Origin of the sequence: Streptococcus handemini, assembly GCF_040984445.1 — a bacterium.
In the GTDB taxonomy this organism is placed as follows: Bacteria; Bacillota; Bacilli; order Lactobacillales; family Streptococcaceae; genus Streptococcus; species Streptococcus handemini.
This window is the reverse complement of the sequence record NZ_JBFRYH010000008.1, coordinates 1-44617: the sequence shown is the minus strand read 5'-3', so window position 1 is coordinate 44617 and position 44617 is coordinate 1. Positions and strand designations below refer to the sequence as shown.

The following is a 44617-nucleotide window of genomic DNA, read 5'->3' as shown; positions in this document are numbered from 1 at the left end:
TTGCGTCAAAATATGACAGGGGCTAAACAACATAATCATTGGAAATTGTTGGCTATGAGACGAACTATTGAAACTCGATTTTCAGAACTTTGTGCTCTTTTTGATGTCGAACAGACATTAACTAGAAACTTAACAGGATTGCAGTTGAGAATTGAACAAATTATACTTGCTTATAATTTGAGATACTTTGAGATTAACTAGCACCACGAGTTAAGATTAGTAGTGAGGAAATCTCCGACGGGAGAGAGTAGTCACTACTTTTTCGTTGTGTTAAAGTAGAGGTGTCTTGTGAAGTCGTGGGGCTTTTTGACGCTGGACGTCGTACTCAAAACTGGCAAGACACCTGTTTTAGGGAGAATGTTATCAAAGTATGTGGGACGCTAGACGTCGAGTATTGAAAATGACATCACTAAAACAAGGAATCAAACAAGATAAAGAGGTAATATCATGCGTACAGTATTTGGGATTGATGTGAGTAAAACAAGTTCAGAAGTGGCAATTCTAGTCAACGGTGAGAAGGTTCATGGCTATACCATGCCGAGTGATGCCATCGGCTTCACTCGGTTGTTGGACGATTTGAAAACTGTCCACACCCCTGAGATTGTCTTTGAAGCGACAGGCGTCTATTCTCGTTGTCTTCAGGCTTTTCTTGAGGAAAATGGCTACGCCTATACTCGACTTAATCCGCTGGAAGCTAAGAAAACTGGACAGCCTACGTGTCCGTAAAACCGACAAAATTGACGCTGAAAAGTTGGCGCAATCTCAGTTTGTACTGAATCGAAAACCAACTTATGTACAAAAGGAAAGCTATCAACATCTACGTGATTTAAGTCGCTTTTTTCAGAATCTGACAGAAGATATTGTCCGTACCAAGAACCGTCTACACAAGATATTGCAGGTTACTTTTCCAGAGTTAGAAAACCTCTTATCAACACCAACCGGTGAACAGTACTGGAACTTGGTCATGGCTTTTCCATGCAAGGAATTTGTCTTAGATCGAACGAACAGTGAGTTAAGGCATCGTATCTGTCAGTCGACTTCAAAACGGATCTCTGACAAGCGTGTCGCTTCCCTGACTAACAAACTTACTGAACTTGCCAATCAATCTTATGGTGCGGTCAAAAAATCCTCTCCAATGATGGAAGAGGTCCGTTACTATGCTCAAGAATTACTCAGATTATCTGAACACCGTTCTATTGTCTTAGACGAAATGGTAACCCTAGCTAAGCCTTTACCAGAATATGATATTCTACTTTCTATTCCTGGAATAGCGGAAACCTCAGCGACAAGTATTATTGGTGAATTGGGCGACATGCGTCGCTTTCAGTCTGCCAATCAAATCAACGCCTTTATTGGGATTGACCTCAGGCACTATGAATCTGGGAACTTCTTAGCCAAAGAACATATCACCAAACGCGGGAACCCTTACGCGAGAAAGATTCTATTCAAGTGCATCCACAACATCGCTGCAGCTAGTCACACTAATCCCTGCCATATCGCAGATTTCTATGAGAAACGAAAAAGACAATCGCAGGTGACTTCAACTAAGCCACATACGATTGCCTCCATACATCGCCTCATCAGGACGATGCATTACCTCATAACGCATAACAAACTCTACGACTACACTTCAGCCAAAAGTCAGTAAAGTCGTCTATGCCCTAGTATTGTAACACCTTATCGAAAAATTTCCAACATAAGGTGTTGTTTTGACATGCCCTTTTTTTACTAAATAAGTGTCAAAAATAAGACAGCACTCTCGAAATAGCTACTGTCTTGAAAATATTTTTTCTTAAATCCTTGATAAACTTGACAAATGGTAGAAAAAAGCCCCCTAACAGGAGCCTATCTTTTAAACGGAAGACATGGGATTCGAACCCACGCACGCTGTTACACGCCTACCGCGTTTCCAACACGGCCTCTTAAGCCTCTTGAGTAATCTTCCATATTCTACATGGAGCCGGTGGGAGTTTCCAAAAACTTATTAAACCAAAATATATCTTATTTTAGGTCTGTTTTAAGTTCTGATAGAAAGATTCAGGACATTATCCCTACCGCTTTTTATATTTTGACATATTCAACACTTAAAGTCAAGGATTTTTTCAAAAAAGACCGACACTCCAGCTGCGATAATTATTCAATAGCTATAAAAAAGCGACCACCTTTTTTATTTTTTTACGCAACAAAAAGCACCGGACTAACCGATGCTAATTGGTACATTAGAATAACTGGTGGGTCGGTGTACCCCACATCTCAGATACCTATTGCTAGGTGCGGCAGGAACCTTTCTGCCCTCAATCATTCTAACTCGTACTTTCATTCTACTACTTCTTTCCCTCGTTGTCAATCTTTTTCAATCGACCGTTCTGGTATCTCGATTGTAATTTATACTCTTGAATCTCATACATCGTTGGAATATAAAAGAAATCTCCATTCTTATGCAGTTTAATCGCAACTAAAACATTTTTATCAAAGACTTTGATAAATTCCGCACTTTTCCCTTTTTCCCTCGGATTAACTCCAATATAATCGGGATGAGACAAAATTTCCTCTAATCGATTGAAATACGGTAAAACACTTTGATGACCTCGTTTAATGATGTGAGCTTTTAGACCATCCTCTTGTATTCTAACATCAGACGGACATTCTTCTAAGCCAAGCATTGACTGGAATTCTTTTGATAAACTAAGTAATTTCTTATGTTTAGCCATTTATACTTCTCTTTTCTAAAATACCAATTTTAATTATACCATACTATACAAAACCCCCGCCCAGATTTCTCTGAGCGGGGGTGTCTATTAGGCCAAGGTACCCCAAAGCGAGATACGCTTACCATGTTCATCTGTTTGACCAATGGCCATATAGTTGCGCTTGCCGGACTGACCGATATAAGAGATCCAACGGTAGCCATTTGCCGAGCCTTTACTATCGTAACGAACAGAATCACCCGGCTGATAGACATGCACAATCTCACCGCTGAGATTTGGCGCACGGCGGACATTGATAGCCGTATCCACAAGCGTGAATGTCCCCTTTTCAGGTATCAACTCGATTTCATCACTAGTTCCGATAGACGTATCGACTGGATTAGGTAGCTCCGTATCTGTGTATGGCGGACGGATCCAGCCAACCACACCGTCAAAGCTCCGCTCATTAAAACGAGCCGGACCCCCAACCGTGAGAGCGTCCCAATTCCCATCAATGTTCTGCTCAATCGTCTTCATCGTCACACCATTACTATCCTCGATGACGATACCTGTATGACCATAAGGATGACCTGAAACAGCCATCACAAACAAATCACCAGCCTTCGGATTGACACCAGGCGCATCATAAATGACCGGCAAGCCATTTTGTCCCGCACTGTCCAAAAGGTCAATCGCATTGCCCCATAAATCAATCCCAAACCAATTCTTCACGATAAAGCACGGCAAATCAGCGCACTGTGTGCCCCACATACCATCCTTATCCACTCCCATACCAGCATTCGCTAGATCAATCGCATACTGTACGACTTCTTGTACTGTTGCCATCTTCTCCCTCTACTTTCTATAAAAACCATTCAAATCCACGATATAGCGCTGTCCCACCTTACAGCGGGTCCTAATCTCCCTACCTACAATCCAGATGGTCGAGCCGTCAAACAACATAGCCTCAATCACAGAAGTTGCAGACCACGTCTCAAGTCGTCCTAGAAGGATCTCGCCTGCATTCGTCCCCTCCGGCTTGCTCTCTGTCGGTTCAATCTTGAAATCTAAATGCAAGAAACCAATTCCCGTCAATTCATTGACCTGTAAAATCTTCCGAGCATTCACAGCGTTTGTTGCCCCTGTCTGCACCCCTCGTGACAAAGACACGTATTCAACTGCTCGTCTCTGAAGTACCTCCCGACTCAAGACATCCTCATCTCGTGTGTTGCGTCCTAGATGCTTCATCCAATCACCACTACTTTCAGTTTCGCACTAGCCAAAATCGGCTTCGCTGTCGTGATTTTGATGGTGTTGGCATCCGTATGCTCAATATCCACCAAGACCTTCTCATTTGGTGCATTGGCTTCATAGACCTCGACAATCACATCTTGCGTATTGAGCGAGTGCGTCACTGTATGTTCCACCGCCACCCCATCGCCAATCTCTGCCACAAACTTATGAGGCGCAGCCGCAAACTGATTCAACTGCTCCGCATGATTCTTGATAAAAGCCTCGATTTCCTTCAAGGTATCATACTCACCATCTGCACCACCGACGACTTTCGCAATCTCCTCATCGACATACTGCTTAGCGTCATTCAGCGCATCCGTCGCCTTATTTCCAGCAATCGTGGTAATCTGCTCCGTATCGGCAACTCCTTCGTTACTATCAAGACCAACCCAACTCTCGCCCGTGTAGATTTTCAACTTCTTATCCGTCGTATCAAAGTACAACTGACCAGCCTTGGGGTCGCTCGGCGCTGTCGCCAAATTCTGGATAATGGCATTCAACAGCTGATTCTTCGTTAAATCTAGATTATATAAAACTTGCATAACATCCTCCTTATACTAAAACCGCAGTACCGCTAAAGGGTACCGCAAACTGAATTTCAAGCTTATTCGTTGAGAGATAGCGCACATCGCCAAAGACCTGAGTCCCAGCACTATCAGACACCACAACCGCCGGATAACGGTTCAAGCTATGCTCAATCGTCCAGATAGCACTCGCCTCCGCCATCTTAAACACCACCTGTTGCGCTAACTCCTTTTGAAGATTGACCTGAATCAATTCCTCAATCTGATCCCGAGTCATGACAGACGGTTTCTCAGTCAACTCATCCGCCGTTTCATACTCCAACAAGTTTTCCACAACCTGAAGCTTGACCGACTCATCAGACGGAAAGACATAGCCATTGACGACGATTTCAACCAGATACGTCTTTTCCGGCAACGGCTTACTGATGGTAAAGGTCACCGTCCCATCCACCACTGGCACATGAGTCTCATAGTAGAGCTTGTGGGACTTCCCAATCCTTACCTGAGCCAGTGAACCTGACAACTCCGTCATCACTCGCTCCTCATCGTCTAACAGCTCAAACTGAAACAAACTCGACGTATCGCCCTGCTTGACCACAGAACCACCATCGACCTGCCTCAGATTGACACTTAAAACAGAGTTCATCTCGACCTCCCTTCAAACACACGAATAAAGGCATCCACCCAAAAGGCGATGCCCACCATCACAAATAGACTAATCTTCTTTAGGGGTCTCATAACTCAATGCCCGCACACTATCAGACAAGGTAGCCGTTGTTGGGTCGTTGACAATCCCAATGATGGCCAAGACCACAAAGACCGCATTGATGACATTTAAAAGACCCTCCACCGTCTGAGTAACCTCGATTTCAAAACCGAATAATTTCCCCACATTTTGCACCACCAGCGCAATGGTAGGGATAAAGGCAAGCCAAAAGGCCTTATTTTTAAACCGTACTTTCCAGTTAATCATGTTCTTCCTCCTCTAAAGGTAAATAGATAAATTTATTATATAGGACTGTAATCGCCCCATTTCCACCCAGTTCGATATAGCTCTCGTACAACTTGGCAATCTCGTCCAGCTCATGTTGCGTCGTCCAACCACGCTTCAAAGCATGGCGCATATTCTCCTGCAAACGATAACGATGAATCCGCATCACACCCTTTGCGGTCTTTTTCAGCTCTGCATTATTCTCATCGCTCGTCTTCTGCACATTCTCGACACTAGTAGATAACTCCCCAAGTTGTCTTTCGACTTGTTCAAACTGTTGCTTACTTAGGTTGCTCGACTTAGCAGTCAAGTACCCAAAATAACCTGATAAGGCCGTAGGAGCTACAAGCGCCAATGCTTCTATGATTTCCATCTTGTACTCCCCTTTCTAAAAAAAGAGCAGTCATGCGACTACTCTTTGTCTAATCCAGTTTCAGCCAATTTCACCAGCTCCGCTACTCGCTTACGAAAACGTTTTGGCACTTGCTCAAGGGTAATCCAACCTTCTAAAATTTCCATTGCATAAAAATTAACCATCATAATCTTTCCTCTTTCTGTTATATTTTTAATTGTTTTCAATAGTTGTTTCATGTTCATCTTCTGAACCCGCCTCTGTTTCTACGGTATCATCAGCTGTTTCCTCTTCTTCTGATCCCTCTTCTTCGTCCTTGTCCTCAAAAAGCATCCCTAGCGCTTCATTGAGGGTCAAGGACACCGTTCTAAGCATTTCCTTAACTTGTTCAGCGACTACTTTCGCCTCATCTGCCGACTCCTGAGAAGCCTTGGCAGCCTTCGTCGCTTCATTGACCTTGTCATTCAAAAGCTGGTCTGAGAAGTTCTTGACATAGCGCACCACAAACCAATCCAGCGCAAGCCTTATCAACTCCGCATCTGAGTCCTTCGTATGGTCACCGTCTACTGTCGCATGAAACAAGACCGTCTCCCGCTCATCGCTCTCCTTGATCCCGACCAAGGTTTTCCCCGTCGCTGGGATATAAGAAGCAGATGAATAAAGTCTTAATGCCATCTTAGCCCTCCTGTGTTTCTAGCTTCTTCGCCTGCTCGTCAAACAGCTCTTTCAAGCCTTCATCCGAGTTTAAAACTCGTTGGACAAAGTCCAAATCTTTCAGGACTTGAGCTTTTTCTTCTGTTGCTTGTACAAACCGAGCACGATATTCCGCAGACTCCAACGTCTTTGCCTTCAACTGCTCGCACACATCCGCAAGCATGTGAGTATATAAATTTTCGTTCATGTGTTTCTCCTATTTTAGTTTAAGCGACCAACAGTATCTCGAACATCCCACCAAGCAGGATGACCTTCTCCTTCTTTTTCGCGATAATCATAAAGTGCTCCAATAGAATTTGCCATTTTTCGGAGTGTTTCATGCAATGAAACCTGTGTTTTTCCTGACTGTTCAAGACACAACCAGACATCTCCCACAACGAGAACAGAATCCCGCCTATCTTGTGCTCGATATGGCCTAAGCATCAGTTTCCCTGTTGTACTCATTGTCCAGCCGTCACGTTCTTTATATGGTGAACTTGCAAAATGAATCGTATCCCCTACCAAATCTAGAATGTCGTCTTTGGGACCATTCCATGCACGAATGCCGACAAAACCGCCATCGTCTGAACTTTCAGTTCCCCCGCGATTTGAACCAATGACTGTCACTCCTACATTACTGTTCGAGTTCTCTGAAAAACCTGTCGCAAATCTTATGAATTGGTTTGGATACCCCTTTTGAATCCGCCTTAAAGCAGGAGAGTCCGTATAGAATTCCAAAGTCCCTGTTTCTAAATCAAACTGCGTCACGCCATTTCTCGCACTCAAAACCCCACTCTTGATTCTAGAGGCTGATAAGTCCACCGCTTGAACCGCTGTGATAAAGGCCTTCTTGGCAATCAAATTGGTAACCAAGGCATCGTTCGTCGCAAGCCGGTCAATCAAAGCCGCATCCACCTTCAGCTTATCCCCTGTGATGGCCCCAGCTTGAATCATATCCGCCGTGATAGACCCCGCCGTCAGAATCCCCGTCCGCACACTGTTGGTATCTAGCTTCCGTGCCGTAATCGCTCCGTCCACAAGCATATCCCCTGTGACCTTCATCTTCTCTGCGATAACCGCCACGTCCCGTTCATTCTGGGCAATCATGGTCGCAAGCGTCCGGCCATTCACCGTCTTCCCGACCTTGGTCACAAAGCCGTTGTTATCCAGTATCAACTCCGCACGCTTGACATTGCCTTTGTCTCTTGCCTCGACTTGCGCAAGGATAGAGCTACTCGTCTGAGCCAAGGCACTCTTGACATCCTTGTCCATATACTCAGAGATGAGCCCTCTATTGTTCACCCTGATTTTCCCCCAGAGCGAGCTATTTGGATCCGTCAGCTCGATATTGATATCCCGCATATCCTTAAAAAGCCCCGTCAACGCACGAGACGTAGTGACAGGCGAGGCAAAACTAGACGGACTAGACCCCTGTTCAATCTGAATGTTGCGGGCAACCGTATCCCCCACACAGCCCATATGATGAAGCTTAACCACCTCATCCGGACTCCGTGGCGTAAAGACCTTGTAATACCGACCGTCCCTTTCCAGCGCCTGAGAACGCCTATTTTGAATCGTTATATCCATCTCTTAGCCTCCGTAAAAATCAACTGCTACATTTTGATAATAGCCACTGTAGCGCTGCCAACCGATAGTATCCAAGCCCTTCCCCATTTCCGTCTGGCTGGGGAATAAAAGCGTGAAGCTACTCGAACCATAGCGACCGGGGTCATAAGTGACCGTGACCTTGCCAATCGACTTCCCATTTATCGTGACACCCGTGATTCTCCGTGTATCAATGACCGCTGGAGTCGTGTTTACGATGATGGCTGGACGATAACTGTCATAGGACACCGAACAACTGACATTCTTCAAGCTCAGTAAGACTGTACCTGCCCCGCCCGCCTTCTCCCAGACCAAGCGAGTCCCGACATAGCGCTTGGTGACTTCTTTTCCACCTACGAATATCCCATGTCTTGCCATAGCGACCTCCTATTCATAGACATCATAGATGGTATTGGCATCCTTATTCCAGATACGGTCATAGTCTGCCTTAGAGCCAAACCAATATTTTAACGGCTGATTGGTTTTTTGGTTGAGGATATGTTGCCCGGGTGCCCCATCTGCCCCTCTAGGACCCGTTTCACCCGTCAAACCACGCTCACCCCTATCGCCCTTGGCGCCATCTGAGCCTTTGGGACCCACCTGACCACGACCAGACACCCCCGTAGAATGACCATTGATTTCCCAGATACCAGAGGAGTTGATGGTGATGGTCGGCATCGGACCCGCTTCCCCGCGTTCCCCCTTATCCCCCTTATCCCCTTTTAGACTCGCTTTCTGGCTTGGAGTCAAAGCGTCAAAACTCACGACACCATCAGCCCCCTTGGGACCTACTAGACCTTGCTCGCCTCTAACTCCCATCCAAGCATAGCTTGAAGAAGCATTGCTTCCGCTTTCCACATAATCCACATAGATACCAAGATGGCTCCTGTTGTTACTATTCGTTGTGGAGAAATCAGAAACAGACTCAACAGCCTTTGTGATTCCATGCGCAGGATCTCCTTGACCAAATAAATCGGTCGTTGCCCTATAGGTTCCTGCGCCCAATTCCTTGTAAACCCAGCTCTCATTCTTCCCATAACGCAACATCGTTGTTCTACTCAAGGTGAATGATTGGTTTTCATTGCAGATAAATGAAATCGTCGCATAGGCCGTATGAACATACGGACTGCGACCATTATCCCCTTTAGGACCTGATAGATACTTCAAGGCTGAGAAACGACTACGACCGTCCCCAATCTTCGCAAAACCAGTGTCACTCTCCACACCGATTTCCCCTTCTAATAAGACCAGGCTACTCGAAGCCCACTGACTCGCCGTCATACGCTTGTGCTGTACCCTGATTGGAATTTTTTCTGTTGTCATCCATTTCCTCCATCTAAAATCATCGCCGGCTTATCTGACCAGCTCCCTTCATATTGGTTAGCAAGATTCCCATCTGCCATCCCCTTGAAACGAAGCGGAAGCACCAGCTTATTCTTATCATCTGCCACGGTAAAGTGAGTTGTCGCCTCCTGATACCAGTCGCTCGCATAGCGCACCGTATAGCCACCATAGTAGACACTAAGGACACTCGACTCTTGTTGGGTCAAGGCCTGCTCAATCACTGGAAAACGGCTATCCGTTGGCCGTAGCTCAAGCTCTCCACTGCCGATGTAGGGAGTTGCCTGAAGCACCACCACAAGTTTGCGATTCCCATATGGCGTACAGACCGCATCCCACGAGATGACATAGGTCTTACCCACCTCAAAGCCATTCCCGTTGTGCCCAACCGTCACATAGTCCGTCCCAAGCGCAATCGTCCGCTCCGTCTCACCAGCCAAGCGATTCTTGTTATAGGACGTTGTCCCGTCCCCACCAATCAAGGACGCATTGACCCGAGCCGTCTCAGACGTCTCCTCAATCTGCTTACGAAGCTTATCCAAGTCAGACGACTGGAAGGACTCGAGGAGCTTCTTTGCCTCTTTGCCTTGTTCAGCCAGCTTCTCCTCAATTTCCTCGGCGATGGTTACCTTAGTTTCTTCGGCTTTCGCTTTGGCTTGTTCGATACCGTCTTCGATTTCGTTTGTCAGCTTTTCAAACTTCGCATCAAAAGCACGATTGGCATTTTCGATTTCCTTCTGCAATCGCACATCAAAGTCAGACAATAAAGCCGATGTAGATTCTGATACCGCATCGCTCACCATACCGCTAAGCGTGCTGCCCATAGATTGAGAAACCTTCCCAAAGCCAATCGATTTCAATTTTTTGGACATGGGAGAGAAATGATACTTAGAAATCTTAATCCGTATATCTGTATCAAATCGCTCATGATAAACACTCACGACATCAAACATTTTCACCGGAACATCCGATTTCCCCTTGACTTCTAATTCCAAGCTCTCTTCTACCAAATCGCATAGACTCGTCGCAAAGTAGCGCTTCCCGTATTCTGTTAGACTAGCTAGGTCTGTCACATCTTGGTCATTGACTTCCATGGTTGCTTCATAGATTTGACTATACTTCTCAATCAAAGGACTATCCACGGTCACGCTAATGACCTGGTCTTCTCCACCCTCTTCTTGCGAAGTTAGCTTTTTCCTGAAGTGAATCCTTGTCCGTAAACTCTTGACCGACTTACTTTCATGATACTTGCTGAGGTTTTTCTTATACATAAAGAGGGACTCGTTTTCAGTCCCTCCGTTTTGTAATAATCTCACATCGTACTTATCACGGACAAGATCACCGCCCCATTGACCAAGGATAGAGTGCTTTTCCTTGGCCAGCACATCCATGACAGACTTATCTGCCACATTTAGCGTGTGACGCCCCATGATGTCAGATGAAAAGGAAAATGGATGCTTGCGAACGACAGCCCCAGCAAGAGCATTCATCACCGTCTGACCAGCCACCCTATCCACATGTACACTCGATATCGTATAGTAATTGAGCAAGGTCGCTACCTGATTCGCATAGACCTGCACATAGCCATTCTCTTTGACCACATCAAAGACAAAAAACTCCTGCTCCCCATGCAAATCATCAGCCAAAAGAAAAGTCTCCGTTGTCAATAAAGACCACTTCTCATCCGTCACTGGAAACTTAAAAGAGAGCTGATAGGTTCCATTTGCCTCTTGGACAATATCATCATCCCAAGCGAGATTTAAAGACATATTCCCCTCTTTTAGATAAATCAAACCTTATACCTCCAATTCCCCTTTATGGTTATTTTCGACACATTGCCACTCGTCGTCACACCAGAGCGACCTGTTGGGATTTCAAAGAACGGCCCACGTTTTCGGATGGTATTTTGGATTTGTCCATCCTTATTTAAAATTTTCTGTTCCCTATGACGGCAATCAATCGTAGCTTTCCCATTCAAGGTCAAGCGCATGGTCTGTTGGCCAATCGTCAAGCTGACATCGCCTTGCCCTTCTAGAATAATGATTGGCTCAGCATATACCGTTCCCTGATTAACCACAGCACCGCTACTAGCAAGCACCACATCCTCCACATTCTTCATATAGCGGAATGGATACATCTCAAGCGTGATGTCCACTGTCCAGTGGTGAAGCCCATAAGGCTTGTACTTACTCGATTTGAAATCACAGTAGAACAAACTGTCCTTCTGATACCAAAATTCTACTTCATTCTTTTCGCTATGAAATGCCTCGACTAATCGTTGCACATCTGACAGTGTTTTAACGAGAAACGTCAACGTCCGAGAGTAACCATCATAAGCACCATCCCAGATAGTAACCTTCCCATTTGCGCCATATATCGTTGCAGACTCAGCTACGCGAGGCTCTGCACTTTCGACTACACCCGCATCAATCAACTGACAACGAGGGATGTCAGAAGTATTAAAACCGTTAATGATCATATACATCTAAATACCCTCCCTTGCCATGATTTGCCCATGAGTACGATAAGTACTCTGACCAATTTTTTCACCGTCCAAGTAGACGGACAAGTCCTTCTCCAAAATCCCTTGAAGTAAACTCTCTACACTTGCCAGACGGTCTAAGAGACCTGATTGAGACGAATCGTTTGTAGAATGGTTTAATAAGTTATCATTTATCAAACTTTGACGAACATCGCTGGTCAGACTAGCTTCTAGCCCGTCATCACCAAAGGAATCAACTAAAGCCCCTGCCATGCCGCCGACTGTTGATTGAACTTCTCTAAAGTTGTCCACTAACCCCTGGTTCAAACCACCCATAATGGCTTTACCAGCAGGAATCAACAAGCGTTTATCGTAAGAGATAGGGCCCTTATGCTTAGCAATCCAGCTCGCAATACCGCCAACAAAATTCGTCACAGCTCCCCAAGCAGACTTTAATCCATTCAAGAAGCCATTCATAATAGCTGCACCAGCACCAGAAATATCAATATTCGCAAGACCTTTAATGACACCTGTAATCTTGTCGATAACACCCCTTACACTAGAACCAACACTAGAAACCAGACTACCAAAGCTGCTAAAGGCACTCTTTACAGTTGAGATAGCCCCGCTTATGATTCCCTTTGCCACATTGATAGCATCTTGTATCGCCATCCAAGCCAGTGAAAAGATATTTTTTAAGACACCCACAGCATTCCCAGCTCCACTAAAAGCAAGTTTGATATATTCGATGGCAGTTTTGATAATATTACCAGCCGTTTGCACAGCTGACTGGATATTCGACCAAGCACTCTTCAAGATACTGCCCAATCCCTCACCGACAGAGCCCAAATTAGCAAATAGTCCGATAGCAACACCGACCCACTGAGCAATCACGCTGAATACTGGTTCAAAGAACTTCAACACATCTACTAGAAACGACACGACCGGTGTCAGAATCTCAATGGCTATTTTTAAGCCATCAAACAAACCAGAAATCCCTATCATGATTCCTTGGAACACTCCCCCAAGAAAAGACCCTAGAATTTCAAAAGCAGGCATTAAGGCATCTGCCAGTATAGAAATTAACGGTTGTGCTGCATTCCATAATCCGACAAATGACTGGACAACACTGTCAATCGCTGGACCAGCAATAGACATAAACCGACCAAAACCAGCTTCTACAGCTGGAATAATAGCAGATATAAAATCTTGAATACCACTAAAATCTAACTGCGCAAATCCATTTGCGATTGTCTCAATGATCGGAGTTACAGAACTAGCAATTGATTGAAGTAAATCAGGTAATTGTCCAAAAGCAGTTTGGAAACCTTGAATGATGGGTTGAGCAGTCGTCATAATCTTTGAGCCAATACCAGCCATTCCACTATCAAAGCCGATTCCCAACTGCTCTAGCATTTGTTGAGCGCCAGACAGCAAAATAGGCCCTGCCGTTTCAAAAGCAACCGCAAAAGCCTGTGGCAAACCTTTTAAAATATTTCCCACCATAGGAAGGAAATTACCAAAAAGGAAGGTAGACGTTGTTTGGGCTAGTGCCACCAAAGACGGCTCAATATCCGCACCCAAGGATAAATTCCCTAGAACATTTTGAGCAGCTGCTTTCATTGAAGCAAAAGAACCACTAAAAGTCGTTGCCGCTTCTTTAGCAGTCGTTCCCGTAATATCTAAATTTTCTTGAATAGCATGAATCGCAGAGTATACATCAGAAAGATTATTGATATCATATTTAACACCTGTCAACTTTTGAGCATCAGCCAGCAAGCGCTCCATTTCAGACTTAGTCCCGCCATAACCAAGTTTCAAATTATCCAGCATGGTATAGTTTTGCTTGGCAAAACCCTGATACGCATTTTGAATGAGTCCCATATCGGTCCCCATCTTATTCGCATTATCAGACATATCGACCATAGCCATGTGAGCTACTTCCGCAGATTTTGCCGTGTCGTTGCCCAGCGATTGCAAGAGACTAGCACTAAAACCCGTTACACTTTCCATATAGGCATTAGCTGACAAGCCTGTTGTCTTGTAAGCTTCGCTAGCGTACTTCTTAACGGTATCAGCACTTGTTTTAAAGAGTGTTTCTACACCGCCTATAGATTGTTGGAGGTTCGCCCCCTCCATCAAACTGACAGAAAAGAGCTTCCCAATTCCAGCAGCTGCAATTATCCCAGTTACTGCCTTGACCAATTTTGAGCCAATGCTCAAACCTGCACTTTCACCAGCAGCCTCTGCTTCTGGTCCGATAGCATTCTTAATAGCCCCGCTGATTCCTTTTGCAGAAGGCATAATCTGCACATAAGCCTTCCCCAATTCAGTTGCCATTAGCTCTCACCTCCTAGCTCTTGTAGTAATTCTTGTTTAGCTTTTTCAAAGTCCTCACCAGATGAAAAGACCAATTCTTGTCTCTCTGTTTCTTTGTGAAGTAGCTTGTTCACAACCGAAACCGGCGGATTTTTCCCTTTTGTACCGTCCTTTGTCTGTGCCCAGTACAGCATACTTAAACGGTCTAAAATCCCAGCAAATAATAACGTATCAAAGGCAATTTCTTGGTTAGAAAGAACCATCTTGATTCTTGAACTATCCCGCAAACCACAAGCCAAAATAGCAACCTTGGTTGCGGGTAATTCTCGATAGTTCAAGATATGATACGTTTCAGCTAGATCACAAATCAACGCCTCTTCATCAGCCTGAATCATCTTGATGAGGATTAAGAGTTTTTTGCTTCTTTGACCGATTCAAAAATATCCCTAATCGCTTGACCAATTAAAGCATTTGGGATAAACCCCTTCTCATTGCGCAAATGCTCTTTCAGATTTTTAGCCTGCTCATCACCTAGCAAAAGCTTGACAACTTTAGAATAAAGCAGAGGATTATCATCTACCTCTGCCATCACTTCTAACAACTCATAGTTATCCAAACGTTCTTCACTAATTTCAAATGAAAAACCTGTTCCCGTCGTTCCTTTTAACATGCTTATCCTCCTACTTGCGGTTTTGGTTTAACTGTTTGGATGTACTCATAGTGAGTATTTTCGTGTTCGTCCGGCAAAGCCTGCACTGTTGTTTCATAACCAACATTTTCACCATCTTTATAGCTGATTTCACCAATTTCAGAAACTTTTGCACACGGTAACACAATACGCTTCATAGCCCCACCCTTCAAAAGCATTTCAATGACGATACAGTGCTCCTTCAATTCTTTTGAGTTGGCAGTAATGGTAATTCCAGTTGACAAATTACCAGAAACATTCTCATCCCCATACACTTCTTTCAAAACGTCCACATTCAATGCTTCAATCAAGGTATAAGAAAACGTATCTTCCTTTTCTGTCTGAACAGAATTGACCGTATCCCCTCCCCAAGCCTTAATGTTTTCGCTTGAAGGAGAATTTGAATTTGTAGCACCATCCTCTGACACATACCCTAAAGCGACAAAAGCCGCATTAAGTTTACTGGTTGCATCCGTTGGTAAAGCAGTTCCAAGCGGTGCAGAATAAATCGCACCACCAATTTTAGGCTTTGCAGCCGTTACATTTGTTGCATTTGACATTTGTTGTCCTCCTAGTAATAGTTAATATCAAAAACAGCCTGATAGCGGTAAGACTTCATGGCTGTATCTGTAAAGTTATAATCGCTATTCAGATGAACCCCGCTAATCTCATCTAGTTCAACTAGATTTTCAACTGCAGTTTTGACCTGTTCATTTAATAGCGCTGCTGCATACATCGACGGAGCGTAGCTTTGAAAAGCAAATGTTGCTGATTTCAGCTGATTTTGCTTTCTTCCGCTCGTCTTCTCTATCAAGATGTAGCTTGAAGGCATCTTCCCTTCGTGTTCAAAAAAAGACGGTACATCCAAATGACCGTCAAGATGGTCTCTTATCACAACTTCAATCATTTAATGCACCGCCTTTAGTAAAGTATTATTTTTTGAATTATCTTTTCGAGCTTTGACAGTCTTAGCGCTGACCATGGCATTCGCACGATTTTTACCAACATAGATATCTTGTTCATACCCATCGCCACAGCGATTTCGGATAGCAGCTGCCTTTTTTTGTAAAATTGCCTGCATTTCAGACGATTTCATCAAGTCGGAAATTCCCTTACGGTTAAGTTCGAATTTCATCTTACTCATAGCGCTCTACCATCACTTTCTTGTTCCAAGATAGCGGAATCATGGCTTCAATCCCTTCTAGCGAAATCCCAAAAGTCCGCCAACGTTGATTGAAAAAGCGGACTTCCTTGTCCTCCCAATCATGCCGGTCACCTTTTGGAATTCCCAACGTATAAATCGCCTTCTTACCAGTAAGATTCAGTTGATTGATGACATCCTCAGAGTCAGTTGGAGCAACCAAGACATTTTCCACCTTTATTTCTTTATCTTGATAAGTCATTTTACCAAACGGATCACGGCCAATCTCTACCTTGTCGATTAAGATAACAGGTATTCCTTTAAGATGTCCCATAGATATCAATCACCCCATATCTCTGCTTCTTTAGCCCAAGGCGCTTCAACTCCGAATCCTTGATAAAAAGACCGCCACCAGGTACTAGATAAGAGCCACTCCACGAATAACCCATAGCGCTCTCCGCAACCTGGGTCATCGGTTCTTGGTCTGTCGAAGTCATCAAGGTTCTTGCCACCACATCCACCGTGACAGATTTCAAAACCGTTGCATATGAAGGACTGTCCACAGCCATTTGGTCTAAGTCCTTACCAACCTTTTCAGCTTCGAAACGTAGAGAATCAGAAACCACTTTTAACAAAGCTACTGCACGATCCGCTTCATCAAATTTTAGAGAACGCCACATCAGCTCCAAGTCATCTTTTGTCGCAAAATCTTTCATCAAGACCCCTTTCAAACCTCGATTCTACGGCTTTTTCGTGCATAATTGGCCACCCAACCATCTGAAAATGCCCTAGAATGGCAATCTCTACACGGCATATTCTTCATACAATGCCAAAATTTCCGACTTCTTAGCTTTTGGATGATAGGCAATCCCCAACTGATCCAAGACAGATTTCATCTCAGAGACAGTCAAGTCAGAAGACGAGTGAGAAATACTCTTTTCACTCCCTTCTACCAAGACCCAATCCCCAGACAAGAGACTATCGCAAAGAACGACAGCCCCCGTCTTCTTGTCTTGATATTTCATCCTAAGCCTCCTCTACACGAGCAAACGAATCCTTATCAAGAATACCCCAACCGATAAAGACCTCTGTACGGAGACAGATTTCATTATAGGCCTTCAAGTCACGACCAGTTTGGTCTGGATCACCATACTCAATGATTTCAAGTGGAATATTTTCAGCATAACCCCATTTGAAGCGATTTTGGAAGTCCCCTACAATCGCATGGTCTTTCTTAGCAGTCCCACCAGTGGTTGTTAGATTCTTATTGACATCTGACTTCATACCGTAGAAACTATCTGGATTTTGACCAAAGCGGAATTCTGGATATTGAGCCACACCGTTTACCTTAACCTTAGCCAAGGCTTGACCAGCAGTTGGTGAAAGGGCAAGACCAGAAACTTCCCCACCTTTTGCTGTAATCATCGCAACAGCAGCATCAATATTGTCTTCGATTTTATCAGCACTAAATGTCACGACATTGCCATCAATGACACCATCAAATGAATTGCTAGCTTTAAACGAAGCATCTGTCATGGTCTTTGGCTCAAGCCCATGGAGCGCAGCAAGGTCAAAACTACGAGCAATAATCTTCGCAAAGCCATCATTAAAGGCTTGCAAGTACGCAATCTGCTTTTCTTCTGTCGCATGTTTGAACTCATCCGTAATACGAGCCTGATAAACAAATTTTAGCGGTTTAATAACCTTGCTTTCTAAAACAGCTTTCCCAGCACCTTTTTGTTCGCCTTCTCCGACAATCTGAGCATTTCCTTCCAGATTGAAAATAAATTGTTCAACCCCTGAGAATGGAATAGGCGTCTGATTAGCGAGTTTAGCCAGTACAGAACTTCCCTGTACTTTCGAAATCAAATCAGTAATAAGATCTGGTGTATAAAGTGTTCCTTGTTTGAGTGAATCTGACATAGTTATTCTCCTTTGTTATTTAGTCCTTCAAGTAATTGAGACCAGCCATTTTTGGACTCAGTTGTGCTTGGCTCAATATCCTTCAACGGTGGCACTGGTTCTGTCGTTCGCAAAAATCCAGCCAACCGCTCCGCATCAGCCGTCAACTCCGCCTCGTCGCTTCCCTGCAAACGATCCGCCAAATCATACGGCAAGCCATTTTGAAGAGCAATCCGAGTTCGTAGCGCCGTTGTTTCATAACCTGCCACTTTCCCCTCTAATTCCTCAATCTGCTTGCTAGATGAAGCCGATTCCTGCTTAGAAGTCTCCAAAGCTGATTTCAAGCCCACGTTTTCTGTTTCCAATTCCTTCACACGGCCTTTCAATTGGTCGTAATCTGCAAACCGCTCTTTTTGGCGCGCCAATCGTGTCTCCACAATACGATCCAATTCTTCCTGTGTTTCAATCGTTTTAAATTCAGACATATCTGTCTCCTTTCTCCGCATTTCCCGTGCGTTCGGTAATTTTACGCATTAAAAAAGCGCCTCTCAGCGCCCTCCTAATAACTAACTTGTTGCTTTTTCTTAGGCTTGGTTGTCATACAAGCCCAGTGCGCAAGCAAAGCACTATCCATAAGACTAATATCCATATCATCAAAATGAGAGCGATAACCAAATCCACCATTAGAGCCAATATTGCGCTTATCGCAGTTAGTCGCCACCTTTGACAAAGACGGCTGACCAGCATGACACAAGGTCTTTTGATAAATCCCCTGCTCCCACATGCTGTTGGCCACAATGATTTCCTTGACCGTTGGCAGAATCACATTTTTTATGCGAAAATCCTTCAACTCATCATCTAAAATCTTTTGACCACTCGCCCCATCCACGACAATCTGAGCGACCTTCGCTTTCTTCAAGAAATGAATCATCCACTGATTCCCATTTCTGACCGACTGACAGTCAATCACCTCTACAAAGACTTGCTTATCTGCCGTCCGTACTGCCACGCTCATAGCGACATTCGTGCCATCTTGACCATACTTGATCCCGACAAATAACGGACCAGAAAAAACAGGAAGCTGAGAAACCCTCAAGGATTCCCACTCTGTTTCAGAAATAGCAGACTTCTGATTGTACTGTGGCCAGTAACCCAAACGCTGCACATTGTGGTCGAGCTTATCCTCACCAAGCTCCGCCTCAATCTTACGCTCGTTCAAGTGATAGCCCATGGAAGGATTGGAATTATACCAAGCCTCTACATCGTCAATCTCTTTTTCCGTATCGACAGACCACTCAGCCCAGCCCGAATACTTGGATTTTCCAAACAGACAAGCACTCCGATACTTCGTAAAGACCGTCCCACTTGAGACCGGTGTGGGAGGAGTTCCACACATGACCGTCATCGGATTATCGCTATCTGTCACCGTGTACTTGAGAGCTGACTCCTGCTCAGTCGTATACTCCTGAGCCTCGTCAATGATCAGCAAGTCAAATCCCTCACCAAGACCCCCATTGGAAGTCCTAGTCCGAAACTGCACCACACCACCCGACTTGTAAAGCTCAATCCGCTCTTGACCCTTTGCACGAATAGAATTAAAATTCTCTCCGTCCACATAGCCCATCTTTTCCAGATAGCGCTTGACCTTTTCAAAAGACGAATGCGATGTACTGATACGGTGAGCAGTATGCAGGATATTCAACCCCTGCTCCAAACCCCACAACTCCAGCATGTAAAGAATCTCCGATTTCCCATTCCGCCGAGGAATCGAGTAGCCAAATTTCTGATGAACCCACAAGCCAGACTTATCTACCGCCATAATCGGCTGCAAAAGATTGACCTGCCAAGCATAGCAAGACAAGCCCGTCCGCTCATAGATATCCACCGCCTCTTTTGACAATGATTTCTTTTTAGTATATGGAAGAATTACCGATTGAGTAGGATTTTGATTGCCAAGTTTTTTCTTAACCCTAGCCATAACCTGTCCTTTCAATCGTCTCAACTACCTTGCAGCTTTTACCGCCCTCAGCAAGTTTTAGGCAAAGAAAACCGCATGTCATTTCATACGGCTAGACTATTTACGCTTAAACCACGGCTTTTTGAGCTTATCAATTTCCTTTCGGAGCTTGATGTTCTCCGCACGTAACTCATCAAAATTCTTATTGGTCGCTTCAACATTTTTAGATACCTGCTCCTCCAGCCGTTCTACATGACTGACAATCCGTTTCTGCATTGCTTCAAGCACTGTTACTTGAGCGAGTAGTCCTGCGTTTTTAATTGTGAGTTCTGCCACTCTCTTTTCAAGCAATGGTAGCAGTTGCTTCTTTTTCATGCGTTTATTCATATCCTAAATCCTCTCTTTTTAATACTATTTCTGAATAGCTTTTCTCATAATCCATGCCGTCATCCATACTAAAAACAAAGAACGTAGCATAATTAAATTGAGCTGTTCGACGTTTTCCAAATGACTTACCAAAGTAGGTAAAAGTCATTATTTCAATATCAGTGTAAAATACTAAGTCCTCCACCTGTTCAAAGTGAAGAGTTTGACCATTTGTTAAAAATAACGTAAGTCCGTTTTGTTCTGTTTCCATCATTTCCTCCTTTTGCGTACAAGAAAAGCACCTAGATTGTTCTAAGTGCTCATATCAATTCGATCGCTTGAATATCTGACTGGTAGAAAATAACAATTTCACCATCAACTCTCATCTCTAAACCATCTTCATCGGTCTCATAGTCCTCCTTATCGCAAAAGTAGGCTTTCCCGACAAAGACATCGTTATCTGTATCTGTCAAACGAATATCTCGCATGTGATAATCTTTTAATATCATTCTTCTCTCCCTTCGTGATAAGTAGGAACTAAATGCGCTCCTGTTTTTCCATAATGAATAGTGAAACCATTTATAGCATTACCTGTATAGTAGTCTCTACCAATATCTAAACTTGGTGACAAATCAATTAACTCAAAATTTAATTCATTTTTACCCTTGTTGCGCCTAAATTTTGAAGTCTGTTTGTATTGACTGTATAGTTTATCAAAATCAACATCGTCATAAAAGTAACTCTTGTTTTTCCCTGCCGTCGACTGAATATGACGAGCTTGTTTTTCAGGATTGATTTTGTCCAACCAAATGCCATCATTGAAATTCTTTTGGATATAAACTTTATCTTTCAAACGCTCATATCCCTCAACATCATTATACTTCAAATCTTGAAATTTTGCTACTGATGTAGGAGCGTTTTTAGCTCCTAAAACCTCAACAATTTTCTTAAATTCTTCGTTATCAGCCTTACGGTTATTGTCACGAATATCTCGATTCAGTTGCTTACGCTGCTCTAAGACATCAGCGCTTTCCTTGCTCCATTTTTTAGACCAGACATTTTTCTTTTTGCCATCGCCTGTCTTGTAATCTACAACACACCGACAATTACCATGCCTCCGATAAACATCTTTTGGCACTTTAGGATAGTCATAGGTTCCAGCTAAACCACGACACCAGTCACAGCAATTCCAAACATGTTCTCGTGTAATTTTAGGGCTTAACCCCACTTTTGCATGAAATTCTACGTTTTCCTGAATCGTATCATCGACAATTCCCTGCGTAAACGTCACAATTGGATCACCCAGTAGCCACTTCACACTCTCAAAATCATCAGCGGTAGACAAACGATTGACCAAACCGTCAATCTTGTCTTGATTCAAAGCTGGCACTTGCGCTTTTAAGCCCAAACCAGCCTTTTCATTTAACAATTGCTGAACATCTCTCGCATAACCGCTGACAATATCAAAATTCCGCCCTAGCGTGTCCTCCAGTAAACGTTTAGCGATATTGTAATACATTTTACCGTCTGGTAACATATCAGCGCTTAGAGAAGCTCCCAGAGCTTGAGAAAGAATATCCCCAACCTCGATAGCCAACTCATTCACGGTCTTATAGGTTGCCTGTTTGACCTTCAAAGTCTCAAAAGCAGCCGCCACCACTTCACTCTTGCCAAAAGATTGCTCAAACTCCGCCTGAATAGACGCTAGTAAAGCAGGTACAATGTCCTTATCCATCTACATTCTCCTTGGGAATAACCGGCACAGCCGACTCATCACCACGGATACCAGTCAAATCACGAATTGTCTCACCAGTAATGTAGCCTGGTAAAGACTGATTGATTTTGATAACCCCATCACCAAGCATGGTCAAGGTCGTCGCATCCGCTTCAAACAACGGCTCCCATTTCGGAACCAATTGAGTGAATTGACTACGCAAGTACGGATACTCATCACGCAAACAAGCCGCCACATAAGCCACATTCAACAAACCAGAACCAAGCGACCGCTGCGCCTTCCGCCCAGCCAATCGCAAATTCTCATGACTCGCCTTGATAGCCTCGACAGATGACGGGTTATCCGACACAAAGCCCAAATCATCCAAGGTCAAGCCCATTTCACCAGCAAAACCAGCCGCTGCCGTCCGCAATTGCTCCGTAAATGGCGACATGCTCGAAGTCGTAAACTGGCCAACAGTCGGCTTGTCCCCATCCTCGTCCTTTGAAAACTGCAACAAACTAGAAACCGTCGCCTGCCACTTATCCAACTTCTCTATGTCAGGATCAGTACCCAAAATATACTTCTGCGGAAACGAATAGAACTCAGCTGTCACATCAGCCCTCTCCAGTGTCCGCTTCGCATACCTCTGATAGTACATCCCAGCCCTCGTAATCCGAGAACGACCAAACGGACGAACTGCATCAGGACGGTGAATAATTGGAACCAACAAAGGAACACCAGTCTCATTCTTGATAGGGGTATGCTTCCCATTCTGAATATAAAGCGTCCAATCTGGCGTAAAGTACGCTTCTAACACCGCCACACCATACTCATCACGCTGTAAGACCGCATACCCTTCCATCAACAGCCCTGTAATCGGATTGAGAATTCCAGTCGCATTACTCGCTTCAATGACCTGCAAACGAGGCTCACCATCCTCACCCTTGGACACATAGACAAAGCTACAAGCCCCAATCAAAGCAGATAAGACCACACTGTCAAAAAAGACATCAGGGTTATTCTGTTGGAAGATTTTATTCACCTCAAAACCATCATTAGCAAACTCACGAAAGACCAGCCTATCTGCCAAGCTATCCACACCCTTCGCACACCAACCAAGCACAGCCTGATACTGCCTACGAATCTCAGGCGGAATTGTAATCCCTATCGGAGACTCCTGATGTTGCATCGCATACTGCTTATACCTCAAATCCACCCTCGACTTCACCGAAGCCAACTTAGACCTAAGATAACTAATTCCTTTTAGTCCCATTTCACGCCCTCATATGTCTTAAAATTTTACTTTCACGTATCGGATTATAATGTTTGAAATCTCTATACCATGTTTCAAAATCATGTCCAGCCTTAGAACAATTGCAAGAACGACAGGCAGGCACTACATTCGATTTAGCATAAGCGCCTCCTTTATCAACCGAAACAATATGCTCATGGTGTAAGCGCTCGTTGAATGTCTCAAAATGTTCTAGTTCTGTCATTCCACAATACGCGCAAGACCTGTCAAAAAAATCAAGAGTATCTTCCCACTCCTTTTTAGATAAGTCACTTTTCCCGCCATGCTTCAATGTCCTAGACCTCTCGTTAATTATGCGACGTTGTTCTGGGTGTTCACAATCCCATATCTTAGAAGTTTCTTTGCATTTCTCAGCGTTAGCGTGATAATAATTTCTTTGATAGTTGCGGATTTTTTCTTTTTTCCGTTGATAGTATTTTTTCTTCTGTTCAGAAATTTTATGCTTCCTATGTTCATATTTCTTTTTATCAGATATTCGACGACAATCTTTGCATTGACTTTCAAAACCATGCTTTTTATTTTTATTCCTGTAAAAGTTTACCTCATTCAATTCTTTCTCTTCTTGACAAACTTTACATAATTGAACAATCATTTTCTACTCTTTTTTTCATTTCTCCCACGCACAAAAAAATGTACAGTGACGGCGGGAAGCTCGCGAGCCTCCGAGGGGAGGGTGGTATCCCCCTCTTCCTGACAAGACTGCAAGATTTTCATATTTTCGTCTCTATACATTTTCGTTGCGTTATCCTTTGTATGAAATCCAATCACAACTTTGCGGAAGATTGCGATTTCCGATTACTTTTTTGTCGCTTGCTCTTTCATCAGCATATAACTTATCAGACTTCTGTCTATTACATTGCCAATGAGCAAGTTGTAAGTTATCGATATCAGATGGATGACCATTCTTAATAACTGGAATGATGTGGTCAATAACTGGGCTGAGTGGATGAGGATACTTCAAACTCTTATCTACTGCATTGCCACAGATACCGCAAACATTGCGAGTCTTTAGAATAATCTTCTTGTTCTTTTCGAAGGCTACCCGGTGTTTTCCTTTGCGGTCTGCCCTTACTTGCATGGGGGCTCCTTTCGTGAGGGGGATATTTTCAGGGGAGGGAATTTTTGAATTAAGATGATTTTTTCAAGGATAGGGGGGTAAAATATCTTCTCATTTTTTTAGTGATAAGAGGGTGATTTTTTAGTTATCTGAATGTAACTTATCTTACATTCTGTTACTTTCAACACCACCCCCAAAACCTCAATATTATCAATGGTTTAGGTTAAATTTTTAAAAATGAATGTAACATTTTTTCATTATGTCACTTTCAATAGTCAAATGATAGAATAGCTTCATCTAATTCATCCTGTTGATAACCTATATAAATCAAGGTAATGGTAGGGCTAGAATGATTAAATATCTTCTGTAAAGTGACCACATCATGAGTCTGATTGTAGTAATGATATCCAAACGTCTTCCTCATCGAATGACTGCCTAACCCTTTTAGACCAATGTGATGACCTGCATTCCTAATGATTTCCCACGCAGTTTTACGTTGAATATGCGTTATTTGAACACCATTTCTTCTATCACGCTTTCGGCTAGGAAAAAGATAATCATACTCTTTCAAATTTCTATGTTCAATATAGTTCTTGATAGCTTTCTTTAATTTAGGATGAATGGGAAAAGTCCTTGTTTTTTTGGTTTTTCTTTCGATGACTCCTATACGTTCTCCTTTAACATCTCGAACCTTCAAGATAATATAATCACTGATACGAATACCCGAATAAATACCAAACATAAACAGGAGGTAATCTCTCTCATTCTTCTCTTTCAGATAGTCTTTGATACGCTCAATATCATCAACGTTCCTGATAGGTTCAACTGATTTCAAATCCTTACCTCCTTTACACGTAGCAAAAAACAAGAGGAACTCCCCTTGCTTTTTCGTTCATAATACCATTTTATCATTGAAAAACAGATAGAAACTCCGCTGTTATTCCGCTATTATTCCGCTCAGAGCAACCAACCTACCTGATCTATACAATTCTGCGAAAGCCAACAAAGCATTATTTCTAATCTCATGATAGCGCGTCTTTTCATATCCTAATTCATCTTCTAACTCTTGATTTGACTTTGGATATGGAGCTAGAAATAAATCATACAAAATCCGCCTATGGTACGGGTCAAGCAAATGCCCAACTCCGTACTCAATCGCATCCAATTCAGCCACTGCATCCACCTTGTTAATCGCTAGCCTTTCAACTGGTCGGCTTGGTGTACCATGCGACTGCCTCGGTTCAAAGGAGTATGTCGCAGTGACTTTCTGACCGTCAACATCGCCTGCAATCCGTCGCCACCGTGGATATTCTTTCAGTTTCCTTTTTGCATTTCTGATTGTCTGCTTCTCATCAATTTCTGGAAAAAAAGTCACTCTCGCCTCTCCTTTGTGATATAATATTAGTGAGTTTATTATCCACAAGGAGTCAGCGATTGCTGGCTTTTTGTTTGTTATTTTCCAGTATCCGTAATTACATCACCAGTTGTCTGTACTTGAACCCAACCGTGCTTCATACGAGCATCTGCTTCTTTCATGCGGATAAGGTTATCTGTAATTGATTCAGATAGTTTTTTATTCGCATCCGCTTCTGCTTTCGCTTGAATCTGTTTTGTTTCAGCTTCAATTTTTGCTCGCTCTTGTTCTTGCTTAGCAGTATCAACTTCTTTTTGTTTTACAGCTTCATTCTTAATAGCTTTTTCGATGTCGTCCCCTGCGTCTGTATCAATGATAGTCACAGCTACCAATTCAACTCCATACGAATCCAAACGCTGTTTCAAAGCCTGTTCAAACTCGGTATAGACCTGATTTCGTTTAGAACCGAGTAATTCTACAATATTGTAGTTGACAGAAACCTCTTCCATTGCCCGCTGAACCGCAGGCTCGATTCCTTTTTCTGCCAATACTTCTACATTACGAAAATCACGAAAGACTTTCATCGCATTCTTTTCAGATACCCGCCATTTCACGTCAATTGTTGAGTCAAGATATTGTGCATCGTTTGTCTGCGTAGTGACTTTCTCAATTTTAGTTGTTTGCACCTCTGTGGATAGTTTATAGATTTTATCCAGAAATGGAGTATAGATGTGATAGCCGCTCCCTAGCGTTTCATCTTGAACACCAGATACTGCGCTGTATTTTACCCCTACTGTATTTGCCGGTATTTTGGAAACTGCCGTAACTCTGAATAGCCCTCCGAGCACTACTACGCTACTCAAAACAATTCCTGTTTTCATTGCATTGTTCATTCTCATTTTAATCCTCTTTCTCTTTTTGGTTTTTTCTGATACGAATACCACGGAAACATCAATATAATTTTCCCACGTTCTGACAAGACTTTGCCTTCCGTTTTGGGCTTTGGCTTTGGAGTTGGCTTCGACCGCTCACATTCTAGCCTACGAGCTTGATTATAAAGCTGTTTGATTTTAAGACTATTGCCATCACTTATAGCATAACCTCGCTTCCATTTAGAAATTGTATTAGAGGTTACGCCAACTTTGTCCGCTAGTTGCTGTTGCGTCCAATAGTTCACTTTCAGTATGTACTCAATTTTCTCGGCTATGGTCATGTTCACCCTCCTGGATACTGTACATATCTGTTCATCTCTTGCAACTGCTGTGTGAGGACCTCATTACGTTGGTACAGACCATCGATTTGGCTTTGTAGATTGCTGATGGCTAATACCACCATAAACAGCGTAGACAGCAGAAATATCACAATGAGTATGATGACTGATTTTATGTGTGTGGTCATGGGTTAACCTCCTCAAAAACGACATAATAAAAATATCGATAACTACCATAGTCAATCACTAACTGACCTTCTTCATGCCAAAATCGGTAGTACGGCGCAATGATTTCACGCTTTTCTCTGACATGATTGTCAATTAGGTCAAAAGCATGCTTCTGTGTCTTGCACTCGCCTAGCAGCTCTTTTTCGCTACTAGTCCCCCAATAGACTTTCATCTCACCACTCCTCTCCATTTTCTACACGCTTGACTTCCTCAACTTCTACACCGTCGCAAGCAAACACCCATCCAAAACCTGCTTCTTCTAGTTCTTTTTTGGTGAAAATACCTGCACGACTGTCACACAAGTCAGTTGAGAAAAATAGGCAACTGTCGCCACTGCATAGTGGTTGCCCGTTGTCCAATTCAACCCGATACTTCTTCTCCTGCTCAACCTCAACCGCATCTAATCCATTCACAATCAAAGTCGCTAAGGCTAACTCTCGCTGACTATTTGTCTTGTCATCATTGTCATATAACCAAATCTGTAGTTTTTCAGCTTTGTCAAAGTCATTTTCAAAATCAGAACTATAGAAATAGCTGAACCATTCATCAAAACCAGATATTTTGTCTTTATATTGCTCATAGTAGTCTGCTGCTACTTGCGGCACAATGGGTTTCTGCAGTTCGTCAATCTGGCGTACGATGTTGAGCACACCCTTCTTTGATATTGGCTCATCAACAAAATGCTCATATTCCCCCATAACTTCAATACGCTTAATCGCTTCTTGTTTATTCATCTGCTTTCTCCATCTCCTTAATCAACCAATCCAAGTGTTGCCGTGCCTTTTTCAAGTCCTCGACACCGTTTTTCTTCTGGAAACGTAGTAGGTACTTGATAACATTGCCCCAACAGTACGCTGCCTTGCCAGCCAAATCACCGACAAAATTATCAATGACGCTCATAGCCTCAAGACCATACTTACCTTGATAGTGTTTTGGTTTTGTTACATTATCAAATTGTTGCATTTGTCATCTCTACCTCCTAAAATGGTAAATCATCTTCTGAAATATCCACTGGACTAGCTGGTCCAAAATATGGCTCATGTTGCTCCATTGAAGCCTGATTTGCCGTCTTATTTTCTTTTGACTTGCTTTCTAGCAGTTGGAAACTATCCGCAATCACTTCTGTCACATAGACACGTTGCCCCTGCTGATTTTCATAGTTCCGTGTCTGGATCCGACCAGTAATTCCCACCAAGTTGCCCTTTTTAACCCAGTTGGCCAAATTCTCAGCCTGTTGTCGCCAGATGACGCAATTGACAAAATCCGCCTCTCGCTCACCATTCTGATTTTTAAAATTCCGATTCACCGCAAGCGTAAAGGTCGCCACCGCTTGATTGGACTGAGTATAGCTCAGCTCCGCATCACGGGTCATACGACCAACTAATACTACATTGTTAATCATTCTTCACATACCTACTTTCTTTGATTTCTCGAGCCATTCTATCCAGCTCATCTTTAAATTCCTGATCAGACAAGGACATCAACCTGACCTTCTCCGACATTCTCAAGTGACAATCATTTGCCCATGACCATGACTGCATCGCAAACAACCTATCCAGTCCGCTCAAGCTTTTCCTCCTCAATCGGATAAAAATTCCCATAAGCCACCAACGCTCTTGATACCATAATCGCAACCGCCCTAGAAGCAAACTTCATCGCTCTTCTAGGTTCAGTGCAGTAAGACAAATCGATGCCAGTACATTTGAACTCCGCATTATGCAGATAGGGCTTACTCTGCTTTGAACCATGTTTTAAGATAAACATCAATCCGTATCCTTCCAGTAATCCATCGCTTCCATAAACTCATCAGAAGCTGTAATATTTTTAGGGACATGAGAATTTTCTCGCTCCCTTCGCTTCGCCTCAATCAACTCAACCGTAGTCAAATTGTCATTCTTCCAGTTTCTCAATATTCCTTGAATGTACCTCAAGTTAGGCTTCGCTTTAAATACTGCTTCTTTCAATGCCTCTAAAATGACATCTGGTTTATATCCATCGTCTGACACCCATTTTTGAATTTCCTCAATTTCCATAGGTGATAACAAGCGACCAAATGATTCTTCTATTTTTCTGATGAGTTCTTTATTATTTATACAACTACTACTAGATAATTCTTTCTCTTGCTCTATCTCTTTATCTAGCTCTAACTCTATATCTATCTCTATCTCTTTCTTTCTCTTTCTCTTTATATCGTCACTTTCGGTCACACTGCTGTCACAAAGTGACACTTGTTTCTTCTCGCGATGTCTCCGCATCCTTGCAGCACTAGCACCTTCTTGCCCTGTCATCGCCTTCGCCTCCGTCAGCAAAAAACTATCTGTCATCACTTCGTAGGTCATCAATTGCTTTTGTTCTAAGAAATTCAGCGTAATACGAACTGCCTCAACATCCTCATCAATTTCAAGAGCTACATCCTCTGCCAAGTCATTGCCAATTCCTTCAAATAAAATCTTACCGTCAACTTCTAAACTAGAAAGCAATAATTTAAGATAAATAATCGTATACGTATCCCCACCAGGAATTTTACGCAACAACTTGATTTCTTTACTGTCAAAGAAACGCTTTTCCAATTTCAACCAGTAAAATCTTTTCGGAGTTTTAACCATCACACCCTCCTATCCAAAATCAATCCTATGCCAATTACGGAGCGATTGGCGGGCTATTTCTCTCTCCTCCGCCTGATACGCAGCCAAAACAGCCAAAGCGTACTCCTCCTTCTCACGCTGTATACGCACATACTCCCTGTGCCTTTTCTGCGCCCTTTCCTCACGGATCATATCCTTGAGCGCTTCAAACATACACAGCACCAGAATAAGCGCCACAACACTGATTCCACCTAACAACTCACTCAGCATACACTTCCGCCTTTCTCATATCCTCAAATGATTGAACCATCTTACGCAAACGGTGATTCTCATACATCGCCTCATTGTACAGCTCCTGATACAAGATAGCCTCCTCATGCTTCTCCTGCGCAATCCGCTTCCACTCCTTGACATCCATCAAAACAATATCCGACTGCTCTTCTTTAACAGCATTCAGCCCCAAAAAATCCTTTAATTTATCAATAAATTTCATCATTTCCCCTTGCTATTTTGTCTTAAAAAACGGTTAACATCATCCAAATCATAAAGACACTTCCCACGTTTTGTCTTTTGCATATAGCGAAACTTCTTCTGGTCACGCCACTTTTCCAAAGTACTACGACCCCAACCAGTTTTCTTTTGAAGTTGCTCTATTGTGACCCATTCTGTCTCATTGTCAACCTCTTTTTTAGCCTGCCTATAAGCCTCCTTATGCAAATTCACAAATTCTCTAAAAAGATCATCTTTAAATGATTGACCAAAAATTTCCGCAATCATCTTGAAACTCCCTCCATTCCATGTTATAATCAAGTAAATATGTTTTTTAGAGCCTGATTGCCGTCAGGCTTTTTTATATTAGAATACCTTGTTTTAATTCTTCTTAATCCGCCGCTTCTCGAAATACAGCGTTGTTTTAGTCTTTTAGGCTAGGTTTTATTGTTTGATTCAATGAGCGTTTCCGAATATTTTCTCGGATAATTCTTTCTAACGCCCCTATTTCCTTGATATTAGCACGTGTATCCCATACATTTGACACGGCTTCTTGATAAGTTTTGGAATGAGCTAGAATATCTTCAATCAACTGTTCAAAATGTTTTTCGATAATCTCTGCTATTGTTTTTTGTTTATTTTCCATGTGTATACCCTCCTACACCACTGCCACACCTTGACTCAAGAACTTATCAATGAAGTAAGTTTGACCCTTACCGGTAATTTTGGTGGTCTTACTGATACGAATGCTCCCGTTAGGTTCATTATGTGTACGTTCCTTGACTTCAAACAGCTTCATATCCATGCTCCGTTGCGTTGGCATATTGTAGCTCTCACCCTTTTTGCGAATCAAGAAGCCATTATCACGTAGCCAAGCAAACAGCCGATTCTGTCCGATGTTATAACCATTCTGTCGCAAGATTTTCGCAAAATCCCCAATCAAAATAGAGGTTGAACTTGCTTCTACTGCTTCAGCGAACAGTACCTTTGGCCTATCTGCCTCAATCTGCGCTTCTAACTGATGAACTTTCTTATCCGCCATAAGTAAGGCTCTAGCCATGATTTTTTCTGGACTATTAAAGTCCTTTTCTACTTGAATGAAATACTGACGAACCCGCTTACCTTTATCAGTACGCTGTATCATGGCGATTTCTTTGGCCATATCTAATTTGATGATGTGGTCAACCTTGTTCTGCTTTCCACCATTTGAGTTGTGTCCAAAAATGGACGTTACTAGATAATCTTGATTTTCAATAAAACCATATTCCGTCATACGATTAAACCAGTTATCATACCGTGTCTTAACTTCTAAAATCTCATGTAGCTGCCTACCAGATACGACCGGCTCTTGTTGCTCGTTAACTGTAACTTGTATAATGCTATGCATATTGCTCCTTTCTATGTAGGTAATTTCAGAAATTTTCAAATATCTTCCAAAAGATATCAGTTTTGTGTTTATTTTCTAAATTCATCCAAGCTGACATCTAGTGCGTCAGCGATTTTCACCATGTTGTCAAAATAAATACGTTTGCTCCGACCAGCTTTCAAATCAATCAATACATTCTGATTGATACCAGCTTTCTTACTAACGGCATACATCGTCATACCTTTTTCATCCATAATTTGCTTGATTCTCTGCCACATAACTTTCCCTCCCTGACACCATATATAGTGTTTTGAATCTATAACGCCTATACAATAATTTTAGGTGCTTTCAACTCTATGCCGTTAATATTCGCGGTAACTATAGTATTACCTACACAGGTAATAACGTCCTGAACTTGCTTTTGTGCAGGTTCTTTTTTGTTATATGGTCTCATCCTCTCCCTCCTTTCTTGTGGTATAATAAAAATAAAATGACTGGAGAAATCTTATGGATTCAAATAAATTAGTTTGCCTCTTTTGTGATTGTTCTGTACCGAATCATTATAATACTTTTAGAGAGGTAGACTTTTTCTTTTTAAAAGACAGAGCGCACATTGCCTCTTCCGACAATGTAGAATTTTCAAAACGTGATTTAATCACATTACAAATCATGGATTGCCCAAATTGTAGAGAGGTGTCTATCGATATCATCGGAGTTGGAAGTCAATTTCCTAATCGTACTGTCCATTTTCACCCAATTTCTCAAGCTAAACAATATCCCGATTACATTCCAAAGGGCATTGTGGAAGACTACGAAGAAGCTCACGCCATTCTTAATCTTAGCCCAAAAGCTTCAGCTACACTCTCAAGACGATGCTTACAAGGAATGATTAGAGATTTTTGGGGAATCACTAAGGCAACACTATTTGACGAAATCAAAGCTTTAAGCGATAAAGTCGACCCCAGCACTAAAACTGTTCTTGATGCCTTAAGAAAATTAGGTAATATTGGCGCTCATCCAGAAAAAGATGTTAACTTAATTATTGATATCGAACCCAACGAAGCTCTCAAGTTACTCAAATTTATAGAGTTACTGATGCAAAAATGGTATATCGAACGCCACGAAAATGAGCGGTTGCTCCAAGATATTGTAGATATGGATATTGATAAGCAAGCGCAACGAAAACCTAACTAGCAGGATCTAATTCAAAGATTAAATTTCCGTCCATGTCATAATATTGAATAATCACTCTTTTGGGATTCTCGCGTAACAGTGTCAAACGAATCATTTTCTCCACCGATAACGCGACAGAGACTTCTTTTACTTCCATCACTTCTTCCTCCGTTTCACAATCTGCCGTATCACAAACGACAACAGCAACAATACAGCCTTGTTTTATTTGGTCATTTCCCTGACCTTCCTACTCCACAAGCTCATCCACCGTACAGCCCAATTCACGAGCCACCGCCTTCGCCTGTGGGAGTGTTAATGCACGTAAGTTATTTTCTACCCGAGATAAAAACGAGTAGTCTAATAGCGACTTTTCTGCCAGCTCACGCAAGGACATTCCACTGCCCTCTCGTAGCTTACGCATGCGCTCACCATAAGTCATATCTGCCCTCCTCTCCATTAGTTATAGTTTGTTGTGTTTGTCAACAACAAACTTTGATAAATGTAGTTTATCAAGCAAATTTTTTTGAACTTTTGTCTGACTAATTATGTATCTCATTTTGAGATATATATTTTTTTAGAAAAACAGTTCATTCTCTGACATTTTAAAATGCTGAGAAATCACTGCTATTTCATAATCTTTAAAAGGAGCTTCTCCTTTTTCCTTTAGTTCATATTGTCGCCGATTTTTCAATCCAATTAAATCAGCCATAAAAGTCGTCGTCAATTCTCTGGAAAGTCTCTCCTGTCGCAACTTAACCTTTGGAACTAAAAATTTTTCTTTAACACTTTCTTTTTTATTCAATAATTTCACTCCTTTCACTAGTATTTTTTACCGAAAACCTTACAAAAGTCTATATCCCTAACAGCTTGAAAGCAATGTTCACGAGCGCTGAAGCTCCGATAGCTACTAAAATAATCAGCGCCCAATAAAAGAAACTGTTTTTTTTCATTGTCTATCTATCCTTTCTATGCTATAATGAAGTCAATCAATTAAGCGTAGGGGGCTTTCGCCCCTCTCGCCTAACCTAGTAGCTTTGTAATCAAGGCGCTTGCGATTGCACTGATTACTGCTACCATGACTTCCCTTTTTAGGGAAGTTTTTTCTTTTTCAAGATGGATATGTATTTCCGTCTTGTAAGGTTTTCGGTATCTCAAGTTTATCACCTCCCTCAACCTTATGTAATTATTATATCTCATTTTGAGATATATGTCAACAGTTTTTTATCACTTTTTGAGATTTTTTTATTTATTTTTTTATCTCATAGTGTTATAATAGGTAGTGAAAGGGGGATATACTAATGAATATTCTCGGTGATACTATTAAAACAATTAGAAAATCTAAAAAGATGACTCAGACTGAGTTAGCAAAACTTACAGGTTTTAAACAGAATACTATTTCCAATCATGAAAACGGAAATAGAAATCTTGATGAAATTGACATACGAAAATACGCCGAGGCTCTCGGAGTATCTCCTCAAGATTTATTCGATTTATCCAAAACCTCCACCGCCTCACCAGACGCAAAAAATGGCACCGTACAGGCGATAAATGATAAGGTGGTACAATTACACCCAGAGCGCCAAGAAAACGTTCTGGAGTACGCTACGGAGCAATTAGAGGAGCAAATAAAAGAAAATACTCCCCAACCAGAAAACAAGGTAACATCTATCTCTGAAAAAAGAGTTGAGTACGAAGCTAGAAAGCGCGTTGAAAAATCTGCACCAGGTAAAGTTTCAGCAGGGACAGGCTACTGGCAAGAAGATGACTACGACACGATCGTATCTTTCTACGAAGATGACATCCCAGACGATGACGACTACGACACGATTGCTATCGTCGTTGGCCATTCCATGGAGCCAAAGATAAAAAACGGCGACTTCCTCTTTATCAAGCTCACCAATTCTGTTGACATTAACACAATTGGCATCTTTCAGGTTGACGGCGAAAACTACGTCAAAAAACTCAAAAACGGCTACCTCGAATCCCTCAACAAAGATTATAAAGACATCGACTTCAAAGACCATGACGACATCCGAACGATTGGTGAGGTTGTAAGTGTTTATAGGGAGAAATAAAAAACCATAGCAGATGAGGCTATGGTCAGAGAGGATATTATGGATTGATTGAATAAAGGAGGTTATTATGACAGCTATTCCGCTGAAAGAAAATTTATTTAAAGCAAAGATTGCTGCGGTACGTATTGCACACAGTGGAGACAACTCTCTTTTACCGACAGCGAATACAATTGACTTCTTACCAGCTACATTACCGTTATATGCAGAAATAGATTTTTTTAATATTATAAGCGACTATGATTATACATTATCCGTCTCTTTGATTACGGAGTCATTGCATACTATACCAGTACATGCTACCCGAGTAAACATTCCAGCCTATCAAATGTCTTACAAATCTGGGACTCTAGGAAAAGCACAGGGAAATATTGATTTTAATATTATCTTGGAAAGCGAAGGAGACTATCTATTTCTGTTTACTTTTCTTGATATTAGTGGCGAAGTGCTAGATACTTATTATCAATACCTTACTATCGTTAAGGAGTAGGATATGGCTGATACATCAAATATTAACTTAGGTAACTCTAACAAGGTTACACAACTACATACTACTCCACAGACGAAAAAAGGAAAGTCTATCGATGCCTTAATGAGGCATATAAGAAAAAAACACAACATAGCAATATCTGGTAGCAATCAAAAGAGAAAATTGAGAAATATTGGATATTACCACGGTTATAAAGCATATAAATTTGTAAAAAAGAAGAACTCTCCATTAAACATTCAAAACTTTAATGACGTGAAAAATATTTATGATTTGGATAGCACCCTAAAAGCGTTACTATATCCAGAGATGATGAAGTTTGAAACTGCTATCAGTAACTACACGCTTGAAACAATTGTAGAAAATAACCATACAGATCTTAATTTTATTTTTAAAAATAGACTAAATCATTTTGATGATTTTCCCAAAAACAGTAAGGACTATAGTACAGAGATGGAGAATCATCTTAAACTAAAAAGCAGGCTAGAGAGTCGCATATCTGAAATGTATAAAAACAGTAATATACTGAAGCATTATCTCCATAAAAATAAACCTGTTCCTATATGGGCAATCTTTGAGCACATTACCTTGGGCGACCTTGGCGCAATTGTTACAAGACTTAATAATGCTAATAGAGAAAAACTATTAAATTCTCTTTGTGTGTATGATGTTAGCCTAGACACTAAGAAAGAAATACTAGCAAGGCATGTATTCATACTAAAAGAACTACGTAATGCTATCGCACACAATAGTGTCGTCTTTGATTGTCGATTCAGGACTATAAAAATTAAAAAGGGACCTATGACATTCGTTGAAAAACATACTGGTCTAGCTAATATAGATTTTACAACTATTACCGATTATATTGTTCTAATTGTTTTTTATTTAAAGAAACTTCGATTTAGCAAGACTGAACTATTGGCATTTGTAACTTCTTATGAAAAAACAATAAAGGAGTATAATCAAAAAATTAACTCCTCTAACATGCAACTCATATTTGGAACAGATGCGCTACAAAAAATAATAGATTTGAAAAAATTTATTCAGTAGTTCTTGATTTTCCCTTGACAACTCCACTTCAAAAGAGTATACTGGTAATAGTAATTGCGGTAGTTCTTTTCGGAGGCTACCTTTTTTTGTACCTATACAAAAAATAAAATAATTTTATTAAATAAAAAAGCCCTACGTTCAAATTTTGGTCGAGGAGAGCGTAAGGCGATTGTGTATAGTAAAAACCTGCTTTGCAGTAGGTCCCTTTACTGTACCCATTTTACCAAGAAATGAGGATAAAAGCAATGGAAATAAAGTCCTATAAAAAGAAAAATGGCACTACTGCTTATGGTTTCCGTGTTTATGTTGGAAAAGAAAATGGAAAAGACAAGTACATCAAGCGCCAGGGATTCCCAACAAAGGGGAAAGCTAGAAGCGCACTTCTCCAACTTCAAGAAGAACTGGAAAATGCTTCTGAAATCAAAAAGGACATCACCGTTGAAGAAATCAGCAAAAAATGGCTGAAAGAATACTATGAAACAGTCCAAGAAAGCACCTACATCAAGACTGAACGACTGATAAAAAATCATATCCTGCCAACCATTGGATCAGAAAAAGTAGCAAACATCACACCATTGCAAATGCAAGAACATCTCAACTCATGGATGAGAAAACTAGTTTACGGCCGAAAACTCAAAGGACTAGCTTCTAACCTCTTCAAGTATGCCATCCGCTATGGCTATTTAGAGAGAAACCCCATGGACGGTGTTGTGACTCCTGCCAAAAAACGGACAGAAGATGACATCGATTTTTATGACAAAGATGAATTAAAAACCTTTCTTTCCTACGTTGAAAAAACGCAAGATATAGAAAAGATTGCCCTCTTTCGCCTTCTAGCCTTCACAGGAATCCGAAAAGGGGAGCTTTTAGCCCTCCAATGGGACGACTTGATAGAAGATACCATACAGATAAAAAAGGCCATTACACGAGGATTTGGAGGCGAAGAAATAGGTCTCACCAAGACAGCAAGCAGCAACCGCCTTGTCAGCATTGACAAACAGACCAAAGAAATCCTCCTCGAGCTAAAAAAACAATTTCCGCACACCAAATTCATGTTTGAATCAGAAAACGGCAGTCACCTCTCCAGCTCCCTACCTAGAAAATGGCTCTTACAAATCCTCAAAGAAACAACACTCCGACCAATAACAATCCATCAATTCAGGCATACACATGCCAGTCTCTGCTTTGAAGCAGGAATGACCCTCAAACAAGTCCAATATCGCCTAGGACACTCTGACCTAAAAACAACAATGAACATCTATACCCATATCACCAAGCAAGCCAAAGATGACATCGGAGAAAAATTCTCAAACTATATCGATTTCTAAAAAACAGACTCTTTTCAAAAAAGGGTCTGTTTTTGGGTCTGCCTTTTTCAAAAAACAGTAAAAATGACCAAAAAAGAAAAATTTAAAAACGTTGTCAAATCAACGTTTTACGAACTTTTACAAAAGAATAAAAATATATAATGGAGCCGGTGGGAGTCGAACCCACGTCCAAACACCTGCCAACCTATTCATCTACAACTATAGGTTATGTCTTGATTTAACTTGAATACGACACATAACTCAAGTCCTATACAAGCGATTCAGTGCATCTCTTTTAGAATTTACTGACACAATTCTAACGTAGCTTGCTTATTTTAAGACTAGGAAGCAGACACAAGCAATCCGCTCTACTAGTCACGCAGGCAGGTTATTAAGCTACTAATGCGTAAGAATTTGTATTTTTTGCAGTTATATTTAACTGGCGTTTTACATCCGCTAGATGAGTTGCAGAACAAGCCTCATAATGCCTGTCGAATCCGTAACGACCCCTCGATTAGAGCACCTTACCATTATACCAGATTAGATAAAAAATAGCAATAGATTTCAATTTTCTCTTTTCCAAAACAGCAAAATGTGTGATAGAATAGAGGTATGTATAAATTTTGGCAAAAAACCTTTCAAATCCTTAGTATTTTCACCTTGGTTGCAAGTGTCATACTTGTGATTTGGTTATATAAAATTGGAATTTTAAATGATCAAAATGTCCTGGCAGACACGATAAAAAATCATGGTGCCTTTGGTAGTTTGACATATATTTTTATTCAAATTATTCAAGTTGTTTTTCCAATTATTCCAGGCGGTGTCACAACCGTTGTTGGCTTTCTTGTCTTTGGCCATTGGTGGGGATTTGTCGTCAATTATGTTGGAATTTCAATTGGCAGTGTCATTCTTTTTTGGCTAGCACGAAAATACGGCAAAGCCTTCTGCCTGCTCTTTATGACAGAAGAAACATTTTATAAATATGAAAGTAAGATTGACAACAAGAAAAGCTATGAAATCTTTTTTATCCTTTGTATGCTTTCCCCTGTATCGCCAGCTGATGTCCTTGTAATGATTACTGGATTAACTAGCATGAGCTATCGCAAATTTACGACCATCATCCTTCTTTGCCGTCCATTTTCCATCGTTGCTTATAGTTTCCTATGGATTTATGGTGGACAGTGGTTACAACATTTTCTTAAGTAAAAACTTCGTTAGAAATCTATTCTAACGAAGTTTTTACTTATTTGATACCTAGAGCAATCCGTGCATAACGACTCATTTTCTGAACCGTCCAAGCTGGTGACCAGACGAGACGAACATCTACTTCTGTCACTTCTGGAATCGTCCCTAATACATCATAAATCTGATCCGTAATCAAATCAGCCAAAGGGCACCCCATCGTCGTTAAAGTCATATCAATCTCTGTTTTGCCATCTATGAAGCGAATCTCATAAATTAACCCAAGATTGATAATATCAATTCCTAATTCAGGATCAATGACTTCTTCTAGGGCATGAAAAATCTGTTCCTGAATTTCTTTTACTTGTTCTTCTGTATAAGCCATTGATAGCTGTCTCCTCATACTATAGTTTATAAAAATGAGTGCTGATACTACCTATCCGTAGACCTGCTGTCGTATTTCTAGACAGGCGTTAAAAACCTCCACTCGACTGGCTCGCTTTCTGGTTTTCGAGCGATCGTTAAAACGGTTCACCGAACTGGCCCACTCTCGTATTTTTAGGTGGGCGCTGATACTGCCTATCCGTGGCCTGCTCTCCAATTTCTGGGCAGGCGTTAAAAACCTCCACTGGAGGTTTTTAATCCTCAATAAAGTCGCGCAATGGTTTGCTTCTGCTTGGGTGGCGGAGTTTGCGGAGGGCTTTTGCTTCAATTTGGCGGATGCGTTCGCGGGTAACGTTAAAGACTTTACCGACATCTTCTAGCGTACGCATTTTCCCATCATCCAGTCCAAAACGCAGGCGAAGAACATTTTCTTCACGGTCTGTCAGTGTATCCAAGACTTCGTCTAGTTGTTCACGAAGGACAACACGTGTGGTGTAGTCCACTGGATTTTCAATTACTTCGTCTTCGATAAAATCACCAAGATGGCTATCGTCTTCTTCCCCAATCGGCGTTTCAAGTGAAACAGGTTCTTGGGCTATCTTCAATATTTCACGGACCTTATCAGGTGTCATGTCCATGCGTTCAGCAATCTGCTCTGGTGTTGGATCTTGTCCCAATTCTTGGAGTAAATTGCGCTGTTCACGGACCAATTTATTGATGGTTTCAACCATATGAACTGGAATCCGAATAGTGCGAGCCTGATCAGCAATAGCTCGTGTAATAGCTTGACGAATCCACCATGTTGCATAGGTTGAAAACTTGAAACCTTTTGAGTAATCAAACTTATCAACGGCTTTCATCAAGCCCATATTTCCTTCTTGGATTAAATCTAAGAATTGCATACCACGACCGACATAGCGCTTAGCAATCGAAACGACCAAACGAAGATTGGCTTCTGCAAGGCGTTGCTTAGCTTCTGGATCACCAGCTTCTACCGCTAGAGCTAATTCTTGTTCTTCTTCATTGGTCAAGAGTGGAACAACCCCAATCTCTTTCAAGTACATGCGCACAGGATCATTTACTTTAGCAGAATTGCTACCGAGTAACTCTTCATCTGTCAATTCAGGTTCTTCTTCAACTTGGAGAGCACGCGCACTTGGATTGCCGTTTTTATCAACAATTGCAATCCCAGCATCCTGGATTCGTTGCAACAAGTCATCAATTCCATCTGCATCCAAGGTGAACGGTATGACCAACTGATCATTGATTGCATCATCTGTTGCTATACCCTCTTTTTTATGGTTACGGATAAAATCCGCAACTTGAACATCAAAAGTGGTTACTTCTTGTTTTTTATCTTTTTTTACAGTCATAGTTACTCCATTTTTCTTTTCTGTGCAATGAGTTGTGCCAATTCATCAAGTGCTGCTTCGGTATTGCCAATATGAACCTGTTCTCGAATAACTCGCGATTTCTGTTGATTTTCTCGTTTCAGCTGTTCTTGTTGCCGCTGCCTTTCTAGCTCTTCCAGTTCGTTTTCGCCTACCTCCTCTGGCAATTTTTCCTCCAATACCTGATACCAGGCCCGTTGGACCTGTTCTGTTTGCTGTGCCAAATCATAAGCAGTCACCTCCCCATGTTCCTTTAACAATTCAAATAAGACCTGTAATTCTGGTGTAAAAAAGGCAAAATCTTCTCTTAAACGGTAATCATTTAGAATATAAAGATGAGTTACCATGCGGTATAATAAATGATTCTCCGCTCGTACCAACCGAGATAACCGAGCTTGCCGTGGTAATTCTGCTGTAAATGATGGCGACACATTCTGACCAGACAAAACCGTCTGACTTCTGGCCTGTCGCTCATGTACACGCAGACGATTGACTACATCTTCTACCTGACCATAGTTGAAGTCAGGTAAAATATCCGCCACCTTATATATATACGAATTTTGTGCCGTAATCGACTTGTTTTTGGCAATAATGGGAGCAATTTGATCTACAAAATCAATCTGTATTTGTAAAGTATCTGGATTTTCAGGCTTGAGATACTGAATCAGAAATTCAACATCGCTAATGCGACTATTGGTCAAAACTTGATGCAAGAGCTCCTCGGAATTCCTCGTAAGGAACTCATCAGGATCCATGTTTTCAGGCAGACTGATAATTTCTACTTGAAATGCTTGCAATTTCTCCAAAGCCTTTGCGGTCGCAGCCTGTCCTGCTCCATCTCCGTCATAAGTTAAAATCACCTTTTTACAGAATTTTGCTAAATGGTGAACATGTTCTCTAGTTAAGGCTGTCCCCATTGAGGCAACCGCATTGTCAACTCCCGCACGATGAGCTGCAATGACATCCATAAAGCCTTCCATTAAATAAACTTCATGGCTTTTCTTGATACTTGCCTTGGCCTTATCTAAATGATATAGCTCATAACTTTTATTAAAAATGGCAGTACTTCTACTATTTTTATATTTGGCGACTTGTTTATTTTCACTATCTTTTTGCTGCCAAATCCGTCCTGAAAAAGCAAGCACCCGTCCATGCTCATCCGTCAAGGGAAACATAATTCTTCCCTGAAAGGCATCATAGATCAAGTTATTTTCAGCAGGATTAAACAAACCTGAAGCGAGCAAATCCTGTTCAGTAAACTTATCAGACAAATGTCTGTACAGATAATTTTGCTCCTGCGGTGCAAGTCCAAGTTGAAAGTACTTGATAACCTCATCCGTCAAACCTCTTTGATGCAAATACTGTCTAGCTTCCGCACCCATTTTAGTCGTCATCAAGAGAGCATGATAAAATTTTTCTGCCTCTGCGTGAATATCAAAGAGAACTTGATGAGGATGTGCCTGTCTTTCTCTCTGAATAACCGCTTGCTGTTCCAGCTGAATCCCAGCCTTTTCAGCCACTACCTGGACGCTGTCTGTGAAGGAGATACCACGGTATTCCTCAATAAATTTAAACACATCCCCTGACTTTCCACAGCCAAAGCAATGAAAAAATTGCTTGTCTTCTACCACATTAAAGGACGGTGTTTTCTCACCATGAAAGGGACACAAACCCAAGAAATTACGTCCTGCTTTGGTTAAGGAGATTGTTTCACCAATGACATCAACAATATTGACTGCCTGTTTAACTTCATTGATTTTCTCTTTTGAAATCATTAGGACACCTCCTTTCAGTGCACAATCCCAGCTATTATAACATGTTCTATTTTATACTAAAAATGTAAAAAAGTAAAATTTCCGAGCTAGATTACTTGTAAAAAAAAACATTTCGGACTATAATAAAGACTGTTAATTTTTATGAAAGGACATATTTAGGATATGTTAAAAGATCTAAAAGCGTTTTTACTACGCGGTAATGTTGTTGATTTGGCAGTCGGTGTGATCATCGCTACTGCTTTCGGTGCTATTATCACTTCATTGGTTCAAGATGTAATTACCCCACTTTTCTTGACACCTGCTTTGAAAGCTGCTGGTGCGGATAAGATTGCTGAACTTAGCTGGAATGGTGTTGCTTACGGTAACTTCTTGAGTGCTGTTATCAACTTTGTCATTGTTGGTACAGTTCTCTTCTTCATCGTAAAAGGGATGGAAAAAGCACAAAATCTTGCCAAAAAACAAGAAGCTATTGACGAAGCTGCAGCTGCTGAAGTTGCTGGACCAACTCAAGAAGAATTGCTCGCTGAAATCCGCGATTTGTTGAAAAATAAATAATAACGAAAAGGACAGGGAAACCTGTCTTTTTTATGCTAAAAAGCAATACCACTATGGAAAAAGAAGCCAGATTTCTCCAACTCCTTTAGTTTTCTTATTTCTCATATCCATTCGGGTTCTTTGATTGCCAATTCCATGTGTCGCGACACATATCTTCAATTGTTTTTTCAGTTTTCCAGTTTAACTCTGAAAGAGCCTTGTCGCTATTTGCAAAGCAGGTTGCTACATCTCCAGGGCGGCGATTAACAATCTTATATGGTACTGGCACACCATTGACTTTTTCAAAGGCCTGTACAAGCTCTAAAACACTTGTGCCTTGCCCTGAGCCAAGATTATACGTATAAACACCTGTCGTATCTGCAATCTTCTCCAAAGCCTTGATATGACCGAGTGCTAGATCCACAACGTGAATGTAATCACGGACTCCTGTTCCGTCCACTGTATCATAATCATTTCCGAAAATGCTTAGTTCAGAACGTTTCCCAACAGCTACTTGCGCAATAAAGGGCATGAGATTATTTGGAATCCCTGCAGGATCTTCACCAATTAAACCTGACTCGTGGGCTCCAATTGGATTGAAATAGCGGAGTAAGGCAATACTCCATTCCGCATCTGCTACTGCTACATCTCGTAAAATTTGCTCCAACATCACCTTGGTATAGCCGTAGGGATTGGTCGCGCTGGTTGGCATTGTTTCAATGAGTGGAGAAGGATTACTCAAGCCATAGACCGTCGCACTTGAGCTAAAAACTACTTTTTTCACTCCAAATTCGGCCATTACTTCAACCAAAGCAAGTGTCGTCATGATATTATTTTCATAATACATGACAGGCTTTTCAACTGACTCCCCAACTGCTTTATAACCTGCAAAATGAATCGCAGCGTTGATTTTTTCCTTTTCAAATATAGCTCGAAGGCCAGTCTTATCTGCCACATCTAACTCATAAAAGGTAGGAGTTTTTCCTGTTATTTCCTTGATTCGATCTAAGACCAATAAACTTGAATTGGATAAATTATCGACAATTACGACTTCTTTACCTAATTTTAACAATTCAACTACCGTATGGCTTCCAATATAACCTGTACCACCAGTTACTAAAATACTCATGATAACCCCTTTATATCTGTATAGAATAGACAAAAAACAGCCTTACAGCTGTTTTTCAAATGTTAGAATTTTTTACGCTTGCGAGCTGCTTCTGATTTGCGTTTACGTTTTACAGATGGTTTTTCGTAGAATTCACGTTTGCGTGTTTCTTGAAGAGTACCAGCTTTGGTAACCGCACGTTTGAAACGACGAAGAGCATCATCAAGTGATTCGTTCTTGCGTACAACTGTTTTTGACATTATTTTCACTCCCCTCAATTTCAAAGTCTACACTATTATACTTCTATCCCTTCACTTTGTCAAGCTGTTTACAGAAATTTTCTCAAACTTTACCTTGCTTTTCTTTTTGCTAAATTTCAAGTTCAAGTTAGCCAGTCTGTAAAAATTCTCTAGGAGATTTGTAACCCAATATCTTCTTTGGATAGTTGTTAATCCAGTTTTCAATAAATGCGACTTGTTGTTGCGTCGCATTTTT

65 protein-coding genes, 1 tRNA gene, 1 other RNA gene and 4 pseudogenes are annotated in these 44617 nt (G+C 41.6%); 9 read left to right on the top strand and 62 right to left on the bottom strand.

From position 1 onward, the window contains the following. Window positions 1-201, top strand: a pseudogene (locus ABPH35_RS02405) (IS982 family transposase); the annotation flags it as partial. 246 nt (window positions 202-447) lie between these two features. Continuing rightward, window positions 448-1648, top strand: a pseudogene (locus tag ABPH35_RS02400) (IS110 family transposase). Window positions 1649-1857: 209 nt separating this feature from the next. Here the strand turns inward: ABPH35_RS02400 and ABPH35_RS02395 are convergent. From ABPH35_RS02395 to ABPH35_RS02140, 52 genes and pseudogenes are all read right to left on the bottom strand, one after another. After that, window positions 1858-1945: transfer RNA gene (locus ABPH35_RS02395), tRNA-Ser, on the bottom strand. Window positions 1946-2324: 379 nt separating this feature from the next. Beyond that, window positions 2325-2711: a PBECR3 domain-containing polyvalent protein gene (locus tag ABPH35_RS02390; protein WP_368849571.1), complete on the bottom strand. Its 387-nt coding sequence runs from the start codon at window positions 2709-2711 to the stop codon at window positions 2325-2327. Window positions 2712-2798: 87 nt separating this feature from the next. Next, window positions 2799-3539, bottom strand: a pseudogene (locus ABPH35_RS02385) (CHAP domain-containing protein); the annotation flags it as partial. A 3-nt stretch (window positions 3540-3542) separates the two neighbouring features. Beyond that, window positions 3543-3935 (bottom strand): hypothetical protein, encoded by a 393-nt coding sequence (locus tag ABPH35_RS02380; protein WP_368849570.1) that lies wholly within the window; start codon window positions 3933-3935, stop codon window positions 3543-3545. Then, complete coding sequence (locus ABPH35_RS02375) at window positions 3932-4522, bottom strand: hypothetical protein (RefSeq protein ID WP_368849569.1); 591 nt, start codon at window positions 4520-4522, stop codon at window positions 3932-3934. The genes ABPH35_RS02380 and ABPH35_RS02375 overlap by 4 nt, the downstream gene beginning before the upstream one ends. Window positions 4523-4532: 10 nt before the next feature. Next, window positions 4533-5150 carry a hypothetical protein gene (locus ABPH35_RS02370; RefSeq protein WP_368849568.1) on the bottom strand — a complete coding sequence of 206 codons (618 nt, stop codon included), beginning with the start codon at window positions 5148-5150 and terminating at the stop codon, window positions 4533-4535. 69 nt (window positions 5151-5219) lie between these two features. After that, window positions 5220-5477, bottom strand: a complete 258-nt coding sequence (locus tag ABPH35_RS02365; RefSeq protein WP_368849567.1) for a phage holin — start codon at window positions 5475-5477, stop codon at window positions 5220-5222. Beyond that, window positions 5470-5868, bottom strand: a complete 399-nt coding sequence (locus tag ABPH35_RS02360) for a hypothetical protein (protein WP_368849566.1) — start codon at window positions 5866-5868, stop codon at window positions 5470-5472. Before ABPH35_RS02360 ends, ABPH35_RS02365 begins: the two co-directional genes overlap by 8 nt. A 38-nt stretch (window positions 5869-5906) precedes the next feature. Next, a complete protein-coding gene (locus tag ABPH35_RS02355; RefSeq protein ID WP_368849565.1) occupies window positions 5907-6035 on the bottom strand; it encodes a hypothetical protein in 129 nt (42 codons plus the stop codon). Window positions 6036-6060: 25 nt separating this feature from the next. Then, window positions 6061-6522, bottom strand: a complete 462-nt coding sequence (locus tag ABPH35_RS02350; RefSeq protein ID WP_368849564.1) for a hypothetical protein — start codon at window positions 6520-6522, stop codon at window positions 6061-6063. A gap of 1 nt (window position 6523) precedes the next feature. Further along, the gene (locus tag ABPH35_RS02345; protein ID WP_368849563.1) at window positions 6524-6748 is read right to left on the bottom strand and encodes a hypothetical protein; all 225 of its coding nucleotides are present in this window, start codon (window positions 6746-6748) and stop codon (window positions 6524-6526) included. Between the two features lie 14 nt (window positions 6749-6762). Continuing rightward, the gene (locus ABPH35_RS02340) at window positions 6763-8127 is read right to left on the bottom strand and encodes a gp58-like family protein (RefSeq protein ID WP_368849562.1); all 1365 of its coding nucleotides are present in this window, start codon (window positions 8125-8127) and stop codon (window positions 6763-6765) included. Window positions 8128-8130: 3 nt separating this feature from the next. Next, complete coding sequence (locus tag ABPH35_RS02335) at window positions 8131-8523, bottom strand: hypothetical protein (RefSeq protein WP_368849561.1); 393 nt, start codon at window positions 8521-8523, stop codon at window positions 8131-8133. 9 nt (window positions 8524-8532) lie between these two features. Next, window positions 8533-9468 carry a hyaluronate lyase N-terminal domain-containing protein gene (locus ABPH35_RS02330; protein ID WP_368849560.1) on the bottom strand — a complete coding sequence of 312 codons (936 nt, stop codon included), beginning with the start codon at window positions 9466-9468 and terminating at the stop codon, window positions 8533-8535. Continuing rightward, window positions 9465-11255, bottom strand: a complete 1791-nt coding sequence (locus ABPH35_RS02325; protein WP_368849559.1) for a phage tail spike protein — start codon at window positions 11253-11255, stop codon at window positions 9465-9467. Before ABPH35_RS02325 ends, ABPH35_RS02330 begins: the two co-directional genes overlap by 4 nt. Window positions 11256-11275: 20 nt before the next feature. Beyond that, window positions 11276-11971: a phage tail protein gene (locus ABPH35_RS02320; RefSeq protein ID WP_368849558.1), complete on the bottom strand. Its 696-nt coding sequence runs from the start codon at window positions 11969-11971 to the stop codon at window positions 11276-11278. Then, window positions 11972-14308: a phage tail protein gene (locus tag ABPH35_RS02315; RefSeq protein ID WP_368849557.1), complete on the bottom strand. Its 2337-nt coding sequence runs from the start codon at window positions 14306-14308 to the stop codon at window positions 11972-11974. Beyond that, a complete protein-coding gene (locus ABPH35_RS02310; RefSeq protein ID WP_368849556.1) occupies window positions 14308-14682 on the bottom strand; it encodes a DUF5361 domain-containing protein in 375 nt (124 codons plus the stop codon). Before ABPH35_RS02310 ends, ABPH35_RS02315 begins: the two co-directional genes overlap by 1 nt. Before the next feature lie 11 nt (window positions 14683-14693). Continuing rightward, window positions 14694-14957, bottom strand: a complete 264-nt coding sequence (locus tag ABPH35_RS02305) for a hypothetical protein (protein WP_349988070.1) — start codon at window positions 14955-14957, stop codon at window positions 14694-14696. Window positions 14958-14959: 2 nt separating this feature from the next. After that, the gene (locus tag ABPH35_RS02300) at window positions 14960-15535 is read right to left on the bottom strand and encodes a phage tail tube protein (RefSeq protein WP_368849555.1); all 576 of its coding nucleotides are present in this window, start codon (window positions 15533-15535) and stop codon (window positions 14960-14962) included. Window positions 15536-15546: 11 nt separating this feature from the next. Beyond that, complete coding sequence (locus tag ABPH35_RS02295) at window positions 15547-15882, bottom strand: hypothetical protein (protein WP_368849554.1); 336 nt, start codon at window positions 15880-15882, stop codon at window positions 15547-15549. Continuing rightward, window positions 15883-16119: a hypothetical protein gene (locus ABPH35_RS02290; protein WP_349988067.1), complete on the bottom strand. Its 237-nt coding sequence runs from the start codon at window positions 16117-16119 to the stop codon at window positions 15883-15885. Continuing rightward, complete coding sequence (locus ABPH35_RS02285) at window positions 16112-16450, bottom strand: hypothetical protein (RefSeq protein ID WP_368849553.1); 339 nt, start codon at window positions 16448-16450, stop codon at window positions 16112-16114. Before ABPH35_RS02285 ends, ABPH35_RS02290 begins: the two co-directional genes overlap by 8 nt. Beyond that, complete coding sequence (locus ABPH35_RS02280) at window positions 16437-16832, bottom strand: phage Gp19/Gp15/Gp42 family protein (RefSeq protein WP_349988065.1); 396 nt, start codon at window positions 16830-16832, stop codon at window positions 16437-16439. The genes ABPH35_RS02285 and ABPH35_RS02280 overlap by 14 nt, the downstream gene beginning before the upstream one ends. Before the next feature lie 87 nt (window positions 16833-16919). Beyond that, window positions 16920-17141, bottom strand: coding sequence for a hypothetical protein (locus ABPH35_RS02275; protein WP_368849552.1), 222 nt, complete (start codon window positions 17139-17141; stop codon window positions 16920-16922). 1 nt (window position 17142) lies between these two features. After that, window positions 17143-18039 carry a phage major capsid protein gene (locus ABPH35_RS02270; RefSeq protein WP_368849551.1) on the bottom strand — a complete coding sequence of 299 codons (897 nt, stop codon included), beginning with the start codon at window positions 18037-18039 and terminating at the stop codon, window positions 17143-17145. Between the two features lie 2 nt (window positions 18040-18041). Then, entirely contained in the window at window positions 18042-18503 is a 462-nt protein-coding gene (locus ABPH35_RS02265; RefSeq protein ID WP_368849550.1) for a capsid assembly scaffolding protein Gp46 family protein, read from the bottom strand. Window positions 18504-18577: 74 nt separating this feature from the next. After that, window positions 18578-19996: a terminase gene (locus ABPH35_RS02260; RefSeq protein ID WP_368849549.1), complete on the bottom strand. Its 1419-nt coding sequence runs from the start codon at window positions 19994-19996 to the stop codon at window positions 18578-18580. 96 nt (window positions 19997-20092) lie between these two features. Further along, on the bottom strand, window positions 20093-20362 hold the full coding sequence (locus ABPH35_RS02255) for a hypothetical protein (RefSeq protein WP_368849548.1): 270 nt from the start codon (window positions 20360-20362) through the stop codon (window positions 20093-20095). Next, window positions 20355-20612: a hypothetical protein gene (locus ABPH35_RS02250; RefSeq protein WP_368849547.1), complete on the bottom strand. Its 258-nt coding sequence runs from the start codon at window positions 20610-20612 to the stop codon at window positions 20355-20357. Before ABPH35_RS02250 ends, ABPH35_RS02255 begins: the two co-directional genes overlap by 8 nt. 49 nt (window positions 20613-20661) lie before the next feature. Continuing rightward, window positions 20662-20850 (bottom strand): hypothetical protein, encoded by a 189-nt coding sequence (locus ABPH35_RS02245; RefSeq protein ID WP_368849546.1) that lies wholly within the window; start codon window positions 20848-20850, stop codon window positions 20662-20664. Beyond that, on the bottom strand, window positions 20847-22076 hold the full coding sequence (locus tag ABPH35_RS02240) for a polymorphic toxin type 50 domain-containing protein (RefSeq protein WP_368849545.1): 1230 nt from the start codon (window positions 22074-22076) through the stop codon (window positions 20847-20849). Before ABPH35_RS02240 ends, ABPH35_RS02245 begins: the two co-directional genes overlap by 4 nt. Then, window positions 22069-23331, bottom strand: a complete 1263-nt coding sequence (locus ABPH35_RS02235; protein ID WP_368849544.1) for a hypothetical protein — start codon at window positions 23329-23331, stop codon at window positions 22069-22071. The genes ABPH35_RS02240 and ABPH35_RS02235 overlap by 8 nt, the downstream gene beginning before the upstream one ends. Before the next feature lies 1 nt (window position 23332). Continuing rightward, complete coding sequence (locus ABPH35_RS02230; RefSeq protein WP_368849543.1) at window positions 23333-23962, bottom strand: HNH endonuclease; 630 nt, start codon at window positions 23960-23962, stop codon at window positions 23333-23335. Between the two features lie 150 nt (window positions 23963-24112). Further along, window positions 24113-24448 (bottom strand): HNH endonuclease, encoded by a 336-nt coding sequence (locus ABPH35_RS02225; RefSeq protein WP_349988056.1) that lies wholly within the window; start codon window positions 24446-24448, stop codon window positions 24113-24115. Window positions 24449-24695: 247 nt separating this feature from the next. Further along, entirely contained in the window at window positions 24696-25262 is a 567-nt protein-coding gene (locus ABPH35_RS02220; protein ID WP_349988055.1) for a site-specific integrase, read from the bottom strand. 102 nt (window positions 25263-25364) lie between these two features. Continuing rightward, window positions 25365-25802, bottom strand: coding sequence for an ArpU family phage packaging/lysis transcriptional regulator (locus tag ABPH35_RS02215; RefSeq protein WP_368849542.1), 438 nt, complete (start codon window positions 25800-25802; stop codon window positions 25365-25367). Between the two features lie 77 nt (window positions 25803-25879). Beyond that, the gene (locus ABPH35_RS02210; RefSeq protein ID WP_368849541.1) at window positions 25880-26680 is read right to left on the bottom strand and encodes an SPFH domain-containing protein; all 801 of its coding nucleotides are present in this window, start codon (window positions 26678-26680) and stop codon (window positions 25880-25882) included. Further along, on the bottom strand, window positions 26677-26994 hold the full coding sequence (locus tag ABPH35_RS02205; protein ID WP_368849540.1) for a helix-turn-helix domain-containing protein: 318 nt from the start codon (window positions 26992-26994) through the stop codon (window positions 26677-26679). Before ABPH35_RS02205 ends, ABPH35_RS02210 begins: the two co-directional genes overlap by 4 nt. 2 nt (window positions 26995-26996) lie before the next feature. Continuing rightward, on the bottom strand, window positions 26997-27179 hold the full coding sequence (locus ABPH35_RS02200) for a hypothetical protein (protein ID WP_368849539.1): 183 nt from the start codon (window positions 27177-27179) through the stop codon (window positions 26997-26999). Next, window positions 27176-27391, bottom strand: coding sequence for a hypothetical protein (locus ABPH35_RS02195; RefSeq protein WP_368849538.1), 216 nt, complete (start codon window positions 27389-27391; stop codon window positions 27176-27178). The genes ABPH35_RS02200 and ABPH35_RS02195 overlap by 4 nt, the downstream gene beginning before the upstream one ends. A gap of 1 nt (window position 27392) precedes the next feature. Beyond that, window positions 27393-27953: a DUF1642 domain-containing protein gene (locus ABPH35_RS02190; RefSeq protein WP_368849537.1), complete on the bottom strand. Its 561-nt coding sequence runs from the start codon at window positions 27951-27953 to the stop codon at window positions 27393-27395. Next, window positions 27946-28182, bottom strand: coding sequence for a DUF3310 domain-containing protein (locus tag ABPH35_RS02185; RefSeq protein WP_368849536.1), 237 nt, complete (start codon window positions 28180-28182; stop codon window positions 27946-27948). Before ABPH35_RS02185 ends, ABPH35_RS02190 begins: the two co-directional genes overlap by 8 nt. Window positions 28183-28198: 16 nt before the next feature. Further along, window positions 28199-28621, bottom strand: coding sequence for a single-stranded DNA-binding protein (gene ssb, locus ABPH35_RS02180; protein WP_368849535.1), 423 nt, complete (start codon window positions 28619-28621; stop codon window positions 28199-28201). A gap of 361 nt (window positions 28622-28982) precedes the next feature. After that, entirely contained in the window at window positions 28983-29825 is an 843-nt protein-coding gene (locus ABPH35_RS02175) for a DnaD domain protein (protein WP_368849534.1), read from the bottom strand. Between the two features lie 9 nt (window positions 29826-29834). Beyond that, window positions 29835-30074, bottom strand: a complete 240-nt coding sequence (locus tag ABPH35_RS02170) for a hypothetical protein (RefSeq protein WP_368849533.1) — start codon at window positions 30072-30074, stop codon at window positions 29835-29837. Next, window positions 30064-30300: a hypothetical protein gene (locus ABPH35_RS02165; RefSeq protein WP_349988044.1), complete on the bottom strand. Its 237-nt coding sequence runs from the start codon at window positions 30298-30300 to the stop codon at window positions 30064-30066. Before ABPH35_RS02165 ends, ABPH35_RS02170 begins: the two co-directional genes overlap by 11 nt. Next, entirely contained in the window at window positions 30297-30581 is a 285-nt protein-coding gene (locus ABPH35_RS02160) for a helix-turn-helix domain-containing protein (protein ID WP_349988043.1), read from the bottom strand. Before ABPH35_RS02160 ends, ABPH35_RS02165 begins: the two co-directional genes overlap by 4 nt. A gap of 136 nt (window positions 30582-30717) precedes the next feature. Then, entirely contained in the window at window positions 30718-30939 is a 222-nt protein-coding gene (locus ABPH35_RS02155; protein WP_368849532.1) for a hypothetical protein, read from the bottom strand. 12 nt (window positions 30940-30951) lie between these two features. Further along, a complete protein-coding gene (locus ABPH35_RS02150) occupies window positions 30952-31680 on the bottom strand; it encodes a phage antirepressor KilAC domain-containing protein (RefSeq protein ID WP_368849531.1) in 729 nt (242 codons plus the stop codon). A 68-nt stretch (window positions 31681-31748) separates the two neighbouring features. After that, window positions 31749-31937 (bottom strand): helix-turn-helix domain-containing protein, encoded by a 189-nt coding sequence (locus tag ABPH35_RS02145; protein ID WP_349988038.1) that lies wholly within the window; start codon window positions 31935-31937, stop codon window positions 31749-31751. Window positions 31938-31984: 47 nt separating this feature from the next. After that, window positions 31985-32113 (bottom strand): hypothetical protein, encoded by a 129-nt coding sequence (locus tag ABPH35_RS02140; protein ID WP_368849530.1) that lies wholly within the window; start codon window positions 32111-32113, stop codon window positions 31985-31987. A gap of 53 nt (window positions 32114-32166) precedes the next feature. On the opposite strand from ABPH35_RS02140, the gene ABPH35_RS02135 reads away from it, so the two are divergent. Next, window positions 32167-32853, top strand: a complete 687-nt coding sequence (locus tag ABPH35_RS02135; protein WP_368849529.1) for a DUF4145 domain-containing protein — start codon at window positions 32167-32169, stop codon at window positions 32851-32853. On the opposite strand, the gene ABPH35_RS02130 is transcribed toward ABPH35_RS02135, so the two are convergent. The 3 genes from ABPH35_RS02130 to ABPH35_RS02120 form a co-directional block, all read right to left on the bottom strand. Beyond that, on the bottom strand, window positions 32846-32989 hold the full coding sequence (locus ABPH35_RS02130; RefSeq protein WP_368849528.1) for a hypothetical protein: 144 nt from the start codon (window positions 32987-32989) through the stop codon (window positions 32846-32848). The genes ABPH35_RS02135 and ABPH35_RS02130 overlap by 8 nt on opposite strands. A gap of 90 nt (window positions 32990-33079) precedes the next feature. Then, the gene (locus ABPH35_RS02125; protein ID WP_368849527.1) at window positions 33080-33271 is read right to left on the bottom strand and encodes a helix-turn-helix domain-containing protein; all 192 of its coding nucleotides are present in this window, start codon (window positions 33269-33271) and stop codon (window positions 33080-33082) included. A 135-nt stretch (window positions 33272-33406) separates the two neighbouring features. After that, a complete protein-coding gene (locus tag ABPH35_RS02120) occupies window positions 33407-33643 on the bottom strand; it encodes an XRE family transcriptional regulator (RefSeq protein WP_349988033.1) in 237 nt (78 codons plus the stop codon). Between the two features lie 487 nt (window positions 33644-34130). On the opposite strand from ABPH35_RS02120, the gene ABPH35_RS02115 reads away from it, so the two are divergent. From ABPH35_RS02115 to ABPH35_RS02100, 4 genes are all read left to right on the top strand, one after another. After that, window positions 34131-34907, top strand: coding sequence for a S24 family peptidase (locus tag ABPH35_RS02115; protein ID WP_368849526.1), 777 nt, complete (start codon window positions 34131-34133; stop codon window positions 34905-34907). A 67-nt stretch (window positions 34908-34974) separates the two neighbouring features. Further along, a complete protein-coding gene (locus ABPH35_RS02110) occupies window positions 34975-35394 on the top strand; it encodes a hypothetical protein (protein ID WP_349988031.1) in 420 nt (139 codons plus the stop codon). A 3-nt stretch (window positions 35395-35397) separates the two neighbouring features. Then, complete coding sequence (locus tag ABPH35_RS02105) at window positions 35398-36441, top strand: Abi family protein (RefSeq protein ID WP_349988030.1); 1044 nt, start codon at window positions 35398-35400, stop codon at window positions 36439-36441. A 245-nt stretch (window positions 36442-36686) separates the two neighbouring features. Then, window positions 36687-37769 (top strand): tyrosine-type recombinase/integrase, encoded by a 1083-nt coding sequence (locus ABPH35_RS02100; RefSeq protein ID WP_368849525.1) that lies wholly within the window; start codon window positions 36687-36689, stop codon window positions 37767-37769. 138 nt (window positions 37770-37907) lie between these two features. On the opposite strand, the gene ssrA is transcribed toward ABPH35_RS02100, so the two are convergent. Then, window positions 37908-38258: a transfer-messenger RNA gene (gene ssrA, locus ABPH35_RS02095) on the bottom strand. A 102-nt stretch (window positions 38259-38360) separates the two neighbouring features. Here ssrA and ABPH35_RS02090 point away from each other — a divergent pair. Beyond that, entirely contained in the window at window positions 38361-38954 is a 594-nt protein-coding gene (locus ABPH35_RS02090) for a TVP38/TMEM64 family protein (protein WP_349988028.1), read from the top strand. 37 nt (window positions 38955-38991) lie between these two features. Here ABPH35_RS02090 and ABPH35_RS02085 read toward each other — a convergent pair whose 3' ends face one another. The 3 genes from ABPH35_RS02085 to dnaG all read right to left on the bottom strand — a co-directional run bounded on the left by ABPH35_RS02085 (window position 38992) and on the right by dnaG (window position 42480). Beyond that, window positions 38992-39315, bottom strand: coding sequence for a metal-sulfur cluster assembly factor (locus ABPH35_RS02085; protein ID WP_349988027.1), 324 nt, complete (start codon window positions 39313-39315; stop codon window positions 38992-38994). Between the two features lie 253 nt (window positions 39316-39568). Beyond that, window positions 39569-40687, bottom strand: a complete 1119-nt coding sequence (gene rpoD / locus ABPH35_RS02080) for an RNA polymerase sigma factor RpoD (RefSeq protein ID WP_349988026.1) — start codon at window positions 40685-40687, stop codon at window positions 39569-39571. Window positions 40688-40689: 2 nt separating this feature from the next. Beyond that, window positions 40690-42480 carry a DNA primase gene (dnaG, locus tag ABPH35_RS02075; RefSeq protein WP_349988025.1) on the bottom strand — a complete coding sequence of 597 codons (1791 nt, stop codon included), beginning with the start codon at window positions 42478-42480 and terminating at the stop codon, window positions 40690-40692. A gap of 162 nt (window positions 42481-42642) precedes the next feature. On the opposite strand from dnaG, the gene mscL reads away from it, so the two are divergent. Next, on the top strand, window positions 42643-43035 hold the full coding sequence (gene mscL / locus ABPH35_RS02070) for a large conductance mechanosensitive channel protein MscL (protein ID WP_349988024.1): 393 nt from the start codon (window positions 42643-42645) through the stop codon (window positions 43033-43035). A gap of 94 nt (window positions 43036-43129) precedes the next feature. On the opposite strand, the gene galE is transcribed toward mscL, so the two are convergent. The 3 genes and pseudogenes from galE to ABPH35_RS02055 all read right to left on the bottom strand — a co-directional run. Beyond that, complete coding sequence (gene galE, locus ABPH35_RS02065; protein WP_349988023.1) at window positions 43130-44143, bottom strand: UDP-glucose 4-epimerase GalE; 1014 nt, start codon at window positions 44141-44143, stop codon at window positions 43130-43132. Between the two features lie 62 nt (window positions 44144-44205). Further along, entirely contained in the window at window positions 44206-44382 is a 177-nt protein-coding gene (gene rpsU, locus ABPH35_RS02060) for a 30S ribosomal protein S21 (protein WP_000048054.1), read from the bottom strand. A gap of 127 nt (window positions 44383-44509) precedes the next feature. After that, window positions 44510-44617 (bottom strand): annotated as a pseudogene (locus ABPH35_RS02055) (IS30 family transposase); the annotation flags it as partial.

Bases quoted from the DNA above. Each gene is read 5' to 3' on its own strand.
- ABPH35_RS02390 (WP_368849571.1), bottom strand. From the start codon at position 2,711: ATGGCTAAACATAAGAAATTACTTAGTTTATCAAAAGAATTCCAGTCA.
- ABPH35_RS02380 (WP_368849570.1), bottom strand. From the start codon at position 3,935: ATGAAGCATCTAGGACGCAACACACGAGATGAGGATGTCTTGAGTCGG.
- ABPH35_RS02375 (WP_368849569.1), bottom strand. From the start codon at position 4,522: ATGCAAGTTTTATATAATCTAGATTTAACGAAGAATCAGCTGTTGAAT.
- ABPH35_RS02370 (WP_368849568.1), bottom strand. From the start codon at position 5,150: ATGAACTCTGTTTTAAGTGTCAATCTGAGGCAGGTCGATGGTGGTTCT.
- ABPH35_RS02365 (WP_368849567.1), bottom strand. From the start codon at position 5,477: ATGATTAACTGGAAAGTACGGTTTAAAAATAAGGCCTTTTGGCTTGCC.
- ABPH35_RS02360 (WP_368849566.1), bottom strand. From the start codon at position 5,868: ATGGAAATCATAGAAGCATTGGCGCTTGTAGCTCCTACGGCCTTATCA.
- ABPH35_RS02355 (WP_368849565.1), bottom strand. From the start codon at position 6,035: ATGATGGTTAATTTTTATGCAATGGAAATTTTAGAAGGTTGGATTACC.
- ABPH35_RS02350 (WP_368849564.1), bottom strand. From the start codon at position 6,522: ATGGCATTAAGACTTTATTCATCTGCTTCTTATATCCCAGCGACGGGG.
- ABPH35_RS02345 (WP_368849563.1), bottom strand. From the start codon at position 6,748: ATGAACGAAAATTTATATACTCACATGCTTGCGGATGTGTGCGAGCAG.
- ABPH35_RS02340 (WP_368849562.1), bottom strand. From the start codon at position 8,127: ATGGATATAACGATTCAAAATAGGCGTTCTCAGGCGCTGGAAAGGGAC.
- ABPH35_RS02335 (WP_368849561.1), bottom strand. From the start codon at position 8,523: ATGGCAAGACATGGGATATTCGTAGGTGGAAAAGAAGTCACCAAGCGC.
- ABPH35_RS02330 (WP_368849560.1), bottom strand. From the start codon at position 9,468: ATGACAACAGAAAAAATTCCAATCAGGGTACAGCACAAGCGTATGACG.
- ABPH35_RS02325 (WP_368849559.1), bottom strand. From the start codon at position 11,255: ATGTCTTTAAATCTCGCTTGGGATGATGATATTGTCCAAGAGGCAAAT.
- ABPH35_RS02320 (WP_368849558.1), bottom strand. From the start codon at position 11,971: ATGTATATGATCATTAACGGTTTTAATACTTCTGACATCCCTCGTTGT.
- ABPH35_RS02315 (WP_368849557.1), bottom strand. From the start codon at position 14,308: ATGGCAACTGAATTGGGGAAGGCTTATGTGCAGATTATGCCTTCTGCA.
- ABPH35_RS02310 (WP_368849556.1), bottom strand. From the start codon at position 14,682: ATGATTCAGGCTGATGAAGAGGCGTTGATTTGTGATCTAGCTGAAACG.
- ABPH35_RS02305 (WP_349988070.1), bottom strand. From the start codon at position 14,957: ATGTTAAAAGGAACGACGGGAACAGGTTTTTCATTTGAAATTAGTGAA.
- ABPH35_RS02300 (WP_368849555.1), bottom strand. From the start codon at position 15,535: ATGTCAAATGCAACAAATGTAACGGCTGCAAAGCCTAAAATTGGTGGT.
- ABPH35_RS02295 (WP_368849554.1), bottom strand. From the start codon at position 15,882: ATGATTGAAGTTGTGATAAGAGACCATCTTGACGGTCATTTGGATGTA.
- ABPH35_RS02290 (WP_349988067.1), bottom strand. From the start codon at position 16,119: ATGAGTAAGATGAAATTCGAACTTAACCGTAAGGGAATTTCCGACTTG.
- ABPH35_RS02285 (WP_368849553.1), bottom strand. From the start codon at position 16,450: ATGGGACATCTTAAAGGAATACCTGTTATCTTAATCGACAAGGTAGAG.
- ABPH35_RS02280 (WP_349988065.1), bottom strand. From the start codon at position 16,832: ATGAAAGATTTTGCGACAAAAGATGACTTGGAGCTGATGTGGCGTTCT.
- ABPH35_RS02275 (WP_368849552.1), bottom strand. From the start codon at position 17,141: ATGAAATATCAAGACAAGAAGACGGGGGCTGTCGTTCTTTGCGATAGT.
- ABPH35_RS02270 (WP_368849551.1), bottom strand. From the start codon at position 18,039: ATGTCAGATTCACTCAAACAAGGAACACTTTATACACCAGATCTTATT.
- ABPH35_RS02265 (WP_368849550.1), bottom strand. From the start codon at position 18,503: ATGTCTGAATTTAAAACGATTGAAACACAGGAAGAATTGGATCGTATT.
- ABPH35_RS02260 (WP_368849549.1), bottom strand. From the start codon at position 19,996: ATGGCTAGGGTTAAGAAAAAACTTGGCAATCAAAATCCTACTCAATCG.
- ABPH35_RS02255 (WP_368849548.1), bottom strand. From the start codon at position 20,362: ATGAATAAACGCATGAAAAAGAAGCAACTGCTACCATTGCTTGAAAAG.
- ABPH35_RS02250 (WP_368849547.1), bottom strand. From the start codon at position 20,612: ATGGAAACAGAACAAAACGGACTTACGTTATTTTTAACAAATGGTCAA.
- ABPH35_RS02245 (WP_368849546.1), bottom strand. From the start codon at position 20,850: ATGATATTAAAAGATTATCACATGCGAGATATTCGTTTGACAGATACA.
- ABPH35_RS02240 (WP_368849545.1), bottom strand. From the start codon at position 22,076: ATGGATAAGGACATTGTACCTGCTTTACTAGCGTCTATTCAGGCGGAG.
- ABPH35_RS02235 (WP_368849544.1), bottom strand. From the start codon at position 23,331: ATGGGACTAAAAGGAATTAGTTATCTTAGGTCTAAGTTGGCTTCGGTG.
- ABPH35_RS02230 (WP_368849543.1), bottom strand. From the start codon at position 23,962: ATGATTGTTCAATTATGTAAAGTTTGTCAAGAAGAGAAAGAATTGAAT.
- ABPH35_RS02225 (WP_349988056.1), bottom strand. From the start codon at position 24,448: ATGCAAGTAAGGGCAGACCGCAAAGGAAAACACCGGGTAGCCTTCGAA.
- ABPH35_RS02210 (WP_368849541.1), bottom strand. From the start codon at position 26,680: ATGAGAATGAACAATGCAATGAAAACAGGAATTGTTTTGAGTAGCGTA.
- ABPH35_RS02205 (WP_368849540.1), bottom strand. From the start codon at position 26,994: ATGACCATAGCCGAGAAAATTGAGTACATACTGAAAGTGAACTATTGG.
- ABPH35_RS02200 (WP_368849539.1), bottom strand. From the start codon at position 27,179: ATGACCACACACATAAAATCAGTCATCATACTCATTGTGATATTTCTG.
- ABPH35_RS02195 (WP_368849538.1), bottom strand. From the start codon at position 27,391: ATGAAAGTCTATTGGGGGACTAGTAGCGAAAAAGAGCTGCTAGGCGAG.
- ABPH35_RS02190 (WP_368849537.1), bottom strand. From the start codon at position 27,953: ATGAATAAACAAGAAGCGATTAAGCGTATTGAAGTTATGGGGGAATAT.
- ABPH35_RS02185 (WP_368849536.1), bottom strand. From the start codon at position 28,182: ATGCAACAATTTGATAATGTAACAAAACCAAAACACTATCAAGGTAAG.
- ssb (WP_368849535.1), bottom strand. From the start codon at position 28,621: ATGATTAACAATGTAGTATTAGTTGGTCGTATGACCCGTGATGCGGAG.
- ABPH35_RS02175 (WP_368849534.1), bottom strand. From the start codon at position 29,825: ATGGTTAAAACTCCGAAAAGATTTTACTGGTTGAAATTGGAAAAGCGT.
- ABPH35_RS02170 (WP_368849533.1), bottom strand. From the start codon at position 30,074: ATGCTGAGTGAGTTGTTAGGTGGAATCAGTGTTGTGGCGCTTATTCTG.
- ABPH35_RS02165 (WP_349988044.1), bottom strand. From the start codon at position 30,300: ATGATGAAATTTATTGATAAATTAAAGGATTTTTTGGGGCTGAATGCT.
- ABPH35_RS02160 (WP_349988043.1), bottom strand. From the start codon at position 30,581: ATGATTGCGGAAATTTTTGGTCAATCATTTAAAGATGATCTTTTTAGA.
- ABPH35_RS02155 (WP_368849532.1), bottom strand. From the start codon at position 30,939: ATGGAAAATAAACAAAAAACAATAGCAGAGATTATCGAAAAACATTTT.
- ABPH35_RS02150 (WP_368849531.1), bottom strand. From the start codon at position 31,680: ATGCATAGCATTATACAAGTTACAGTTAACGAGCAACAAGAGCCGGTC.
- ABPH35_RS02145 (WP_349988038.1), bottom strand. From the start codon at position 31,937: ATGTGGCAGAGAATCAAGCAAATTATGGATGAAAAAGGTATGACGATG.
- ABPH35_RS02140 (WP_368849530.1), bottom strand. From the start codon at position 32,113: ATGAGACCATATAACAAAAAAGAACCTGCACAAAAGCAAGTTCAGGAC.
- ABPH35_RS02135 (WP_368849529.1), top strand. From the start codon at position 32,167: ATGGATTCAAATAAATTAGTTTGCCTCTTTTGTGATTGTTCTGTACCG.
- ABPH35_RS02130 (WP_368849528.1), bottom strand. From the start codon at position 32,989: ATGGAAGTAAAAGAAGTCTCTGTCGCGTTATCGGTGGAGAAAATGATT.
- ABPH35_RS02125 (WP_368849527.1), bottom strand. From the start codon at position 33,271: ATGACTTATGGTGAGCGCATGCGTAAGCTACGAGAGGGCAGTGGAATG.
- ABPH35_RS02115 (WP_368849526.1), top strand. From the start codon at position 34,131: ATGAATATTCTCGGTGATACTATTAAAACAATTAGAAAATCTAAAAAG.
- ABPH35_RS02110 (WP_349988031.1), top strand. From the start codon at position 34,975: ATGACAGCTATTCCGCTGAAAGAAAATTTATTTAAAGCAAAGATTGCT.
- ABPH35_RS02105 (WP_349988030.1), top strand. From the start codon at position 35,398: ATGGCTGATACATCAAATATTAACTTAGGTAACTCTAACAAGGTTACA.
- ABPH35_RS02100 (WP_368849525.1), top strand. From the start codon at position 36,687: ATGGAAATAAAGTCCTATAAAAAGAAAAATGGCACTACTGCTTATGGT.
- ABPH35_RS02090 (WP_349988028.1), top strand. From the start codon at position 38,361: ATGTATAAATTTTGGCAAAAAACCTTTCAAATCCTTAGTATTTTCACC.
- ABPH35_RS02085 (WP_349988027.1), bottom strand. From the start codon at position 39,315: ATGGCTTATACAGAAGAACAAGTAAAAGAAATTCAGGAACAGATTTTT.
- rpoD (WP_349988026.1), bottom strand. From the start codon at position 40,687: ATGACTGTAAAAAAAGATAAAAAACAAGAAGTAACCACTTTTGATGTT.
- dnaG (WP_349988025.1), bottom strand. From the start codon at position 42,480: ATGATTTCAAAAGAGAAAATCAATGAAGTTAAACAGGCAGTCAATATT.
- mscL (WP_349988024.1), top strand. From the start codon at position 42,643: ATGTTAAAAGATCTAAAAGCGTTTTTACTACGCGGTAATGTTGTTGAT.
- galE (WP_349988023.1), bottom strand. From the start codon at position 44,143: ATGAGTATTTTAGTAACTGGTGGTACAGGTTATATTGGAAGCCATACG.
- rpsU (WP_000048054.1), bottom strand. From the start codon at position 44,382: ATGTCAAAAACAGTTGTACGCAAGAACGAATCACTTGATGATGCTCTT.